The organism is Nicoliella sp. ESL1120, from assembly GCF_058508515.1.
Map to the genome: position 1 here is coordinate 1,441,784 of NZ_CP196383.1, position 57,671 is coordinate 1,499,454.

The 57,671-nt window shown below is 38.8% G+C and carries 50 protein-coding genes and 1 tRNA gene (2 of these 51 running past the window's edge); 7 read left to right on the forward strand and 44 right to left on the reverse strand.

What is annotated here, in order from left to right; all coding sequences use genetic code 11:
- From ACSYTE_RS06250 to ACSYTE_RS06265, 4 genes are all read right to left on the reverse strand, one after another.
- A protein-coding gene (locus ACSYTE_RS06250) for a beta strand repeat-containing protein (protein ID WP_491716584.1) crosses the window boundary here: on the reverse strand, positions 1-4,833 show its start. 11,250 nt of this gene lie to the left of the window's left edge; only the first 4,833 of its 16,083 coding nucleotides appear in the window; the start codon lies at positions 4,831-4,833; its stop codon lies beyond the left edge, outside the window.
- Between the two features lie 319 nt (positions 4,834-5,152).
- A complete protein-coding gene (locus ACSYTE_RS06255; RefSeq protein WP_491716585.1) occupies positions 5,153-5,665 on the reverse strand; it encodes an HdeD family acid-resistance protein in 513 nt (170 codons plus the stop codon).
- A 113-nt stretch (positions 5,666-5,778) separates the two neighbouring features.
- Positions 5,779-6,012: a hypothetical protein gene (locus ACSYTE_RS06260; protein WP_491716586.1), complete on the reverse strand. Its 234-nt coding sequence runs from the start codon at positions 6,010-6,012 to the stop codon at positions 5,779-5,781.
- Positions 6,013-6,056: 44 nt separating this feature from the next.
- Positions 6,057-6,773 (reverse strand): DUF1328 domain-containing protein, encoded by a 717-nt coding sequence (locus ACSYTE_RS06265; protein ID WP_491716587.1) that lies wholly within the window; start codon positions 6,771-6,773, stop codon positions 6,057-6,059.
- 164 nt (positions 6,774-6,937) lie between these two features.
- Between ACSYTE_RS06265 and ACSYTE_RS06270 the strand changes: the two genes are divergently transcribed.
- Positions 6,938-8,269, forward strand: a complete 1,332-nt coding sequence (locus ACSYTE_RS06270; RefSeq protein ID WP_491716588.1) for an MFS transporter — start codon at positions 6,938-6,940, stop codon at positions 8,267-8,269.
- Between the two features lie 35 nt (positions 8,270-8,304).
- On the opposite strand, the gene ACSYTE_RS06275 is transcribed toward ACSYTE_RS06270, so the two are convergent.
- The 3 genes from ACSYTE_RS06275 to ACSYTE_RS06285 form a co-directional block, all read right to left on the reverse strand.
- Positions 8,305-8,946 carry an HAD family hydrolase gene (locus tag ACSYTE_RS06275; RefSeq protein WP_491716589.1) on the reverse strand — a complete coding sequence of 214 codons (642 nt, stop codon included), beginning with the start codon at positions 8,944-8,946 and terminating at the stop codon, positions 8,305-8,307.
- A gap of 133 nt (positions 8,947-9,079) precedes the next feature.
- On the reverse strand, positions 9,080-9,865 hold the full coding sequence (locus ACSYTE_RS06280) for a glucose-1-dehydrogenase (protein ID WP_491717308.1): 786 nt from the start codon (positions 9,863-9,865) through the stop codon (positions 9,080-9,082).
- 66 nt (positions 9,866-9,931) lie between these two features.
- Positions 9,932-11,035 (reverse strand): SLC13 family permease, encoded by a 1,104-nt coding sequence (locus ACSYTE_RS06285; protein WP_491716590.1) that lies wholly within the window; start codon positions 11,033-11,035, stop codon positions 9,932-9,934.
- Between the two features lie 134 nt (positions 11,036-11,169).
- On the opposite strand from ACSYTE_RS06285, the gene ACSYTE_RS06290 reads away from it, so the two are divergent.
- Positions 11,170-13,215 carry a KUP/HAK/KT family potassium transporter gene (locus ACSYTE_RS06290; protein WP_491716591.1) on the forward strand — a complete coding sequence of 682 codons (2,046 nt, stop codon included), beginning with the start codon at positions 11,170-11,172 and terminating at the stop codon, positions 13,213-13,215.
- 33 nt (positions 13,216-13,248) lie between these two features.
- On the opposite strand, the gene ACSYTE_RS06295 is transcribed toward ACSYTE_RS06290, so the two are convergent.
- The 9 genes from ACSYTE_RS06295 to cdaA form a co-directional block, all read right to left on the reverse strand.
- Complete coding sequence (locus tag ACSYTE_RS06295) at positions 13,249-14,406, reverse strand: cation:proton antiporter (protein WP_491716592.1); 1,158 nt, start codon at positions 14,404-14,406, stop codon at positions 13,249-13,251.
- A gap of 428 nt (positions 14,407-14,834) precedes the next feature.
- Positions 14,835-15,155 (reverse strand): hypothetical protein, encoded by a 321-nt coding sequence (locus tag ACSYTE_RS06300; protein WP_491716593.1) that lies wholly within the window; start codon positions 15,153-15,155, stop codon positions 14,835-14,837.
- A gap of 19 nt (positions 15,156-15,174) precedes the next feature.
- Entirely contained in the window at positions 15,175-16,296 is a 1,122-nt protein-coding gene (locus tag ACSYTE_RS06305) for an ABC transporter ATP-binding protein (RefSeq protein WP_491716594.1), read from the reverse strand.
- An 87-nt stretch (positions 16,297-16,383) separates the two neighbouring features.
- A complete protein-coding gene (locus ACSYTE_RS06310) occupies positions 16,384-17,817 on the reverse strand; it encodes a glucosaminidase domain-containing protein (protein WP_491716595.1) in 1,434 nt (477 codons plus the stop codon).
- Between the two features lie 114 nt (positions 17,818-17,931).
- Positions 17,932-18,054 carry a hypothetical protein gene (locus tag ACSYTE_RS06315; RefSeq protein WP_491716596.1) on the reverse strand — a complete coding sequence of 41 codons (123 nt, stop codon included), beginning with the start codon at positions 18,052-18,054 and terminating at the stop codon, positions 17,932-17,934.
- A gap of 76 nt (positions 18,055-18,130) precedes the next feature.
- The gene (glmS, locus tag ACSYTE_RS06320) at positions 18,131-19,951 is read right to left on the reverse strand and encodes a glutamine--fructose-6-phosphate transaminase (isomerizing) (protein ID WP_491716597.1); all 1,821 of its coding nucleotides are present in this window, start codon (positions 19,949-19,951) and stop codon (positions 18,131-18,133) included.
- Positions 19,952-20,154: 203 nt separating this feature from the next.
- Positions 20,155-21,504, reverse strand: a complete 1,350-nt coding sequence (gene glmM, locus ACSYTE_RS06325; RefSeq protein WP_491716598.1) for a phosphoglucosamine mutase — start codon at positions 21,502-21,504, stop codon at positions 20,155-20,157.
- A 17-nt stretch (positions 21,505-21,521) separates the two neighbouring features.
- Complete coding sequence (locus tag ACSYTE_RS06330; RefSeq protein ID WP_491716599.1) at positions 21,522-22,481, reverse strand: CdaR family protein; 960 nt, start codon at positions 22,479-22,481, stop codon at positions 21,522-21,524.
- 2 nt (positions 22,482-22,483) lie between these two features.
- Positions 22,484-23,332, reverse strand: coding sequence for a diadenylate cyclase CdaA (gene cdaA, locus ACSYTE_RS06335; RefSeq protein WP_491716600.1), 849 nt, complete (start codon positions 23,330-23,332; stop codon positions 22,484-22,486).
- A gap of 140 nt (positions 23,333-23,472) precedes the next feature.
- On the opposite strand from cdaA, the gene ACSYTE_RS06340 reads away from it, so the two are divergent.
- Complete coding sequence (locus ACSYTE_RS06340) at positions 23,473-24,123, forward strand: DUF1361 domain-containing protein (protein ID WP_491716601.1); 651 nt, start codon at positions 23,473-23,475, stop codon at positions 24,121-24,123.
- Between the two features lie 40 nt (positions 24,124-24,163).
- Here ACSYTE_RS06340 and ACSYTE_RS06345 read toward each other — a convergent pair whose 3' ends face one another.
- On the reverse strand, positions 24,164-26,209 hold the full coding sequence (locus ACSYTE_RS06345; protein WP_491716602.1) for a cation:proton antiporter: 2,046 nt from the start codon (positions 26,207-26,209) through the stop codon (positions 24,164-24,166).
- A gap of 35 nt (positions 26,210-26,244) precedes the next feature.
- A complete protein-coding gene (gene murB, locus ACSYTE_RS06350) occupies positions 26,245-27,138 on the reverse strand; it encodes a UDP-N-acetylmuramate dehydrogenase (RefSeq protein WP_491716603.1) in 894 nt (297 codons plus the stop codon).
- A gap of 104 nt (positions 27,139-27,242) precedes the next feature.
- On the opposite strand from murB, the gene ACSYTE_RS06355 reads away from it, so the two are divergent.
- Positions 27,243-27,779, forward strand: a complete 537-nt coding sequence (locus tag ACSYTE_RS06355) for a 3'-5' exonuclease (RefSeq protein WP_491716604.1) — start codon at positions 27,243-27,245, stop codon at positions 27,777-27,779.
- A 33-nt stretch (positions 27,780-27,812) separates the two neighbouring features.
- Here ACSYTE_RS06355 and ACSYTE_RS06360 read toward each other — a convergent pair whose 3' ends face one another.
- From ACSYTE_RS06360 to gap, 12 genes are all read right to left on the reverse strand, one after another.
- A complete protein-coding gene (locus tag ACSYTE_RS06360; protein ID WP_491716605.1) occupies positions 27,813-28,325 on the reverse strand; it encodes a GNAT family N-acetyltransferase in 513 nt (170 codons plus the stop codon).
- Entirely contained in the window at positions 28,312-28,791 is a 480-nt protein-coding gene (gene tsaE / locus ACSYTE_RS06365) for a tRNA (adenosine(37)-N6)-threonylcarbamoyltransferase complex ATPase subunit type 1 TsaE (protein ID WP_491716606.1), read from the reverse strand. The genes ACSYTE_RS06360 and tsaE overlap by 14 nt, the downstream gene beginning before the upstream one ends.
- Positions 28,792-28,809: 18 nt before the next feature.
- Positions 28,810-29,787, reverse strand: coding sequence for a phosphate acetyltransferase (gene pta, locus ACSYTE_RS06370; RefSeq protein WP_491716607.1), 978 nt, complete (start codon positions 29,785-29,787; stop codon positions 28,810-28,812).
- A gap of 14 nt (positions 29,788-29,801) precedes the next feature.
- Positions 29,802-30,518: a uracil-DNA glycosylase gene (locus ACSYTE_RS06375; protein ID WP_491716608.1), complete on the reverse strand. Its 717-nt coding sequence runs from the start codon at positions 30,516-30,518 to the stop codon at positions 29,802-29,804.
- Between the two features lie 85 nt (positions 30,519-30,603).
- Complete coding sequence (gene smpB, locus ACSYTE_RS06380) at positions 30,604-31,077, reverse strand: SsrA-binding protein SmpB (RefSeq protein WP_491716609.1); 474 nt, start codon at positions 31,075-31,077, stop codon at positions 30,604-30,606.
- Between the two features lie 29 nt (positions 31,078-31,106).
- Positions 31,107-33,473 carry a ribonuclease R gene (rnr, locus tag ACSYTE_RS06385; RefSeq protein WP_491716610.1) on the reverse strand — a complete coding sequence of 789 codons (2,367 nt, stop codon included), beginning with the start codon at positions 33,471-33,473 and terminating at the stop codon, positions 31,107-31,109.
- 156 nt (positions 33,474-33,629) lie between these two features.
- On the reverse strand, positions 33,630-33,866 hold the full coding sequence (gene secG, locus ACSYTE_RS06390) for a preprotein translocase subunit SecG (protein WP_491716611.1): 237 nt from the start codon (positions 33,864-33,866) through the stop codon (positions 33,630-33,632).
- Between the two features lie 85 nt (positions 33,867-33,951).
- Positions 33,952-35,229, reverse strand: coding sequence for a ClC family H(+)/Cl(-) exchange transporter (locus tag ACSYTE_RS06395; protein ID WP_491716612.1), 1,278 nt, complete (start codon positions 35,227-35,229; stop codon positions 33,952-33,954).
- A 99-nt stretch (positions 35,230-35,328) separates the two neighbouring features.
- A complete protein-coding gene (gene eno / locus ACSYTE_RS06400) occupies positions 35,329-36,648 on the reverse strand; it encodes a phosphopyruvate hydratase (RefSeq protein WP_491716613.1) in 1,320 nt (439 codons plus the stop codon).
- Between the two features lie 232 nt (positions 36,649-36,880).
- Positions 36,881-37,642, reverse strand: a complete 762-nt coding sequence (gene tpiA / locus ACSYTE_RS06405) for a triose-phosphate isomerase (RefSeq protein ID WP_491716614.1) — start codon at positions 37,640-37,642, stop codon at positions 36,881-36,883.
- Positions 37,643-37,807: 165 nt separating this feature from the next.
- Complete coding sequence (locus ACSYTE_RS06410) at positions 37,808-39,022, reverse strand: phosphoglycerate kinase (protein WP_491716615.1); 1,215 nt, start codon at positions 39,020-39,022, stop codon at positions 37,808-37,810.
- A 176-nt stretch (positions 39,023-39,198) separates the two neighbouring features.
- Positions 39,199-40,209 (reverse strand): type I glyceraldehyde-3-phosphate dehydrogenase, encoded by a 1,011-nt coding sequence (gap, locus tag ACSYTE_RS06415; RefSeq protein ID WP_491716616.1) that lies wholly within the window; start codon positions 40,207-40,209, stop codon positions 39,199-39,201.
- Positions 40,210-40,504: 295 nt separating this feature from the next.
- On the opposite strand from gap, the gene ACSYTE_RS06420 reads away from it, so the two are divergent.
- Positions 40,505-40,576, forward strand: a tRNA-Arg gene (locus ACSYTE_RS06420).
- A gap of 41 nt (positions 40,577-40,617) precedes the next feature.
- On the opposite strand, the gene ACSYTE_RS06425 is transcribed toward ACSYTE_RS06420, so the two are convergent.
- Complete coding sequence (locus ACSYTE_RS06425) at positions 40,618-41,463, reverse strand: SDR family NAD(P)-dependent oxidoreductase (protein WP_491716617.1); 846 nt, start codon at positions 41,461-41,463, stop codon at positions 40,618-40,620.
- 139 nt (positions 41,464-41,602) lie between these two features.
- Between ACSYTE_RS06425 and ACSYTE_RS06430 the strand changes: the two genes are divergently transcribed.
- A complete protein-coding gene (locus tag ACSYTE_RS06430; RefSeq protein WP_491716618.1) occupies positions 41,603-42,211 on the forward strand; it encodes an ATP-dependent Clp protease proteolytic subunit in 609 nt (202 codons plus the stop codon).
- 265 nt (positions 42,212-42,476) lie between these two features.
- Positions 42,477-43,043 carry a hypothetical protein gene (locus tag ACSYTE_RS06435; protein WP_491716619.1) on the forward strand — a complete coding sequence of 189 codons (567 nt, stop codon included), beginning with the start codon at positions 42,477-42,479 and terminating at the stop codon, positions 43,041-43,043.
- 77 nt (positions 43,044-43,120) lie between these two features.
- Here the strand turns inward: ACSYTE_RS06435 and ACSYTE_RS06440 are convergent, their stop codons facing one another.
- The 13 genes from ACSYTE_RS06440 to ACSYTE_RS06500 all read right to left on the reverse strand — a co-directional run.
- Positions 43,121-43,714: a helix-turn-helix transcriptional regulator gene (locus ACSYTE_RS06440; protein WP_491716620.1), complete on the reverse strand. Its 594-nt coding sequence runs from the start codon at positions 43,712-43,714 to the stop codon at positions 43,121-43,123.
- Between the two features lie 19 nt (positions 43,715-43,733).
- Complete coding sequence (gene whiA, locus ACSYTE_RS06445) at positions 43,734-44,696, reverse strand: DNA-binding protein WhiA (protein WP_491716621.1); 963 nt, start codon at positions 44,694-44,696, stop codon at positions 43,734-43,736.
- A gap of 26 nt (positions 44,697-44,722) precedes the next feature.
- A complete protein-coding gene (locus ACSYTE_RS06450; protein WP_491716622.1) occupies positions 44,723-45,706 on the reverse strand; it encodes a gluconeogenesis factor YvcK family protein in 984 nt (327 codons plus the stop codon).
- 148 nt (positions 45,707-45,854) lie between these two features.
- Positions 45,855-48,710 (reverse strand): excinuclease ABC subunit UvrA, encoded by a 2,856-nt coding sequence (uvrA, locus tag ACSYTE_RS06455; protein ID WP_491716623.1) that lies wholly within the window; start codon positions 48,708-48,710, stop codon positions 45,855-45,857.
- A 12-nt stretch (positions 48,711-48,722) separates the two neighbouring features.
- Positions 48,723-50,738: an excinuclease ABC subunit UvrB gene (gene uvrB, locus ACSYTE_RS06460; RefSeq protein WP_491716624.1), complete on the reverse strand. Its 2,016-nt coding sequence runs from the start codon at positions 50,736-50,738 to the stop codon at positions 48,723-48,725.
- A 133-nt stretch (positions 50,739-50,871) separates the two neighbouring features.
- Entirely contained in the window at positions 50,872-51,789 is a 918-nt protein-coding gene (gene trxB, locus ACSYTE_RS06465; RefSeq protein WP_491716625.1) for a thioredoxin-disulfide reductase, read from the reverse strand.
- Positions 51,790-51,873: 84 nt separating this feature from the next.
- Positions 51,874-52,764, reverse strand: a complete 891-nt coding sequence (galU, locus tag ACSYTE_RS06470; protein WP_491716626.1) for a UTP--glucose-1-phosphate uridylyltransferase GalU — start codon at positions 52,762-52,764, stop codon at positions 51,874-51,876.
- Positions 52,765-52,798: 34 nt separating this feature from the next.
- Positions 52,799-53,815: an NAD(P)H-dependent glycerol-3-phosphate dehydrogenase gene (locus tag ACSYTE_RS06475; protein ID WP_491716627.1), complete on the reverse strand. Its 1,017-nt coding sequence runs from the start codon at positions 53,813-53,815 to the stop codon at positions 52,799-52,801.
- 15 nt (positions 53,816-53,830) lie between these two features.
- Positions 53,831-54,661, reverse strand: coding sequence for a prolipoprotein diacylglyceryl transferase (gene lgt, locus ACSYTE_RS06480; protein ID WP_491717309.1), 831 nt, complete (start codon positions 54,659-54,661; stop codon positions 53,831-53,833).
- 13 nt (positions 54,662-54,674) lie between these two features.
- The gene (gene hprK / locus ACSYTE_RS06485) at positions 54,675-55,691 is read right to left on the reverse strand and encodes an HPr(Ser) kinase/phosphatase (protein WP_491716628.1); all 1,017 of its coding nucleotides are present in this window, start codon (positions 55,689-55,691) and stop codon (positions 54,675-54,677) included.
- A 67-nt stretch (positions 55,692-55,758) separates the two neighbouring features.
- Complete coding sequence (locus ACSYTE_RS06490; RefSeq protein ID WP_491716629.1) at positions 55,759-56,124, reverse strand: phage holin family protein; 366 nt, start codon at positions 56,122-56,124, stop codon at positions 55,759-55,761.
- 13 nt (positions 56,125-56,137) lie between these two features.
- On the reverse strand, positions 56,138-56,443 hold the full coding sequence (locus ACSYTE_RS06495) for a PspC domain-containing protein (protein WP_491716630.1): 306 nt from the start codon (positions 56,441-56,443) through the stop codon (positions 56,138-56,140).
- 92 nt (positions 56,444-56,535) lie between these two features.
- Positions 56,536-57,671 carry the 3' portion of a PDZ domain-containing protein gene (locus ACSYTE_RS06500; RefSeq protein ID WP_491716631.1) on the reverse strand. 43 nt of this gene lie beyond the right edge of the window, so 1,136 of the gene's 1,179 nt are visible here — the last part of the coding sequence; its start codon lies off the right edge, out of view; the stop codon is at positions 56,536-56,538.

The window sequence follows — 57,671 nt, forward strand, 5'->3', positions numbered from 1 at the left end:
AGCTTCGGCATTCTTAGCAGCAACGGCAGCAGAACTAGCTAACAGGTTGTAGCTATTTGCATCGCTAGCCGCTGACATGGCAGCCGATGCGTTCGATGAAGCTACAGTGGAGTAACTAGTTGCGGCAGAGGCTTCACTGCTGACTTGATTACCCCAGACCCCACTTTCAGAATTAGCGGCACTGTTGATATCAGCAATTGCAGAATCAACCGAATATTTAGTATTGGAAGCAACGATCGCATTTGAATTGGCAGAACTTAGTGCGTTTTGAGCAGCACTTGAGGCATCGGTGGCACTGGAAGCAGAAATCGTCCCCGTATTGGCCGTGCTAGCATTAGCAGAAGCCACGCGGTAAGCGGATTCGGCAACTCCAGCATCCACTGCAACACTGGCATTGTAGGTAATCCCATTTTTCAGCGAACCCATCGCATCAGCATAACTTTGGACCGCATTGCTGGCACTATCAGCAATACTTTGCTGAGTAAGTGCACTATCAGTCGCCAGACTGGTTAGTGATTGATAACTATCGGCTGTATGGGTATCATCCCAGGTACTATTGATCCACTTTTGCACTCCTTCACTGTCATTAGCTTTAGAGGCTTGTTCAAACATTGAAATATCCCTAGCAACGTTTGCATTAGCCGAACTAGTCAGGGCCGCATAACTAACTGCACTATCTCTGTAGTACTCAGCTTGAGACTTAGCACTGACGGCATCGCTACTGGCTTGGTTTGCAGCAGTAGCATACGACTGGGCACTAGAGAGGATGACGCTATTCGCAGACACTTCTGCCGCAATTTTACTATTATCTGGATATAACGATGACTGAGCAATCGCCACGGAATTAGCACTATTAATTAAGACCGCATTACTGCTCATATTAATATTAATGTTATCCCCAATGGTGCTACTGTCCCAACCGGTCTTGTTGGCAGCCGAGATGGCAACGGCACTATTGGCAATGGCTTGACTGGCAGCATTGGAAGCAACGATACTCCCCCGATCACCAAAACCACCGGAAGAACCAGCTAGTGATGCCACCCGACTTAGTGCATCACTGGCGGCGGAACTGGAAAGATTCCGAGAATCATTAGCAACTGCAGAGTAACTACTGATGGTTGCATTCAAGCTCTCAAGTGCTGAACTAGCAGATGAAACCGCAGAATTAGCACTGCTAAGAATTGCTGCATAAGAGCTTACCGAAGAAAGAGCTGCACTAGCAGATGCAATGTATTGGTTAGCACTGCTATTTTCACCCATGCTTGCGAGACTCATTGCAGTGGCTGACGCTGAATAGGCAATCGCATTGTAACTATTAATGTCACTAAATAAAGTCGTTGCTTGGTTTGAGTATGAAGTAGCATCGGCACTGGCCTGATTGGCATAGTTATGAACACTTCCGATGATGCTGTTAGCCTCTGAAGCCTTTTGGTTAGCACTGGAGGCAACGCTCACATCACTTCTAATGTCAGCATTATCAGGATTAATGCTACTAGCCCAAGTTGCCTTATCAACCCCACTGGAAGCAACAACGGCATTTGAAGAAGCGATATCAGAAGCAATGGCATCATTTGATGAGTTGGAATTAGTCCCACTGGAGTTCTTACCGATCCAGTAATTATTATTCCCCGCATTGGCAGCTAGACTACCTGAGCTCCCAGTAATCGCATTGGCCGTGGATTGTGCAGCAGCAACTGAACTAATTTCACTGGTAATGTTAGCACTGGCAGTATTAATGGTGGATAATGCAGAACTAGCAACTGAATTAGCACTATTTGCAATTGATAGGTAGTTGCTGATTTTGCTAGCCGCTTGGTTAGCCGCATTGGAGAAACTTTGCGCACTAACGGTTGCAGAACTAGCTAAAATGGCCATTTGTGATGCACTAGCGGCATAAGAAGATGCCAGAGCACTGTTTTGGGCGACCGACTCAGTTTCAGTTTGGCTTTGGTAACTATTGACCATTGCTGTATATGAATTCGCAAGGGAGGCTGCAGAAGAGGCAGCCGAGATGTTGATCGTAACTTGGCTACTTTGGAACTGGGCATTGCTACTAGCACTAAGTCCAGCAACATTGGCAGCACTCGCAGCTGAATTTGCAGAATTTGCAACGGAAGCATTACTATTAATGACCTTGTTGGCTGAATTATTAAAGCTGTTTAGGGTAACCGTGTTATTAATCGAATTGACGGTACTAGCAAGCGAACCAGTACTTTGCGTCACTGAAGAAACCGCACTAATTCCATTATTAGCGGAACTTTGGGCGGATTGAGCGCCACTGAGGGCACTATTAGCGACTGAATTAGCACTTGATGCACTATTGCTGGCGTTAGCAGCCACGCTACTAGCACTATCGGTATCAGATCTGATCACGCTACTTGCTAGTGAAGCTGCCACACTAGCTGACTGTGCCAAACTGGCAATGTTAGACTGATCAGCACTCGCAGTCGAATTAGCACCACTAGCAACCGATTCAGCGGAACTGACGATTGCAGCAAACGAATTCGCAACGGACGCAGCAGAACTTGCACTGGCGGCATAGGAGGCAGCAGCTGAAACGGCAGAAGCCGTTTGTGAAGCTGGACCATGGTTAGCCGTGACCGAGTTAATGAACGCACTCAAACTAGCTACATTGGCAGAATATGATTGAGCTAGGCTCGCAGCTGAATTAGCAGAAGCCGCATTGCTAGCAACCACTGTATTGGCACTATTAGCAGTACTTTGGTTTTGATTTAAGTCAAAATCAGCATTGGAAACCTGGGTTGCCATTGAAAAAATGGCTGATGAGGCACTCGAAACTGCTGAATTTTGAAAGTTGTAAAAATTCAAGCTATTAACAAGGCTACCTGCATTTGATAGATCAGTGCCGTTAACGATGGCAGCTGATGAATAAGAACCGATGTTGCTGACAAAACTACCAGTGGCAACACTATTACTATTGGCGGCACTATTTGATGCACTCATACTATCAATTGAACTATTGTTACTACTTGTGACTGAGTCCATTGCTGCAGAATTGCTTTGGTTGACATTGTCATTAGCACTCATTAAATCAGCACTGACGGTACTAGATTGGGAGCCAATGTAAGCCGTACTTGATTGAACGGCGTTATCATAAGTTGCATATGATTGGGTCGCATCACTTACCAATGAATCATAATTATTTGCATTACTAGCAGCGGTATTTGCTGACGAAGCTGCACTAACTGCACTACTGGCATTACTAAAGGCGGTCTTAAAGTCGTTCGCATTAGCTGCACTAGCAACGGCGACGCTGGCAGCACTGGCAGAAGCTGCATTGGAAGTTGCTTGTGATAAAAATTGGTCAATGAAGTTTTTAATCTTTACAATTCCATTTGCTAAATCGGTCGAAGAAATGGAGTTAGTAATAGCATCCCCCAACGCACTACTAGCCGCTTGGTATGCACTATTAGCAGCCGCAAGCGAACTAGCAACATCGCTATTATTAGGATTGCTACTTGCTAGTGAACTTAATGAAGCTAAGGCGCTACTCGTGCTGGATAACGAGTTAGTGGCTGCACTTACTAATGCAGCAGTTGCAGTGCTACTAGCAATGATAGATTGATTAGCGGCACTTGCTAACTGAGCGTAACTAGCAATTGATGAAACCGCAGCATTAGCAGAACTCACAGCATTTGAAGCGATACTATTAACAATTGATGATTCATTGACAATCGCAGTACTAGCCAGACTATTAGAAACGCTTACGTTGGTTTCTAATTGGCTTTGGTTACTAGATAATACTGATAAAGAGGCATTAAAACTATCGTTAATCACAGATAACTGAGTATTAAGCGAGTTAAACGAGCCCTCAGCAACGCTAGCCTGGCTACTTGCCGTTTGTACCACTGAACTGGCACTTTGGGCCGAGCTGACCTGGGTCGCAGAAATCGAACCAGAAGCAATACTACTTACTACTGATGATTGTTGACTAGCCACTGAAGAAGCGCTCCCAATGGCTGTTGAATTAGGCCCCATTGCGGTTTGAATAGAACTAGCAGAATCAGCAGAGCTGGATAACTGCGTAACAATTGCATTAATATTTTGCATTTCAGTTTGCGCAGCAGAAGAAGCCGCATTTAACGAACTAAATGCACTCGTTAAACTAGCATTGTTAGAGTCTAAAGCAGCTAAACTACTCAAGACCTGTTGATCACTAGTAATTGAACTTAATTTCTTACTGAGGCTATCAGCAGTTTGACTATTAGTTGTATTTTGGGTGGCAAAGCTACTGTTCATACTTTGAGCACTACTCATTGCTACCGTAGCTGAAGAACTAGCTGTGGAGATTGCTTCAGAAACTTTACTAATGTTATCAGAAATTGATTGCACTGCTGATTTTTGTGAAGCTGCAACGGAAGCGCTTGCAGATGCAATGGCACTAGATGTGGTACTGTCGTTGCCTCCTGATCCATTATCGTCACCAGACTTGTAATCTAAGTCCGATTGGTCAAGCGTATCACTAACGTTCGTTGATAAATTAACACTATTGCTATTGACATCGGAAGCGTTATTACTACTACCAGCTGAAGAAGCAGAATTAGCACTACTGCTATTGGCAGCGGAAGCATTATTACTGCTCCCAGCTGAAGAAGCAGTATTAGCACTACCACTACTATTGGTATTCGCACTGGATGTAAGCGCTTGACTGCTAACATTAGAATCGGCCTTAACTTCGATTTGCTTAGAACTAACAGCGTTAGCTCCTACCATTCCAAAGAATGCAATCGAAACCACTACCCATTGTTTTTTTACTTTTCTAAGTAATTTTTTCTCTTTTAATTTTTTAAATTTATTTGTTTTCCCAAACATAATAAGGACACCCCAATCATGATCATATTTTTCACTAAATATGTAACTTTTTTAATTTAAGTATTCCGTAATTTTGCTTTTTCCCCGAGACTATATCCACTATCAATACTATATTTTACTAAGTATAAAATCAATTATTTTAGCGAAAATTTATAATATTAGTTTAAAAAATAGGCAGCAGCTTGGCTATCCATTTCCAAGCTACTGTCTATTGATAAACATGATCATGATTATCTGTAATATCACTCATTATTTTCCATTAGTCAGAAATACCAGACCAGCCTTAAAAGGCCCTAATACAGGTTTCAAATTGATCTAACTAGACAGAACGAATGATTTTGATCACTCCGTAAAACATCAAGAAAAATGAAATCGTAAATAAAAGTACAGATATTGCTAAATAAGGATTGAAAAGAATAATAACTCCTGCAATGACACCTAATCCACCTAAAATGACGTTAAACCAATAACCACCGTCGCGGCTCTCAAACGCATTTTGATTGAGCCAAAGCTCCAATCCAGAATTAAAAATAACCGATACGGCAAATAAGAACCAAATCAAAACCACTCCTACCCAAGGAGCGAAGAACATTACGATTCCTAAAAAGATATCATAACCAGCTCCAACATATAACCATGTTTTATTATAAGTGCGAATTGATTTAATATCACTCCAGCGGGAAAAGCCATCTATGATTAATAAAATCGCAATCATATAAATCAATGAAAAGGTTGAACTAAGGGGATTCTTAATAACAATCAATGCTAAAACAATCGATAAAATCCCAACCAACAATGAGAATGGATTGAATCGTCTTCTTTCTCCAAACATTAAAGTCACTTCTTTCAATTAAAATTATTATCATCTAATAGTCTATCATTTTAAGTAACAATTAGCATTTAAAAACAAAAAGCACCGCTAAATTAGCCATGCTTATTCTAATCCTATTTAGCTGAATCGTCATCATCTTTAGCAATTGTATTTGCGATTAAATCAGCAATCTTATCTGGTTCAACACGGTCACCAGTCTTAACAAAGTATTCGTCAACAAATTTTTGATTCAATTCATTCATTGCCTTATTTAAATCGGCAACATCTCCGTGATCTTCAAAGTTATTCATCAATTCTTCATTCTTTACATAGTAGTCCTTAAATAATTCAATTACTTCTCGACTCATTTATAACACCTCTCAATAGTAATTATGAACTGATTATATCATTATTATTCTAAATAATTAAACCGATTATTACTAGTATTTGCAATCTCTTTACCCTTATGGTCTTTAATAATAACATTAGTTTTCACATGATGTAAGTATGCAATCCGTTTTATCCCACTCCAAACGGTAAAGGCATTGTGTTGGTTTTCACGTCGATTCCCCATGGTTAGGTCACTAGAAATCGTAACCACCGTTTTATCATTACCATCGTAAGTCACTTTTTCAACTACGTGTGATGATTGGTCTGGAACCCCGCTAATCTGTTTTTCATAACCTTTTTTATCAGTACCACGTTTAGCAAGCATCTGTTCTTGCCGACGGTTTGCCATATCACGATTACGTCTGTCACGTGATTCAAAATTTTTCTCGCTTTGATTCTGCTTCATTTGGCTTACGCTCGAAGATTCAGATGCCTTTTTTTGAGAATCGCTTTTACTTGAATCATTCGCTGAACTACTAGTCGATCCTGACGAGTTGGAACTATCATTCTTTGCACTAGAACTATTATTAATAGCCTGTGATTCATTTGAATTAGAGTGGTTAGAGGCGCTAACCCCCCAAAAACTCCCCACTGAAAAAATTGCCATTACCAATGCGAATAGTCCCCAGGTTTTACTAGACTTATTCTTAATTCTAATTCCCTGAATTAAAGCGATTAATAGTGTAATTACAAATAACACTAAAAATATAATCAATAAAATTTTAAAAACAGCGTTCATTTTTAAATTCTCCTTTTGTTAATTAACTATAGTAATTTTAACACACTATCAAATAATAATATTACCATTGTTTCCTACCCTTATAATATTCTTAGTGTTATCATGAATAAGTTATAAATATAGGAAAGAAGGCTTTCATCATTAATCGAAAATTAGCATTATTAATGGCCTCTAGCTTATTCATGCAAATTATGGATTCGACAATCGTTACAACTGCCCTTCCTAAAATGAGTAAGAATCTAGCAGTTAGTTCAGCTACGATTTCACTAGTGGTTAGTGTATATCTAATTACAATGGCAATTTTTATCCCGTTAAGTGGTTGGATTGCAAATCGCTACGGTCAAAAAACCGCTTGGCTAGTTGCGGTACTATTATTCACCGTTAGTTCATTTACAAATGCAATTGCTCCTGGATTTACATTTGTTTTAATCAGTCGTTTTTGCCAGGGAGTAGCAGCATCGCTAATGGTTCCAACTTCCCGATTGATCGTTCTTCAAAAAGCCCCTGCTGATAAACTACTAGAAATCACTACCTACTTAGTCTGGCCAGCATTGATCGCACCATCAATCGCACCAGTAATTGGTGGATTGATCGTTAATTATTTATCGTGGCGATGGATCTTTTTGATCAACATTCCAATTGGCTTAATTAGCATTTTATTTGGAATCAAATTAATTCCCCACAATGAAACCCATCCAGAAGCGCAATTCGATTTATTAGGATTTATTGAAATTGCAATTGCCTCAGGATTAATTTTAATTGGAGCTGAAATTGCTACCCACGGGCAAAGTGAATGGGGATTCGCTGGCATTCTGGTTTTAATTGGAATTGTAATTACCGTTATTGCAGGTTTGCACCTAGTTCATTCTAACCATCCACTATTCTCAATCAAGTCATTACGAGTAACGTCGTTTCGTATCTTTCAAACTGGTGGATCATTTCTGTGGGTCTCGATAGGATCAATGCCATATCTATTAACGATTTACCTACAGACAATTCTTCATTACTCACCAATCAAGGCATCATTTTACGTGATTTTTATCTTTTTAGGCAACATTGTTGCTAAAACGTTTGCTAATCAGTTCGTTAAAACAATTCACTTTCGCCCTGCGATTTTAACGGCCGTAATGATCATCTTAATTTCATCATTTGGATTTGCATTCGTACAAGTCAACTCACCCGCCGGATTAGTAATGATTTTAGGATTTATCAACGGGGTGGGACGCTCACTGGCCTTGACTGCATATAACGCCCTGTCGTTTGCTGATATCAGTTTTAAGGATCGCACCAGTGCAAATACTTTGAATGCGGTAACCCAAACATTATCACAAGGGCTCGGGGTCTCATTGATAACGGTGGTCGTCAGCATGGTTGCAACTATCACTAGTAGTAGTAATGCTTATCACTTCGGATTTATATTCCTCGCTGCATTAATGATTTATCCATTCATCGAAACACTACTCATTCCAAAGAACATCGGTAATAACGCAATCTAATAAAAAGCTTGGCCACGGAAAATCCGTTGCCAAGCTTATTTAATATCCAATAGTTCTGGAACCCGTTCTAATAAGTAATCTGGGTGTACCATCTCAAGTGCTTTAACATCATGCGCACCCCAGACGACCCCAGCAGTATGGACACCAGCGTTTTTACCCATTTCAAGATCAAAAGTTGCATCACCGATCATTATCGTTTCATTCTTATCTAGATTATGATCAGCAACGATTTTAAGCACAGTATCAGGCGCTGGCTTGGCATGTTCGACCATATCGAATCCGACAATCTCGGTGAAATAATCATAAATACCAAGCGCCTTTGTGTTTCTAATAACGACTTCGCTGCGGTTACTAGTGGCAACGAATAGTTGTTTTCCTTCTGAACTTAACTTCGCGAGCGTTTCTTTAATTCCTGGGAATAATTTTAAATTTCCAGGCTCTAGTTTTTCATACTCTTTTACAAATACATTCATTAATTTTTGTAATTCAGGACGACTAATGTTTTCTGGTGCCATCTTGGGAAATGATTTTTCAATCGGAATTCCCGTATAGTAACTAACTTCCTCAGCAGTCGGTTTTGGAAATCCCATTTTATCAAAAGCAGATTGAGTGGAGAGAACGTTCACCCGCCCAGAATCAATTAATGTTAAATCAAAGTCAAAAATATAGTTCTGCATTTTTTTCACTACTTTCCTTCAGCGATTAGTAAAGCTCAAACGCAATCATATTATAGCAATATCAATCACCAAAAACAAAGGAGCCGCAACCACGTGCGACTCCCTTAATATCATTTCGGGTAATTAAATTATTTTAACCCTTGCCACTTTCAAAATCAGGGTATAGTGTCATCCCACCATCAACGTAGATGGTATCACCAGTAACATAACCGGATTCTGTAGATGCTAACCAAGCAGCGGTAGCAGAAACTTCTTCTGGCTTTCCGATTCGATCCATTGGCACTAATTGCTTAGTGGCATCCAATTGTTCAGGATCAGCAAACTTTTCAGCATTGATTGGTGTATTAATCGCTCCAGGAGCAATTGCATTTACCCGAATGCCACTTTTTGCGTATTCCAAAGCAATCGTTTCAGTGAACATCTTCACCCCACCCTTAGAGGCAGCATAGTGTGAAAATGTAGGCCAAGGAATTTGATCATGAACTGATGACATGTTAATGATGTTGCCAGGTTTATTGTTTTCAACCCAGTATCTAAGTGCTGCACGAGCCCCTAAGAATGTCCCAGTCAAGTTAACACCAATGACCTTGTTCCAGTCCTTAAGTGACATTTCATGCGTATGGGCTTTGTTTTCAAGTCCAGCATTATTGATCCATAAGTCTAATCCACCAAAATTATCAATGGCGGCATCTAACATTTTTTGCACATCTTCTTCAGTAGCAACGTTAGCTTGAACCGCAACTGCATCCCCACCGTTTTTCTTGATCAGTTCAACAGTGTCTTCAGCACCCTTAGCATCGGAATTGTAGTTCACAACTAACTTCATGTGTTCCTTAGCAAGTCTCTTTGCAATTGCCTTACCGATTCCTTTAGAACCACCAGTAATTACAGCAACTTTTCCTTTTAAATCATCGTACATTTTGTTCACGACCCCTTCGATTAAGGATATTATTTTATTCATTATCTCACATCAAAAATAACAATATCAAATTATAAGCATTGTCCAACCGATAATTACGATAATAATCAACAAAATGACGTTAATAATCGTAAATACCTTAATAAAGCGCAATGCAATCGTTTTATCGAATGCGACCACTTGTTTCAATGCTAATAGGTTAGCCAATGAAGCTACTAACGTTCCTAATCCACCAACATTGGTCCCTAATAGCAAGGCTTGTCCATTATGTGTAAAGTGGGCTAATAGTACAGCTGCGGGAACATTACTAATGAATTGACTAGCACCAATTGCGGTCAGATAAGTGCTTGTGGTGCTGTGCATCAGCCAATCCAAACTCGTGTTAATAAATTGATTGCGACTTAAAATTCCAGAAATTAAAAAGAAGCATGCAAAGGTCAGTAATAGGGAATAATCGACCTGCCAAAGTTCCCGTTTATCAATTAACAACGTTACTAAAATTGATAATCCCACGGCTAACGGGATTGGCACCAAATTAAAAACTGCTGCTAACACGACGATTGCTAAGCCCAAAGTAGACAATAAAGCCCTCCGATTCCCGATTTTAGAAACAGCCACTTGATTTTGAAACGGTGCTTTTTTTATCAAAAGGGTCCCTAACATCAAAACAACCAGACTCATCAACACGATTGGAACTGTAATTGCAAAAAAAATACTGGCATGTAGCTGATAGTAATTAAATAAAAATAAATTTTGGGGATTCCCGAACGGTGTTAAAACGCTGCCTAAATTTGCGGCCACGGTAATCAATACCGCCGGAACAATAATTGGCAGATCGTATTTTTGAGCGGTAAATAAATATAGTGGTAAAATCGAGATGATTGCTACGTCATTTGTCATTATCATGGCACCACAAAATGCAATCAAAATCATTAATTGGGCAAATTGACGACTATTTTTAACAATTTTAATTAACCGATCGCTAACGTTAATTAAAATATTTAATTCGTTTAGTAACTGAATCACTAACATTAATGAAAATAGCGTCCCAATTGTACCCCAATCAATATCAGCAAACCTAATCCTACCAAGGATGTTAACAACTAATAAGACTCCAAAAGAAATAATTAAGAGCTTATCAGTAAAAATTTTCTTTAATTGAATAAACAAAAGTATAAATTTTCCTTTCAAAAATCATCGATTAGTGATAATCTTTTCATATTCTTTAAAAAAGCTTGTTCATAATCAGTTAATTATTTTAACTGATTTAGAGCTAAATAACCAAATTTTATGGAGGCTTAGTCATGAAGGCTAACTTAAATAAACTGACGTTGGCGGGAACTTTAATCGCCATCGGAATTGTTTATGGTGATATAGGTACATCGCCACTTTATGTAATGAATGCGATTATTGGTGACCAGGGAAAGATGGCTGATGCCACACCTGATTATATCATTGGAGCCATTTCATTGATATTCTGGACTTTAATGATTATCACCACCGTTAAATACGTAATTATTACGATGCGCGCCGATAATAACCACGAAGGTGGAATATTTGCGTTATATGCATTAGTTAGAAAAAGAGCGAAATGGTTAGTTTGGCCCGCTTTAATCGGTGGGGCTGCCCTGCTAGCAGATGGGACGTTGACCCCTGCAGTGACCGTTACCTCTTCGATCGAAGGATTGAAAAACCAAACGATCGCTGGGCTACATTTTAGCAATTCTCAATCAGACGTGTTGGTAATTACCACCTGTGTCCTATTGGGGCTGTTCTTGATTCAGCGGTTCGGGACCGGGACGATCGGTAAATCATTTGGTCCCATCATGATTGTGTGGTTTGGGTTCCTAGCAGTCGCTGGATTAGTCAACATGGCTCAATACCCAGCAATTATTAAGGCCATAAATCCATACTATGCTTTCGAAGTCCTTTTCAGTCCTGGTAATAAGGCTGGAATCTTTATTTTAGGAAGTATCTTCTTGGCTACGACCGGGGCTGAAGCACTTTATTCAGACATGGGTCACGTTGGGAAGAAGAACATCTACTTTACTTGGCCATTAGTTTATTTATCATTGATTTTGAACTACTTTGGTCAAGGAGCGTGGGTCATTACCCATGCTAAGGATCCCGTATTCAGTGCCATGGGCAGTATCAACCCATTTTATTCAATGTTATCTAGCGAAGTGCGTCCATTTGCGATCATCATCGCTACGTTAGCTGCGATCATTGCTTCACAAGCGTTGATCACTGGATCATACACGTTAGTCGATGAAGCCATTGGGTTGCGTTTCCTCCCTCGTTTCATCATCAAACACCCTAGTAATGTGAGAAGTCAGATCTACATTTCCACTATTAACTGGATCTTATGTGGAATCACGCTCTTTGTCGTTTGGTTCTTCGGTAGTTCTGAAAAAATGGAAGCTGCCTATGGTCTAGCAATTACGATCACGATGCTTTCGACGACCATCTTGTTGTTCGAGTTCTTGTCTAGTCACATGAATCGGGTCCTCGCATATAGCATTGCATCGTTCTTTGCAATCATCGAATCGATCTTCTTCCTAGCAAGTCTAGTTAAGTTCGTTAAGGGTGGTTACGTTACCTTCTTCATCATGATGGGAATCCTATATGTAATGATCATCTGGTTCTTTGGTAACAAGCGGCGTGACCACTATGAAAGAGAAAGTGAATACGTTTCACTTGAAGACTATAAGCATCAGTTAAGCGCCCTCAGTAAGGATAGCTCAATTCCTTACTTCACCTCTAATTTAGTTTACATGACTAAAATTAAAAAAGATTATCAAATCAAACGAAACACCATGTACTCGATCTTGGATAAGGAACCCAAGCGGGCTAAAGTGTACTGGTTCGTGACCGTGAACGAAACTAGTTCGCCATACGAAAGTAACTACACTGTTGACCTATTAGACACTGATAACGTGGTTGACGTGCAGCTCTATCTAGGGTTCAGAAAACCACAAACGGTTAGTGTCTACTTGCACCAAATCGTTAATAACTTGATCGAACAAGGGGTTATCGAAAAGCAAGTCCAACACTACTCAACGATTAAAAATCGGACCGTCGGGGACTTCAAATTCATTTTGATCAACGAACGGCCATCCGATTTAGCCTTAAATACAGAGGTTAGTCAATTGGACAAACAATTGATTTCAGGACGAATTTTTCTACAAAATATCACTGCTTCTCCAGTTAGTTGGTATGGATTGGAATTTAGCAATACCGTTCAAGAAATTTCACCACTATTCTTTAATATGCAACATGATCAATACCTAGTTCAAAAACGGATTCTCCACCCAATCCACTCCAGGGAAACAAGAAATCCTAAAAACTAATAAAAAGCCCTCGCTGAGGGCTTTTTTATTTGGCTATTTTATTAATTTAAAGCTCAGTTTTAAAATAAATGGAGAAATAATGGTCGAAGCAATTATCGCTCCAATAATCGTAGAATACTGATCAACTGATAGTAAATGATTTACATATACAATCTGCGCAATGATCAACGCGACCTCACCACGTGAAACCATCCCCGCACCAACCACGAAACTACTCGACCACTTAAATCCCATTAAATGACTCCCGAGCCCAGCTCCGATTAACTTCGTGATGACTGCTAGAAAAGTAAGGGCAATAAATAAGGCCCATTGATCAATAATTCCAGACCACTTCATTTCCAATCCAATGCTAACAAAAAACGTCGGTATCAACAGTAAATACCCCAATGAACTAATTTGATTATCAACTAATCTTTTAACGGGGTGTTGTCCAATTATCAAACCAGCAAAAAATGAGCCAGTAATTGCGCTTAAACCAATCAATTCCGCCCCTTCGGCGAATAATAAACCAATTATTAAAGCCATGATTGAAACAGCATATGGAAATGATATCCGTTGAAAGATTTTTAAAAGCGGCTTAATGCAATACTTTGCAATTATAAAAATCACAACAAAAAACAGGATTTGAAGACCAATTATTAACCCACTGTTCATCCCAGCCGTAATTTGCCCTCTTAACTGCTCTCCAGTGAACGCTACTGTGATTCCGAGTAGAACCACCGTTAATACATCATCTGCCACAGCAGCCCCTAAAATCGTGATTCCTTCACGACTATTCAGCTTACGCATTTCGCGAAGCACCTCAACAGTAATTGAGACAGATGTCGCACTAAAAATAACCCCTAAGAACAAAGCATCCTTAGTTGGCCAACTAATTAAAATCCCAAAAATGCTTGTAATGATCATTGGAAATAAAATACCCACCAATGCCACAATTAAGCTAGGCTTAAGATACTTTTTCAATAATTGAACGTCACTATTTAAGCCTGCTAAAAACATTAATATAATTACTCCTAAATCGGCTAAATTTTTTAACGATCCGTTTAGGTGAATCAAATTCAATAATCCAGGGCCGATAATTAAGCCTGCCAGCAATTGTCCTACTACAATCGGGATTTTAAGCCATTCGGCAATTTTCCCCATTACAAAAGCACTAACTAATATCAAAATTATATTGAATAAAAACGCCATTAAGAAACCTCCTAAAAACAAAAAACGCCCGCTTTAAAGAATTCTGCCAACCCAAAACAGAAGAATTCTTGAAAGCGTGCGCTCCAACCAATTAATATTTATTTATATTAATTATATCTTGATAATTTTATGAAAGTCAAATTAACTTTTTTTATTATCAAAAAAATATTAGCCATTTTTACATTATTATCATTGCTATTTATGGGACAATTTGTTAATATATATTTTGTAAAGAATAAGTTTATGTTAAGAACTTTAATTTTATTAAATAATACATAATTCCGATTCCCTGATGATTGGTATATCTATTTCTCTTTCGCACCTACTAATTTATCAGACACATATCCAAAAAACAGTCTACTTAAATGGCTGTTTTTTTTTGACTAAAAAATCAGGCCCTCTTAAGCAAGAAGAGCCTGATTTTTATTTTAACCAACATGATTTTCTTTTAAGATGGCTTCAATTTCTGATTGCATCGCAGGGGTCTTCTTCCACTCATCAAAGTGGTCAAACTGTTCCCCTGGCATCGTGTAATTCTGATTAATATATTTTTCATAATTAATAACGTGAATTGAATGGGGAATGTTTAATTGAATAATTCTTACTTCCTTAATCAAACCACGCTCAGCTGCCAATTCAGCACGGCCATTTTGGACCATATCGCTAATTTCAATATACTTAGAACCATCTAAACGGGTAATTTCCTCGATTAAAGTCAGTGTTTCGTGACTTTTATATTCATCAGCCATATGCTCGCTCCCCTATTAATTATTTTTTGTGATGCGTCTTTTTATAAACAATTTTAGTGGTATGTGTCCGATTATTAGGGACCTCTAAGACCTTAGTAGGCTTTAATAGGCTAGCTGGCTTAGCCATCACATGACTAATCCGATGACCAGAAACATTAACTAAACAAAAGAAGATAACACCCACTGCAACCAAAAACGTAGCCAATTTAGATGTAAATGACATCTTTTCACTAATTACTGACCCGTAAAAGCGGTGATTAATTTCGCTTGAAACGTTTTTAGCGCTAGGATCTGCGGCCTCTGTTTCATTAATAACTTCTTTTTCGTAGGCATTGATATCGAAGTTCTTTTGTATGTCCTTTTGTTGCTTTTCAAATTGTTTCTTTTCTTTTTTAGAAAGCTTTTTAAACCAAGCGGTGAATTTACGATATTCAGCAATTACTTCAGCAGTTGGTCCAATTTGTTTTAACTTTCCATAATTAATCCAAGCAACCCGATCACAAAGTAATTCAACCTGCTTCAAAGCATGACTAACGAAAACGATCGTCTTACCCTCTTTACGAAAATCAGAAATCTTATCCACACACTTTTGATAGAAGGTATCATCCCCCACTGATAGGGCTTCATCAATGATCAAAATATCGGGCTTAATATGAACAGCGATTGCAAATCCAAGACGCGATTTCATCCCACTTGAATAACTTTTAACTGGTTGATCAACAAAATCACCAATATCTGCAAATGAAATAATATCATCCATCATTTCATCGATTTCTTGATTGGTTAATCCCTGCATCAATGACTTTAACCGAATATTTTCTCGACCGGTCAAATTCTTTTTCAGTCCTGAGTTAATTGCAACGATTGAAGTATCACCCTTAACATCGACTTGGCCAGTTGTTTGTGGAATAATTCCAGAAATAATGTTAGAAATTGTAGATTTTCCTGACCCATTTACCCCAATGATTCCAAGTGCTTCCCCTGGCTTAACGGTAAATGAAACCCCCATTAGTGACCAGAAATGCGGAATATTTTTATTATTAATTGAGAAGAATGATTTTAACTTATCAGTTTGGGTCTTAAATAAGTCATACTCCTTAGTTACATTTTGTACTTTAATTTTGTATTGTTCTTCTGCCATTTTTAATACTTCCTAAATTTGATTTCGTTAACTAGATATACAACAAAATAACATTATAACAAACATAATAATAATCCGAAAGGAAAATTAGTACAAAGCTGAATTGTCGATCCAATACTTTTGGTTACCAATTTTAATTTGAGCCCAAATTAATTTAGAATTAGTATCGACTGATAGTGAATCGACCTTAACGTTTGAGATTGATGATTCTGAAACGGTATTCCAGCTCTGCTCTTGGGCCTTTCCAGTCCCTGGAACAATGTTATAAAGGGCATACTTACCATATTGAGAACTCAGCCGCTTAGTAAGGCTGACTGGTAAGTATTGAATTCCATTCACATGTTTAATTTGAATCCAGGCGTTATTGCCGTTGCTCATCTTATAACGAATCCAAATCTGCGCATTCCCCTTACTACCTGAAATTCCAATCATATTCGCATTATACTTAACCCGATTAGCGATTTCTGAATCTGTAATTTTGCTGGCGAGCGTATCAGAACCATAAATATGACTATAAGCAATTTTACTAGTAATTAAATTCGAGCTAACGCTGGTTGATAACTTAAAATACTTAACCGATGGAAAGTTTAAAGCTTGGGCCTTTACCCAGTACTTCTTAGAATTAGTATTCTTTGTAAGCCGAATTCGATACCAAGTTTGATTCCCAGAAGTTCCCGTAGCATAGCCAACGTTGTCAGCATAAACTAGCGATCCTGACTTTAGACTCGCCTTCCACTTATAACTCTTAACATTACTGCTAGTCCCCTCGATTTTATTATAAAGCGCTTGTTTTTTAAATTGACTAGATAGTGGAACCGATTCATTAGAATCACCAAGTGAATAACTAACCTTTACATCACTAGTATTCGTTGAATTATTAGTATTGCTGGTTGATATAGTAGTATTGGCTGATGCAGTAGTCGAGCTACTGTTGTCAGCAACCGAATTACTTTGTTCAGTAATTCCGCCATCTAACGTAGTTAAATTATATTGATTAATAATACTAATTAACTTATTAGCATAGTTTGGATCGGTAGCGTACTTACCAACCAAAGCGGTCGCAGCATCATTAACAGACTTGGCGTTTTCCTTCCAGGTGCCAGAATAAAAGCTAGAAGCCCCCACTAAACCATTTCGAATCATTTGAGCGTAATCTTCTAATGAACTTTGCGCATTGGGGTACTTTCTAAAACTAGAATTAACGTAGTAAATAGCACCACTACTATTATATTCAGCGGTCTTTAAAGTATCGGATTGTCCATTATAAGAACCCTTAATCCCAAAGTAATTATAATCTTTGGTAGCAAGCGTACTTTGTCCATAGCTACTTTCCAACGCAGCTTGAGCTAACATCAACGATGGATAAAGATTATATTTTGCGGCAACCGTTTTTACAACTGGTGACAACTTACTAATAAAATCAGAAGCTGTGTCAGCTTTAGCACTATGTACTCCAAGTAAACTAATACTAAGCATCATGGTCATTAGACCAATAAATGCAGTTCTGAACTTCCTATTCATTTTTAAATTCCCCTCTTTATTTTTATTATTGTTAGAATAACATAATCTTTTTAAGAAAATGTAAAAAAAATCCTTAAAATTAAGATTAATTTTAAGGATTTTAAATCTATTGATTTATTTTTGTTTAACGCCCCGACGATCGGCATTTAATTTATTTTGTTGATTTTTAAACTTTTCCCATGTCGCCTGTTTGCGCTGATCATTTTTACTAGCTTTTCGTTTTTTAGTAAATTTCATTATGCCACCACCTCTTTAATTGATGAATAATTAAGTCCAGTTTAGCACAAATCAAATCAAAAAACGCTAACTTTAATTATTCCACAGTAACACTCTTTGCTAAATTCCGTGGCCGATCAACATTCAAGCCCTTGTTCAAACTAGTGTAATAAGCAAGTAATTGGGCTGGAACAACGCTTAATAATGGAGTGAGCATTTCGTCAACATCTTGTAAAACAAGATCATCATCATCCTCAGCTAATGCTTCGGTTGAAATCGTAAAGGTCTTAGCACCCCGTGACTTAGTCTCTTCGAGGTTATTTCTAGTTAACCCAGCAGTCTTTGCTTGCGTAACGATTGCAATTACCGGAGTTCCCTCCTCAATCAAAGCGATGGTTCCATGCTTCAATTCACCAGAAGCAAACCCTTCAGCAATAATATAGGAAATTTCCTTTAACTTCAACGCTGCTTCCAATGAAACATAGTAATCAATTCCCCGTCCAATGTAGAACGCCTTGGTAGCTTCAACAAAGTAGTTCTTAGAAATGGAATCGATTTGTTCCTTTTCGTCGATTACCGCCTGCATCCCAGTAGCTACGACACCAAGTTGTTGTCTAAGGTTAAAGTCAATCGCCCGCTTTAAGCCGAGTGATTCGCCCAATGACTTCGCTAAAATGGCTTCTAGCGTAATTTGAGCTGTATAGGCCTTCGTAGAAGCAACTGAAATTTCTGGACCAGCATCAAGCAACAATGTAAAGTCTGCTTCACGTGAAAGGGTGGAATTTTCAACGTTAGTAATTGTTAAAGTTGGGAAGTTTTTCTTCGTAACGTTTTGTAATACGACCCGACTATCAGCAGTTTCACCACTTTGACTCAAGAAAATAAAGAATGGTTTTTCAGAATACAATGGATCATCATAGGCAAATTCTGAAGCAACTTCCACTTGGGTTGGAATCCCCACTAATTTTTCAAACAGATTTTTCCCAACTAACCCAGCGTGATAACTAGTCCCTGCTCCCACGATATAGAGCCGATCGGCCGTTTTCATTGCATCTAAAATTTTAGGATCAATCTTAGAAGCGCCATCTTCTGAAAGATACTTTTGGGATAATTTTCTTAATACATTTGGTTGTTCGTTGATTTCCTTAAGCATGTAATAAGGGTAAATGCCCTTGTCTGCTTCTGAAGCATCAGTATCAACATGGAATGGTTCTCTTTCGATGTGATTACCTTGCCGATCTTGAATATCAACTGAATTTGGCTTAACAGTTACCACTTCACCATCTTTAAGTTCCAAGAATTCATGGGTAACATTTAACATTGCAACTGAATCAGAACAAACAACGTTAAAACCATCAGCAAGTCCAATTAATAATGGGCTCTTGTTCTTAGCAACATACAAAGTATCTGGTTGTTCACGATCCATTAATAAGAATGCGTATGAAGCTCCATCCTTAAGTAATGAGATTGTCTTTAAGAATGCCTCTTTCGTAGTCATTCCTTCCTTAACTGCAAAATGATCAACTAATTGAACGACCACTTCAGTATCGGTTTGACTAGTGAAATCAACATCTGAAAGGTATTGCTTCTTTAATTCCTTGTAATTTTCGATCACACCGTTGTGAACAAGATAAAAACGGTCATCTTGCGAAAATTGTGGATGTGCATTTTCAACCGTTACTCCACCATGAGTGGCCCAACGAGTATGCCCAATTCCAGTACTACCATGTACTTCGGGTGTAATCGCCGCCTTTAATTCGGCAATTGCTCCCTTCCGCTTTACAAGATAGTCCTTTCCATCTTGATCATTAACATAAATTCCGGCAGAATCATAACCCCGATATTCTAGTTTTTCAAGTCCATGAATTAGAAGCTTTACGGCATTATCATTACCGGTTACTCCAACAATTCCACACATATTTTTAATCCCCTTTTGTTTTTAATCATATTATTTTTAAATTGGTATAGACAATAATTAAGCTCATATTTAATCGTTCAAGTAGATACTTTACAACGGTCTGTGCAATATGTCAACTATTAAAATATTAAATTGGTATATCTAAATTAGAGAAAAATGGCAAAATAAAAAGGCCTAACTAACCGACCTCTTAATTTATATTTTTATTCAATTCCACATTCTTTTTCAACCACTTTGGCAATTTTTTCAGCATTTTCTTGACACGTATCTTGATCTGGGGCTTCAACCATTACTCTTAATAATGGTTCAGTTCCACTTGGTCTTACCAATACCCGACCATCACCATTCATTTCGTGTTCAACATTTTCAATTACATTCTTAACAGAAGGGTTATCTAATGCTGAATTTTTGTCAGCTACCTTAACGTTGATCAAGCTCTGTGGGTACGTCTTCATTTCAGCCGCTAATTCTGATAGTTTCTTACCAGTATCCTTCATTACGTGGAGAAGCTGAAGACTAGTTAACATTCCATCACCAGTCGTATTGAAATCTAAAAATACGATATGGCCAGATTGTTCACCACCAAGGTTATAACCACCAGCGTTCATTTCTTCAACGACATACCGATCGCCAACCTTAGTCTGCTTACTATTCATCCCATTTGCTTCCATGGCCTTATACATCCCTAAATTACTCATAACCGTGGTAACAATGGTATCTTGTTTCAAGCGACCATGCTCTGCCATGTATTTTCCGCAGATAAACATAATCTTATCACCATTGACTAAGTTTCCTTCTTCATCAACGGCCAAGCAACGATCTCCGTCACCATCGAACGCAAATCCGACCTCTGCCCCCTTTTCAACGACCATTTTTTGAAGTTGTTCTGGATGGGTCGAACCAACGTTATCATTAATATTAAGCCCGTTTGGTTGGGTAGCCATCGTGTCAAATTCCACTCCAGCATCAGCATAAAGACGCGAAACCAAGTTACTAGTGGCACCATTAGCAGCATCGACACAAATATGCATTCCAGCAATATCATCAGAAACGGTCTGATTCAAGAATCGAATGTATTTTTGAGCACCTTCAGAAAAATCATCTTCAGTTCCCAATCCTTCTGCTGATGGACGTGGTAATTCATCCTTATCAGCTTCTAGAATTGCTTCGATTTCTTCTTCCATTTCATCAGAAAGTTTGTAACCATCTGAACCAAAAAACTTAATTCCATTATATTCTGCTGGATTATGAGAAGCGGTAATCATTACCCCAGCAGCTGCATCCTGAGTTCGGACTAAATATGCCACACCAGGAGTCGTAATGACTCCCAATCTTAAAACCTCAATTCCAGTTGATAACAATCCAGCGATCAGTGCTTCTTCAAGCATTTGACCAGAAATTCGGGTATCACGAGCAACTAGTACTTGGGGGATTTTACTATCAGAGTGCTTGGTCAGAATATAACCACCAGCACGACCACATTTAAAAGCCAGCTCTGGGCTTAAATCACGATTTGCAACTCCTCTAACTCCATCGGTTCCGAAATATTTCATTATTAACTCCTCATTTCTTACTTATCTTTAACTTTTATATTCACTTTAATTTTTTCTGGATCAAAGCCACTAACCTTGTTGAGTGACTTATCAAGCTGAATCGTTTTGGTTTCATTAGCAGTAATTCGACTAACATCAATATTAACAGTAACGTTTTTCAAATTGTCCAACTCACTAGAAGTACCAAATGCCTTAACCTTTTCAGTGTTAGAAGTCACTGAATAGGTCTTATTAGATGCCTTATTATCAATCTGATATTTAATTGGTAACTCCTTGAAATTACCACTGCTAATTGGCAAGTAAACATTCGTTGTTGAAGGGGTTAAAATTACGTTCACGGTGTTGCCCTTCCGATCAACAGCTTCTAATATCGCCTGTGAATTAACGGTCTTATTAGTATTTTGAGATAGGTTCAACTTGGCAATCACCCGCACAGCCTTACTAATTTCACTAGAAGCCCCAGTGGCCTTAACTTTAGCATCAGACACAACCGCACTTCCAACATGGTAACCAGATGAAATCATGCTCTTATCATAGCTTGCGGTTACTGGAAGCGTTACCGTCTGACGAGGCTGAATATTAACGGTGATATAAGATGGATTAATTTTATATTTTAACTCTGAATTTAAACCATCCTGAGATAATCTAACCCGATGCTTTCCAACCCCTAATTTACTTAAATCAGCATAGATATGGAAATTTTGGGTATTAGTCGTTGTGGTAACCAATGCTGTCGGCCCACTTAGCGATACGCTAACTTTATCAGGATATCCAGTAACAAAATACTTACTACTATTAACGTTCAACTGTAAATTAGCGGAAACGCTAGCATTTTTAGTAGATGCTAATTGCGTGATATTGCTATTCTTATTACTAGTAAAGTTAAGTTTATCCTGATTAGCGTATGCATATAGTAATATCGAAAATATTAAAGATAGAATTAGGTAGAAAAAAGTGCTGTTGAAGAATTTACGCATGTCTAATTCCCCTTTCCACTTTTGCTAAGATTACTGATCCAACTCCCAATCATCGTAAAGATATTATGGCTAATTTGTTGTTTTTTGATCAGTTGATCCCGTAAAAATTTAAGGTAATCTTGTTGGGTCATCCCGCGCAGCAATTCATTATCCTTTGTAATTGAAACTTCACCAGTTTCTTCTGAAATCACGATCGTAAGGGCATCGGTAACTTCAGAAATCCCAACCGCAGCACGATGCCTAGTCCCTAACTCTTTTGGAATCATCGTGCTTTGTGAAAGGGGCAGATATGCTGCCGCAACAGCAATTCGATGGTTTCTAATAATTACTGCTCCATCATGAAGTGGGGTATTCGGAATGAACGTATTAATTAACAATGCCCCTGTGATATGAGCATCTAATTCAATTCCTGTTTCAATATAATCCTCAAGGCCTGTTTCCATTTGAATCGTGATCAAGGCCCCAATTCTTCGTTTGGACATGTACTGAATTGCGCTATCAAGTCCCTCAATCATCTGTTCAGTTTCTTCATTCTGATTTTTAGTATGCCACAACAAAGAACCGCGTCCTAAATGTTCAAGGCCCCGTCTAATTTCTGGTTGAAAAATAACGATAATTGCAATAAATCCCCAGTTAATGACCTGATCAACCATCCAAGAAACAGTTCCCAGCCCGAACAAAACACTAAGGATTTTAATTATCGCAATTACGATAATTCCTCTAAACAATTGAACTGCTTTAGTTCCACGTAGCAAAATAATCAATTCGTATGTAATGAACCAAACCACTAGAATATCAATTAAGCTACTAAAATGGCTAAGAGTAAACAGATTACTCCAAAAGTTACTCATCATATAACCTCCAAATATTAACGCTAGCTTTATTATATCACGATATTAAGAACTTATTTTTAAACAGCGTTCTAAAATTAACACATTTTTGTTAGAATTAATTAAAATAGACTTTAATTAAAATAAGGGGAGGTTTTCTAGTGCATCTTTCAAAAAGTTGGCAGGTTCGCATTTTTTTTGCGATTTGGTTTATAATTACCGGTTTTTTTGTCAAACAACCCTTCAATTTCTTATTACTAAATACGTTTTTAGCCTATATTCCAATTGAAATTAGTTTCCACTTGAACCATGAAATAATTAATGCAAGTATCCTTTACTGGCCGCTACTAATCATCTGGATACTATTTTATCCAAATGCACCCTACATTCTTACGGATTTATTTCATTTATCGCTATTAAACCCTTATGATAATTTAACCGGCCTTTTGAAACTATCTGATCAAATTTGGATTAATTTTATGATGCTAGTCATCAGTGCCATTGTTTGTGCGTTTGTTGGCACTTGGTCATTATCACTTACAGTTAAATCACTGATGAATAAATTCAGATTAAAATCACAAGTCATTTACTGGATAATCGTTCTTATTTTTACATTTACCTCTTCAGTGGGGGTTTTTATCGGACGGTTTTTAAGGTTGCATACGCTTTACTTATTTTTAAGCCCCAGGTTATTTATTATGCCACTGATTAAAATGTGGACACCAGATATGATGATATTCACAGCCACCATGATGGCAATCCAAATTACGATTTATTGGGTCATTTCAATTAATCAAAACCAGCATAAATAAAAATGTGTCCATAATTAAAAATTACGGACACATTTTTTAGTTATTCACTTTCGTTTAATGGACTCATCATCACATTTTCCAAATAATTGATGTGTTGTCTAAGCTCATTGGAAGTTTCCCAGTCAATTTGATTAGTATCTAATAAACGTTGAATTTCGAGGCGTTGGGCTCCAAAACCACGAACCTGCAAATTATTTAATTGTTGTTGATAATCATCTTGATGGACTGAATTAATGCGGTTGATTCGATTTCGATAAAAAACAATGATATGATCAACCATTTGATTTTCAAAGGAACTAGAATCAATATCCGGCCTGTTAAGGTAGTTTTTAACCTCTTGAATGGCAGCCTGACTTAATGTTTCAATTATCAAGCCCCAATGTTTTCTCAACATTTCGTCACGGTGATTAAAACGACGTCCCGCGATGAAAAAACTACGAATTCCAGACAGGAAAGTGGAAATATCACTTATAAAACTAGAACGAGAGGTATTCATTCCGACTGAATCTAACATTGCCGTTTCGCGTCGATTAATCATTTTAACCGTTGCAAAATACTCATCCCGTTTAATCACACCATCATCGTATAACTCTTGGGCGGCTTTCCGCTCACCACTAAACGCGATCCTACGCAGTGCTAATTCATTATTGAAACTAAAATCATTAAATTGATTAGATCTTAAATCATGTTTTAACTTTCTAAGCATTAATTGATATTGAAATATTAAATCGAACGCTGCTTGTTGATTGTATTCATTTTGGCTTTTTTGGACCTTATTAATTGCAGATTGCACTAATTTAATCTGTGCCTTATCGTTAGAAATATAATTATTGTCATCAATCTGTTCTTGTTGATTTTCAGTCAATAATGGAATGAAGATAATGGCACTAAGTAAGCTTAAAATAATTACACTAGCAGATATAAACAACACCATGGGCCGTTCTGGGAAATTTCTCCCCGTAGCGGTGAGCACTGGAATCGATAGGACTCCTACCATCGTAACTGCTCCCCGCACTCCGGATAGCCCAGATAGCAATGCCACCCTTAAATTGACCTTTTTATAATTCCAACGATTAGCCACGAATTGATATCCTACGATCCAGACGAATCGAATCGCAAGTAGTAATAGCCACGTAACAACAGCATAAATGATCGGATCAATCGTTCCCAACTGAATCGTTTGAATGCTCTTGCCCATTGCTTGCGGTAATGAAAAACCAAGCAGTAAGAAAATAATTCCGTTTAAAATATAGATGACCACGTTCCAGGTCTTCTCAGTAACTAACGTTAATTCAGGATTAACATTTGCAATCTTACGATCCTTAACATGCATGGTGATTCCAGCACTAACTACCGCAATCACGCCAGAAGCATGAAACCATTCTTCACTGATAAAGTAAATCACAAATGGCGTAACTAAGTAAGCGACCGTATAAAAAATAATGTTGTTAATCCCACTATCATATAAATAATCACGTGCCTTTAACAGCAAATACATAATTACGATTCCAATAATTAATCCCACGATACTGATGTAGAAAAAATCACCAACTGCACTGGTTAACAAAAATTTTCCAGTCATTGCAGCTGCTAGCGCATACTTAAAGCAAATTAGCCCGCTAGCGTCATTGATCAAGCTTTCACCACTAACCAAGTGTAAAATGCCACTCGGTAAATTAGAACGTTTCGCAATTGATTGAACAGCAACTGGATCCGTAGGAGAAAGAATTGCTGCTAACGCAAAACAAACTGCAAACGGCATCTCTGGAATCATCCAATTGATTATTACGCCCCCAACTAACATTGTAATCACAACTAAAGCGATGGCATTAATAAAAATTGGTAATTTTAACTGCCAAAGCTCTCGTTTGGGAAACCGTTTCCCGTCATTAAAAAGCAAGGGGGCAATAAATAGTAATAAAAACCATTCAGTTTCAAAATTAATTTGAAATTTTGTAAAAACAGATAACAACAGCCCTAGTCCAATCTGAATCAAGCTACCTGGAATCATGGGTAGGTAGTGACTAATGACTGTCGAGATTAATAGTAATACAACTAGTAAAATAATTAACTCAATAATCACCATTTATATCATCTCAACTCCAATTCCATTTTTTATAATTACCGATCACCAATAATTCTAACCTCAGTTTCTAAGTGAATCCCACTATTTTGATAAACCGCATCTTGGACGTGGTGGATCACCGTGATGTAATCAGTTGCAGTGGCTCCGCCAACGTTAACGATAAATCCGGCGTGCTTAGTAGATACTTGCGCTCCGCCGAATCGGTAGCCCTGCAATCCAGAATCATGAATTAGCTTACCAGCAAAATGATTCTTAGGCCTTTTAAAGACGCTCCCACATGATGGCAGGTCAAGTGGCTGCTTCGATGCCCGTAAAGCATTAAAATGGTCCATTTTAGCTAAAATTTGACTTTGATTACCAGGTTGCAACTCAAATTCAGCAGCTATAATTGCATTATGACCATTTTGAATAATACTATGGCGATAATCAAACTCTAATTCGGCATTATTTAATTTACGCACACTACCATCAAATCCAACGATTGTTGCGTAATTAACTACATCAGCGGTTTGACCACCATACGCTCCAGCATTCATATAAACAGCACCACCAACGCTACCAGGAATCCCAGCAGCAAATTCCATTCCTGATAATCCATGCTTTTGCGCAGTAATTGCGACATCGATTAGTGCAGCACCAGCTTCAGCAACGATTTTATTTCCATTGACGCTAATCTTGGTCAAATGAGTTAAAATGATTGTAATCCCACGAATTCCATTATCGCTTACAATTAAGTTACTAGAATTACCCAATACTGTAATTGGTAGGCCAAATTCATTCGCACTCTTTAATAGTTGACTTAACTGCTCTTCATTATCTGGTAACGCCAAATAATCTGCATTCCCACCAGTTTTAGTAAAAGTATATTTTGATAGCGGTTCATTAGTTTTAATTTTTAAATTTTTTATTTTTGGATTAAAATTATGCATACAAATCGTCCCTCTTAAATCGATATACTATAATTTTACCATGAATTAACGCCCCAATTATGAATAAACTAATTATTAAAAAGGATAGAAAGGAAAATAATTCCATGAATTTTATTGCAATTGATTTTGAAACGGCAGCTCTTAAACGTGCTAGCGCTTGTTCACTAGCATTAACGGTGGTTAGAAATAACGAGATTGCAAGTGAATTTTACACGTTAATTAACCCAGAGATGCCATTCTTTTGGCGAAACATTGAAGTGCACGGTATCCATGAATCGGACGTAATTAATGCGCCAACATTTCCTGAGGTATGGGAAAAAATTAAAATGTTTTTTAGCCCTAATCATCTGGTCATTGCTCATAACGCTAACTTTGATAATAGCGTTTTAAAAAAGAGTTTAGAACGCTATCAATTGGTTCAACCACAATACTTAACCTTAGATACAGTGACTGTCACCCGAAAGCTATTCCCTAATTTCACGAACTTCAAACTAAACACCGTTTGTGAAAATTTGAACATCGAGTTAAATCATCATCACAATGCCTTAGATGACAGTCTTGCATGTGCCAACATCTTAAGGTATGAACAACAACAATTTGGCGATGAAGCAATCAAACAATTTGTAAAAATCATCAAATAAAAAGATGTTAATGGTCTATCCATTAACATCTTTTTATTTTAAATGACAAATCATTTCAGTAGTCGATTTTTCATTGCCAGGCACATTAATCACTCGTGAGCCAAAATTATCGATGAAACCTAGTTTATGGTAAACATGAATTGCAGCTTGATTTTGATTTTCAACCGTCAAGACAAACCGCTGTAAATTACTAAACGAACTGCCCCAATTCAAGGCTTCATCCACCAGCGCACTGCCAATCCCATTATTCCAAAATCGCTTCAACACGGCCACGCCTAGTTCACCATCTTTTGAATCAAGCAGTTGTTGCACTGTAACGATTCCAATAATCAAGTCGCCAAAATGAGCCACTAAAATAACGTTACTCCTGGTCTGATTAATTAGCATGATTTGACGTTGCTCTTGCTCAATTGATAAATCAGCTAGTCCTGGATCAACTGTGAAAGTATCAGATTCAGTGACTAATTGTTTCATTAATTTTAAAATTGCGTTAGCATCATTCCAATCTGCTAATTCAATTGAAATCTGATTATCATTGCTTACCATCTTTATCCAAGCTTTCTTTTAAAATGGTTTGAAAATGACTTCCGTGGGGATCAAAAGAAAGGGTCCTAGATTCAGGGCCTAATTCATCATTACGTCTGAAAATAATTTTTAAATAATTATCAGGTAGCTCATCAGCAACGAAATTAGCCCACTCCACAACGTTTATTCCATCACCATTAAAATATTCTTCTAATCCTAATTCATCCCCACTACCATCATCCAAACGATAGGCATCCATATGATAAAGTGGTAAGCGACCATCTTGATACTCACGAATGATGGTAAAAGTCGGGCTTTTAACATTTCTTTTAATTCCTAATCCTGCAGCAAGCCCCTTGGTAAAAGTTGTTTTCCCTGCACCGAGATCGCCATCTAATAGCAGTAAATCCTCTGCTTGCAAGAAAGGAGCAATTTTTTTACCGATTTGCATGGTTGCTTCAGGGGTATTAACGGTTATTTTTTTCAAGCTATTAACCCCTTATAATTAATCGATTGATTGAAGTGCATTAATGATGGCAACCTTGTAAACATCCTCAGCATTACAGCCCCTAGATAAATCAGAGACCGGCTTGTTGAGTCCTTGTAAGATTGGTCCGAGGGCCTCAAAGCCACCCAAACGTTGTGCAATCTTATATCCAATGTTCCCAGATTGTAATTCAGGAAATACAAAGACGTTTGCGCGACCCGCTACTTTAGATCCTGGAGCCTTCTTAGCACCGACTTCAGGAACAAACGCAGCATCAAATTGTAATTCACCATCAACTGCTAAATCAGGTTGCTTTTCATGAACTAATTCAGTCGCTTCTTGGACCTTCTTAACCATTGGACCACGTGCGGACCCCTTAGTTGAAAAGCTCAACATCGCAACAGCAGGATCAATTCCAAATTGTTTTGCAGTCGCAGCACTAGCAATCGCTACGTCAGCCATTCCATTCGCATCTAACTCTAAGTTGATCGCACAATCAGCAAATACATAACGTTGATCACCCTTGAGCATGATAAAACTACCACTTACCAACTTAATTCCTGGCTTGGTCTTAATAATTTGTAAGGCGGGACGAACGGTATCACCAGTTGGATGTGCAGCTCCAGAAACCATTCCATCGGCTTTATCTAAATAAACCATCATGGTCCCAAAGTAGTTGGGATCAGTTAGCCATTGCTTAGCAGTTGCTTCATCGGTCTTCCCATTACGACGTTCAACCAGTGCAGTCACGTATTCCGCTAATTCATCTTCTGGTAAATTTAAATAATCAAAAATCGTCAATTGACTTAAATCAACTTCGTATTCATCAGCAACCCGCTTAATCGTTGCTGGTTTCCCCAGTAGAATTGGCTTAACAACCCCATCTGTGGCTAATCGACTAGTCGCCTCAATAATTCGAATATCTTCACCTTCAGGGAAAACAATCGTTTTTTGAGCTTGGCTTACCTTGTTCTTTAAACTTTCAAATAGATCCATCTTGTAATCCTCCATTACTGTGCATTTAAATCCGCTAGTGCTTGTTGAAAATCAACATGTTCAGGAAGTTGCCAATCAATCGGCCGTTCACCCATTGCCACTAAGGCCTCATTGGTCTTAGAAAATGGACGCGAGCCAAAGAACCCCCGATTAGCAGAGAGCGGACTAGGGTGGGCAGACTCCAAAACAATATTACTTTGTGTATTGATAAATTTAACCTTATCGCGCGCTGCTCGACCCCATAGTATAAAAATAACTGGTTGCGGCCGTTCAGACAGTTTCTGAATCGCAGCATCCGTGAGTTCTTCCCAGCCCTTCCCCTTGTGGGAAAAGGCAACCCCATTTCTGACGGTTAGAACCGAGTTCAAAAGTAAAACCCCTTGTTTGGCCCACTTTTCAAGAAAACCGTGGTTAACAGGTTTAATGCCCAAATCGCTATATAGTTCCTTATAAATGTTTCTAAGCGATGGTGGCACAGGTACCCCAGGCATTACAGAAAAACTCAACCCGACTGCTTGATTTGGTTCATGGTATGGGTCTTGGCCTAAGATGACGACTTTAACCTTACTAAAGGGGGTCCACTGAAACGCTTCAAAAATTTGGTTCATCGCTGGATGAATCTGATAGTGACTATATTCATCCACTAAAAAATGTCTTAAATTTTGATAATAGGTTTTTTCAAACTCTGGTTTTAAAACATCCCACCAATCATTATGAATAAACTGCTTCATTTACAAACACCCCTAATTAATTTTATCATCATTAAACATTCCAGTAACCACAAAAAGCGGTTCTCAAACAAATTAAGAATCGCTTTTAATAATGCTTCAAGACGCGATCAATTTGACGGTTTTGATCCCGTTTCTTTAATGTTTCACGCTTATCATATTCATGTTTCCCCTTAGCAACACCAATTAAAACCTTAGCAAAACCATTTTTAATATAAATTTTAAGTGGAACGATTGTAATTCCCTTTGCTTTAGTGTCATTTAATAAGCGGGTAATTTCTTTTTTATGGAGCAATAATTTCCGATTGCGCAACGGGTCATGATTAAATTGATTCCCCTCAGCGTACTCACTAATGTGTACGTTTTCCAAGTAGGCTTCATGATTCCTAATTCTTACGAAACCGTCCTTTAGATTCACCCGCCGATCGCGAATTGATTTAATCTCGGTTCCTCTTAAGACCATGCCTGCTTCCATCGTACTTTCAATCGTATAGTCATGACGCGCCTTTCGGTTTTGCGCCATCAAATTATCATCATTTGGTTGTCGCTTTTTTTTAGCCATAGAATTTCACCTCACCTTAAGTTAATTGATTAATGGGAGCGGTGATTATTATTGTTGTGACCATTACCATGATGGTTATTATTAGAGTGACTCCGTTTTTGACCGCCGCCATGATTACTATTACGATTGCCACCACCGTTGCGATGATTGCGATTACCGTTCCGATTGTTGTTAGAACGACGATTGCCGCCACCGTGACCGTGACTTTGTTTTGGCAACAAATCGCTAGTTGGCGTTTTTTCTGGATTAACAATGTCAAAATCAACCGTACTTTGTGCAGGATCTGCACCTACTACCTTGACGCGTACGGTTTGGCCAATCTTATAGGTCCGCTTCGTCCGCCGTCCCACTAACGCTAGGAACTTTTCAACGTATTCGTAATAATCATCCTTCATCCGACTAATGTGAACAAGCCCTTCAACGGTGTTAGGTAGTTCAATGAACATCCCAAATTTAAGCACGGAACTAACCGTAGCATCAAATTCTTCGCCGATGTGATCAGCCATGTATTCAGCCTTCTTCATCGAATCGGTATCACGTTCAGCATCAACCGAACGCCGTTCACACTTAGATGAATGATCAGCAACTTCTTCTAATAAGCCGCCACCAAACTTGGCCTTACTTTCCTTATTAATTCCGTTATCTTCATAGTAATGAATCAAACGGTGAACAGTAGTATCAGGGTAACGCCGAATTGGCGAAGTAAAGTGGGTGTAGAATTCAGCCCCTAACCCAAAGTGACCAAGTGATTGATCAGCATAACGAGCTTGTTTTAAACTTCTTAACATCATTACTGAAACAACGGCTTCTTCAGGCTTACCAGCAACCTTTTTGAGCACGTTTTGTAACATCTTTGGCTTTAATTTAGCGGGATCACCCTTCACATCGATTCCAAACGCAGTTAAAAATTCAAAGAACTTTTTAACCCGTTCTGCATCAGGCGTTTCATGGACCCGATAAATAAATGGCGCATGCTTTTCACTGTAGTGTTGGGCAACGGTTTCATTAGCTGCTAACATGAATGATTCAATCATCTTTTCAGCAGTGCCCCGCACCCGTAACTTAATGTCGATGGGGTGCCCTTTTTCATCCACGATGATTTCAGCTTCGCGATCATCAAAGTCAATTGCACCACGTTGTTTCCGATGCTTGTATAGGATTTTGTGTAATTTACCCATTGTTTCAAACATTGGCACTAGTTCAGAATACTCTTCCATCGTTTGGGGATCTTTAGATTCTAAGATCTTATTAACGGCAGTATACGTCATCCGTGCCTTAGAACGCATAAAACTAGGGTGGATTCGATGCTTAACAACGTTTCCAGCTGGGGTGATTTCCATCTCACAACTCATACATAACCGAATTACCCCTTCGTTCAATGAACAAATTCCATTGGATAATCGTCGTGGCAACATTGGAATTACCCGATCGGTCAAATAAACAGAAGTCCCCCGCTTATAGGCTTCTTCATCCAATAAACTTCCTGGCTTAACGTAGTGACTAACGTCGGCAATATGAACTCCAAGGTGATAATTACCATTTGGTAGTTTCCAAGCGGTAACGGCATCATCTAAATCCTTTGAAGCTTCCCCATCGATCGTCACCAAGTTTTGGTCAGTAATGTCTTCACGACCAGCTAACTCAGAATCTAATACGTGATCTGGGATTGCGTCAGCTTCTTGTAAAACATCTTCAGGAAATTGAGATGGGATATCATGAGCGTAAACAATTTGAAGAATATCGATTCCTGGATCGTCAACACTCCCAATTACTTGCTTGGCAATTCCCACCATCGCTTCTGGATGTTCATCATTTGGGTATTCAGTGATTTCAGCAGTCACCACTTCCCCTGCTGTTGGTTTCAAGCCCACTTCTGTAACAAAGAACTTAAATTTAAGTAGCTTCTTATCTTTTAATTCAATTTGGCCGTAATAACCATCATCATCACCAGTTTGAACAAAATTACCCACTACCTGGGTATAATTATGTTCTAAAATCTTAGTAACCTTAGCCTTTGGACCCCTGTCTGAGTCTGGTTCACCAGGTGCTACGATTTCAATTTCAACAGTATCACCATTCATTGCATGCATCGTAAATTCAGGAGCGATAAATGCATCGGATTCATTTTCATCAAAGTCCACAAACCCAAATCCCTTTTGATTTGAATGGAAAATCCCCTGTGGCTTCATTGCTTTAGGGTTTACTGTAAACTTGCCATCTTGGGTAACTAGGGCTTTTTCTTCGCGCTCTAAGCGTGCTAATTCTTGAACAATTAACTTAAAGGCTTCTGAACCATGGTAACCTAATTCATCAGATAGCTCGCTTACTTCAAAGCTAGTCTTTGCATTTTGCTTAAGAACAGCCTCAATTTCGTCTTTTAATTTATTATCTTCCAAAATAGTTTCCTCATTATTTCTAGATTTCGATTTTAATCGATTTTATTTTCGTAATTTAACTACTTATATTTTAACATTATTTAATTTTAAAGTAATTCAATAGCGCCAATAATATATAATAAAAAACCTTCCGCCGTAAAACAGAAGGTTTCTTAATTAATGTGATGAGATCCAAACTAGCGCAAGTGCATCCACAAAGAATAAAATCCCAAGAACCGTTGTTACTCTTTGCATAAATGCTTCAAATCCCCGTGGCTTAGACTTAGAGAATAAGTCGTCAGCACCACCGGTCAAAGATGACATTGCATCGTTAGTTTTAGCTGGTTGCATTAGTACTGCAATAATAATTAAAATACTAATGATCCAAAATATCGTCATTAAAAAGTTATACAAAATAATGCCTCCTATTTTCTTCAAGGCTCAATCTACTATTCAACATTTTACCATATCTAACTGGTGGTTTCCAATGTAGTAAAAATCAATCACGGCGCTTCAATAAATTGGTCAACATTTGGCTGTAAATCGGTTGCCCATGCAATAAGTCTACTACGGCGTATGCAATCAACGAAACGACCGCAAGCGACATCAAATGGGTCACGGTCCCGACCATTTCTGTAATCAACAGGACTGCCGTAAATGGAGATTTAGTAATGCAGGCAAAATACGCTGCCATCGAAATTATGATTAAGTTAATTACTAATCCAGCAGCAATCACGTGCCAACTAACTAGTACCTGGCCATATAGTGCGCCTAAAATTGCCCCTAGCGTCAAGATCGGTAGAAAAATCCCCCCAGGAACCCCCGATCCATAGGAAAGGGTTGCAAAAACAAAACGAACTACTAAGTACACTAATAGCATTAAAATTCCGGGCACCGCATTCGCAATTGCTAAAATCAGTCCATTCCCGCCCCCAAGCGTAATCGGGAGGAAGTAACCAATCGGAATCACCAGCACTAACGGAATCATTACGAAGTAGTTACTAGCCATAAATTGAAACGGACGGTAGAACCACTGGGCATTTAAAGTTACCTGTTGGTAAACAATGCCGCCCAGCCCCAATAAGATTCCTAAAATAATTAGCAACCAGTATTGATCAAGCGGGAATGAATGTGCATATTCAATATGAAGCACCGGCGTTTGGCCAAATACCTCCGTTGAAACAAAGTTGGCGGCAATGGAGGCACAAATGGTAGTAGGCCAGACCCTCATTGGAAATTCATGGTAAATCTCTTCCAGGACAAATAGCGCACTGGCAATTGGGGCGTTAAAAGCGGCTGATAACCCCGCTGCCGCCCCAGCGGCAATTGCCACCCGTCGGGCACTGCCGGTTAACCCTTGCCACTTAGCAATGCCCTGGGCAGTCGTCGAACCCAGCTGAATCGATGGTCCCTCGCGACCTAAGAACAATCCACTCCCGATCGCAAGCACCCCGCCAACGAATTTTTTCCATAGGATCGGCCAAAAGGGATAATCAAGACGGTTGGCAAGCTGGCCCTCGACCTGTGGGATTCCAGAACCCTTGATGTCTGGCGATTTTTTAATGCACCACCCCACGAACAAACAGATTAAAATGTTGATCAACAGCATTAAAAGCAACCAGAGATGATTCAAATGGGCCGCTTGATAAAGCTGCTTGACCCAGTCTAAGTCCATTTCAATCAACCACCGAAAGAGGCTCACCACCGCACCAACGGCAAGACCAACTAACGCTCCATCCCATAAATACGCAATTTGTTTCCAATTTAACTTCTGCATCCCTTAATTCAGCTCCCGAATCATATTAATTATTATCATAACACAACAAAAAAGCTTTGGAACCAAGTTCCAAAGCTTTTGAGCAGCAAATAAATTTAATTACTTGTTGATAATGTTTTCACGAGCTTGTTCACTCAAGTTGTAGAATGAGTGAATTCCCTTGTATTGAGAAACCTTGCCTAATTGGTCTTCGATTCTCATTAATTGGTTGTACTTAGCGATCCGTTCGCCACGACTCATTGAACCAGTCTTGATTTGACCAGCGTTAAGAGCAACAACTAAGTCTGAGATAGTAGTATCTTCAGTTTCACCAGAACGGTGTGAGATGATAGCAGTGTATCCAGCTTCCTTAGCCATTTCAACGGCACGAACAGTTTCAGTTAAGGTACCGATTTGGTTAAGCTTGATTAAGATTGAGTTAGCAACACCCATCTTAATTCCCTTAGCTAGGTAATCAGTGTTAGTAACGAATAAATCATCACCAACGATTTGAACCTTCTTACCTAAGCGACGGGTAGCCATTTGCCAGTCTTCCCATTCGTTTTCATCCAAAGGATCTTCGATTGAAACGATTGGGTACTTGTCTACTAAGCTTTCAAGTAAAGTAACGAATTCATCAGCTGAGTATGACTTACCATCACCAACTAAGTTGTACTTCTTAGTCTTTGGATCGTAGAATTCTGATGAAGCACAGTCAAAGGCAATTGAAATGTCCTTACCTGGCTTGTAACCAGCCTTAGTAATTGCTTCTACTAAGATTTCGAATGGTTCTTCGTTGTTTTGTAAGTCAGGAGCAAATCCACCTTCATCACCAACGGCAGTGGAGTAACCACGGTCGTTTAAGATGCTCTTTAAGTTATGGAAGGTTTCTGAACCCATCCGAATAGCTTCCTTAACACTCTTAGCACCAACGGGCATAATCATGAATTCTTGGAAGTCAACCTTGTTGTTAGCATGCTTACCACCATTGATAACGTTCATCATAGGTGTTGGAAGTAAGTGTGCATTGAAACCACCAAAGTAGTTGTATAATGGAACACCTAATTCGTCAGCAGCAGCACGAGCAGCAGCTAGAGAAACACCTAAAATAGCGTTAGCACCTAACTTACCCTTATTAGGAGTACCGTCAAGCTTGATCATAGCTTCGTCAATAGCTAATTGGTCAGTTACATCGTAACCAACGATTTCCTTTGCAATGATGTTGTTAACATTGTCAACGGCTTTAAGAACACCCTTACCCATGTAACGGTTCTTGTCGCCATCACGTAATTCAACAGCTTCATGTTCACCAGTTGAGGCACCAGATGGAACGATTCCACGGCCAAAAGCACCGGCTTCAGTATATAATTCTACTTCAACAGTAGGGTTACCACGTGAGTCTAGGACTTCGCGAGCAAAAATATCGGAAATAATTGACATTGTATTCTCTCCTTAAGTGAAAGTTAATTACCCATTGGGTACAAAACCAATGAGCCGTAGTATGAACAACCTTGCAAAACAAAGTTTACGACAAAATATGAAACATTTTATCAGGGACTGTCCAACACCCCTTTAAAACTGAATAAATATATCATTTATTCATCATCTACATTGTTATGATACCATTTTTTGATTTTTAAAACCAATAAATCAACTATAATTATCGGAAAAATTAATAATGAATTAAATTTAGGAATTCTTTGGGATCAAGACTTGCACTTCCGACTAAAACACCATCAATGTCAGGTTGTGCCATTAGTGCCTTTACATTTTTGGGATTAACACTTCCACCGTATAAAACTCGAATGGAATCGGCAATTTCTGATGAATAAAGCCGACTGATCGTTTGCCTGATCAATGCACACCCCTCTTCAGCTTCAGCTGAACTAGCGGTAATTCCAGTTCCAATTGCCCACCGCGGTTCATAGGCAATCATCATATGCAACGCATCTGATTCTGAAACGTTTTTAAATGCTGCGATCACCTGGCTAACCACCCAATGCACTCCGTCTGAAGTCTCGGTCCTAACTAACGTCTCATCACAACAAACAATCGGATTGATATGATTCCGCAGCAATGCATGAACCTTTTTATTAACGACTTCATCATCTTCATCAAAATAATGGCGGCGTTCAGAATGACCAGCAATCGAATAGGTAACACCAGCCTCAGCCAACGCCTTCGGGCTAACCTCACCAGTGTAAGCCCCGGTATCATGATAATCACAATTTTCAGCACCAATAATGACATCGGTCCCACTAGCATGTTCTAGTAGCGGCCATAGGTATAGTGGTGAAGCCGCAATCATCACCTGGACTTCAGCTGGCCGCGGAATTTGATTTTTAATCGTTTCGATGTATGGAATCACTTGATCTGGCATCAAGTACATCTTCCAGTTAGCTCCAATAAATGGAACCCGTTTTTGGGCACTCATTAATAAGCTCCCCCTTATCAGGATATTAGCACGATTGAGTGTCTTCGTACCCAATCATTTTACTATAAATATTTTTACTTAAGCAATTCGGATTGGAAACTTAAGGAAAATATATGTAAACAAAAAAGCCGTGCAATCAGCACGACTTTTAATAAATAATCAAAATTATTTATCGGAAATTGCAGCAATTCCTGGAAGGGTCTTACCTTCAAGGTAAGTAAGTGAAGCTCCACCACCAGTAGAAACGTGAGTTAACTTGTCAGCGATTCCTAATTGCTTAACAGCAGCAGTAGAGTCACCACCACCAACGATTGTAGTAGCATCTTGTAAGTTAGCTAAGAAATCACCAACTGCTAAGGTTCCCTTAGCGAAGTTGCTCATTTCGAACACACCCATAGGTCCGTTCCAAACAACAGTCTTAGCATCTCTTAAGACGTTTTCAAATTCTTGAATTGACTTAGGACCGATATCTAAAGCCATCATTCCATCAGGAATGTCACCTTCAACGATTTCAGTCTTAGCATCGTTAGCAAATTTATCAGCAACAACGTTGTCAACAGGTAATACTAACTTGTCGCCAGCCTTGTCTAAAATTTGCTTAGCTAAATCGATTTTGTCTTGTTCAACTAATGAATTACCAATCTTGATTCCCTTGGCAGCGTAGAAAGTATAAGTCATTCCACCACCAATGATAACCTTATCAGCTTTATCTAATAAGTTATCGATAACGGTAATCTTATCAGAAACCTTAGCACCACCTAAAATGGCAACAAATGGACGCTTAGGATCATTAACGGCATTGCCAAGATACTTGATTTCCTTTTCCATTAAGAAACCAACCGCAGCTGGCTTACCAGCAGCTTCCATTGCCTTAGCAATTCCAACGTTTGAGGCATGAGAACGGTGAGCAGTACCAAATGCATCGTTTACGAATACATCACCAAGTGAAGCCCAGTATTCACCAAGTTTTGGATCATTACCAGATTCGCGCTTTACATATTCACCGTTAACAACATCTTCGTAACGAGTGTTTTCAACTAATAAAACATCACCGTCGTTCATCTTATTGATAGCATCTTCTAATTGAGGACCTTCAGTAGTAGGAACGAAAGTTACTGGCTTATTTAATAAGTTTGAAAGCCGTTCAGCAACTGGGCGTAGTGATAATTCTTTTTTATCGTCTTCACTCTTGATTCTGCCAAGGTGAGAGAAGATAATTGCTTTACCACCATGATCAACAACATAGTTGATCGTAGGAAGTGCTGCTACGATACGGTTATCATCACCGATTACACCATTCTTAATTGGAACGTTGAAATCAAGACGCATTAATACTTTTTTATCTTTTAAATCTAAATCAGAAACAGTTAATTTAGCCAATTTAGATACCTCCTAAATAAATATTAACTTAACACTTTTAATAATACAGCATTTAGAACCTAATCTCAAAGCAAAAGGTCAGCCATATTAAAATGTTAAATATAATAAAAAGGTGGAAGAGTAACCTCCCCCACCTTTTTTAGATTTTAATTATTTAATTTAATTAAAACTGCTTTTTATAGTTGAGCAAACTTCAATAAAGTACGAACCATGTTACAAGTGAAGCCCCATTCGTTATCGTACCAAGTCCAAACCTTAACTAATTGGTCATCACCAACAGTAGTTACGTCAGTTTGGGTAGGATCAAATACTGATCCGTGGGTATCACCAATGATATCACTTGATACAATTGGATCTTCAGCGTAACCGAAAGCATCGTTACCTTCAGTATGCTTCTTGATTGCTGCATTAACTTCGTCAGCAGTAACCTTCTTGTCCAAAATAGCAGTTAATTCAGTTAATGAACCGTCAACTAATGGAACACGTTGAGCAACACCGTTTAACTTACCTTGTAATTCTGGAACAACTAAACCAAGCGCCTTAGCAGCACCAGTTGAATGAGGAATCGTATTTGCGCTAGCAGTACGGTTATTTCTCATCTTCTTACCTCTAGGACCATCCAAGATAGCTTGAGTGGAAGTGAAGGCATGGATAGTAGTCATAGTACCAACCTTGATACCGAATTCCTTGTTCAAGAAGTAAGCTGATGGTGCAATACTACTAGTAGTACATGAACCAGCAGAAACGATCTTGTCGTCAGCGTTAAGAGTGTCCAAGTTAACACCAGGAACAACAGTCTTGATTTGACCAGCAGGTGCTGAGATCAAGACACGCTTTGCGCCAGCGTCCAAGTGAGCTTGTGACTTTTCAGCTGAAGTGTAGAAACCTGTACATTCAAGAACATAGTCAACACCATTGTTCTTTACCCAAGGAATTTGTGAAGCATCCTTTTCTGCGTATACAGGGTATTCCTTACCGTCAACCACGATACCAGTGTCAGTTGAAGAAACCTTACCTGGGAACTTACCGTGAGTTGAGTCATACTTCAATAAGTAAGCTAACATTGATGGAGTAGTTAAATCGTTGATAGCTACCACTTCGATGTCGCTTGAGTTAAGTTCGTGGATCCGCTTGAAAGCTAAACGTCCAATGCGTCCAAAACCATTAATACCAATTTTTACAGTCATACTGAATTTTCCTCCTTTAGGAAATAATAAGATAAATATTATTTTAAAGCAGTACAACAGTATACTACCACTTTTTACTGCTAGTGTCAGCCCCATTGCTCAATAAAATTTTTGAACAAAAACAACTGTCAAAGCAACTTACTAGGTAATAATTATCTTTATATTGCAGTATATCAACCGCTTTCATAATTTGCAAAACATAGGCCTTACTGTTTAAATTTCTAATAACGCCCCTTGCAATTTCATCATTTTTACGATATAGTTTTATATTGTTCGATTGAAAATATAATCATATGCGCCTGTAGTGTAATGGATAGCACGTAAGATTCCGGTTCTTGAGATGAGGGTTCGATTCCCCCCAGGCGCACTCAGATAAAAAACGTTAGCAGCTTTACTGCTAACGTTTTTTTATTGATTCGTTTGTTGGCGCTTGATAACTGCCATTACTAAATTCTTGGGCAAAATCGGGAGAAATCGCACTAATGGTCGTTGCCACCATTGCAATCCAGCAAAAACATTTAGCTTCCCCTTCATCATTCCACGATAGCCCCGTTTAGCAACCTTACTAGCATTGGCACCGTGGGCAAATAGCTTGGTGCTAGTTAAGTTTCCAGCCGTAGCAAATCCTGTTTCAGTTACGCTAGGCAACAGGGTGGTCACGGTTACTTGTGTATCTGATAATTCAGAGCTGATGGCGTTGCCAAGCGAAGCCAAGTATGCCTTAGTGGCAAAATATTCGGCCTGCATCGGACCAGGCACCAACGCTGCCACCGAAGCGACGTTCAACACCCGTCCAGCGTTGCGCTTAACAAACTGGGGGAGAAATAATTTTAATAACCGCGTGGGGGCTTCAGCATTAACATGTAGCATGTTAATATCTTGTGAACCCGTACGATCCATGAATGTCCCCTGGCCACCAAATCCCGCATTGTTGATCAAATAATCAACAGTCAGGCCAGCTGATTGAACCTGGTCAAAGATGGTTTGGGCAGCTGATAGATCTTTAAAATCAACGGTAATCGTGTTAATCGGCACGTTAAATCGTTGCGCTAATTTACTTTGCAGGTGGGTTAACTTATCAGCGTTACGGCCCACTAAAATCAGTTGATGGCCATCATTAGCAGCCAATTGAGCAAATTCAATTCCAAGTCCTCCAGTTGCTCCAGTAATCAATACGGTTCCCATGTTGTTTCCCCCACCAATCGTGATATCATTATTTAAAATAATAACATAGCCGATGTATAATGGTGTCAATCGAAGCAGATAATTCAATTATTTGCAGTGATTTTATACGTCGCTTTGTGGGCAAATGTTTTGACCTTCATTGACTATTAAGATAGAATTTAAATAGTCTAATTTTCAAATTAAATCAAAATTTAGGGGGACATTTAAAATGAACTTAATCCCAACTGTAATCGAGCAATCCGCTAACGGCGAAAGAGCTTATGACATTTACTCTCGGTTATTAAAGGATCGGATTATCATGTTATCCGGCCCAATCGAAGACGATATGGCAAACTCAATTATTGCTCAATTATTATTCTTGGATGCACAAGATTCTGATAAGGATATTTACCTATACATTAACTCACCAGGTGGGGTCATCACTTCTGGAATGGCGATTTACGATACAATGAACTTCGTTAAGTCAGATATCCAAGTGATCGTAATGGGGATGGCTGCTTCAATGGCCAGTGTACTTGCTTCATCAGGTACTAAGGGCAAACGTTTCGCATTACCACACGCCCAAGTTATGATTCACCAACCATCTGGTGGTGCTCAAGGGAAGCAAAGCGATATTGAAATCGCAGCAGAATCCATCTTGAGCGCTAGAAAGATGTTAAACAAGATCTTATCCGAAAACTCTGGCCAAACGGTTGCTAAGGTTAACCGTGATACCGATCGTGATAACTACTTAACTGCTGAAGAAGCCGTTAAGTATGGATTACTCGATGGAATTATGACCAGCAAGAATGAACAAGATAAAGATACTAAAAAATAATTAATCCCTTATAATTGGGATAATTAATTTAAAAGCAGTAGTCAATTAGTTGGCTACTGCTTTTTTTGGCTATAAAATGGGGGCTTAGAACATAAGACACGTTAAAACATTGATTTAGCAAGCTTTTAATCGACTTTGTAACCATAAATCCACCCATCAATTCACCCTTAAAAATAAGGATAAGCTACCATTTTTCTCAATGCTTTGATACTATACTCATAATAAATTGTACAATAACTAATTCAATATTTAACAAGGAGGAACAATGGAAACCATAATCAATAAAATCACCCTAAATCTAAGGGTGGCTCGTTCTACAATTAAATGGTGGTCAATTGTAGCGGTTCTACTATTTATAGCTAACCTAACCACCAGCGCTTTAAGTGATAATGATTTAAGCACCCTAATAGCAGTGCCAACCGTTTATACTTTAATAGCGGCTTTAACATATTTAATCAGGATTCTGATTATTTACGTAGTCCTTTCATTAATCCCAATTGCTTGGATAACTAAAGCACTATGCTTCATTAGTACGGCGGTAGTTTTTAGTGGGATTGGTTCGATTATTATCAACTTTTCATTAAACAATATTGGTGGATCATTAATCAAAATCATTTTCAACCTCAGCTATATTGTTTTAATCTATATGGTTGCTACCGTTTCAATTCAAACCATTCATGGCATTAAATTCCAATCCGATCGTAGTTACCTTGCAAAGTGGTCCAATGCTTTTAAAATTACGTTGCACTCCCATTGGCATCAATTAATAATTGCAATGATCATTTATTTTGTATTGCTGACTATCATCCAAGTTCCATTAACTAATTTTTAAATTAACATCTGATAAAAACACACCTTAAAACCGTCAATAAGACCGTTCTAAGGTGTGTTTTAAATTAATATTAAAAATTAATTTTTTCCCCTGACTTCCTTAAACGTAAATATAATTAAAACACCATAGTCAAGGACGATCGCCCTAAAAAGAGCACCGACATACGTAAAAGTAGCAATTTCAAATCCTAATCGAGCAAGCTTTTCGATTTGTAAGGTAAAAAATAGCGCTGTCATCACTAGTAAGAATAACCATGAAAATGGCATTTTATTTCTAATTGTAACTTTATTATTAAAATAATAAACGTGGATTGAAAAGAATAAAATTATAGCAATTATTTCAACGAAAAAAGAAAAATCTATAAATCCAGTAAATAAATTAAATAAATTCAGCCCCATTGCTACCAAATTAAAATACCAAGCTATTAAGGCGTAATTAATTTGACGGCCCTTGTTATTACTGCGTTCCTTAGCTTTTGGATGATCTAAAACCGCAATCAAATCCGTATTATATAATTCCGAAAGCTGTTTAATCGTGTAAATATCAGGAACGCTCCTATCATTTTCCCATCCAGACACCGTTTTTCTAGAAACGTGCAGATGATCAGCAACGTCATTTTGGGTTAAATTAACTTTATTCCTTGATTTTTTTAATTTTTGACCTAATTTCATTTCAATCCCTTTTTACTAATTATTCATTTTCCATCGCCGTAATTCGTTCCTCAGTTTGCATGCGCAGATTTTCAGCAAAATCATTAATCTTTTTCAAGCGGTGGTTAATGCCTGACTTAGAAATTACCCCACTGGGCACCAATTCGCCAAGTTCCTTTAGGGTCACTTCTTTATTCTCTAAGCGAATTTCGGCTACTTCGCGTAACTTATCTGGGAGCTGGTCTAAGCCAACCGTTTCGGCAATAAAGTTAATGCTTGCGATCTGCTTCGTTGCAGCATTGGCCACCTTATTCATGTTAGCGTTCTCACAATTGACCAAGCGATTGACGGAGTTGCGCATATCACGGACAATTCGAATATCTTCAAAGTGTAACATCGAGTTGGTGGCGCCAATCAACTGCAAAAAATCAGCAATTTTTTCAGCACCCTTTAAATAGGTAATAAACCCACTGCGTCGACTAGTAGTCTTGGCTTCTAGGTGATAACGATTCATCATCTCAGTAATCATTTCGTTGTGGGTTTCGTATAACGAGTAAATTTCCAAGTGATATCGCGATGTTTCTGGATTATTAACTGAGCCACCAGCTAAAAAGGCTCCCCGCAAATAAGAACGAACTTGGGAATCACTTTCCAGTAGTGCGAGCGGCACAGTTTCAACTAATTCATACCCCTTTAAAATCCCCAAATCATCTAAAATCTTTTTGGTATTGGTAGTAATTCGCACTACATATACATTATTTTTCTTTAACTTCATTCGTTTACGAACGATTAAATTACTCTCAACATCATAAAATTCTAATAATAAACGATAGATTCGCCTAGCAATCGCAGGGTTTTCGGTTTGAACATTTAAAATTAATTCATGGTTAACGATCGTTAAAGAACCATTCATTCTAATCAATGCCATTAACTCTGGCTTAGCGTTTTCTCTATGAACCTTAAGCGTCGTTAGCTCCTTTTTGACTTGACTAGCATACGACATTTATCTCACTCCATTCCGTTACCCATTTATTTATTATCAATCAGCTTCAAAAGCTCATTTGATACCGCTTCACCGTTATGGTAAGCACCATGGTCATGAAGTTTTAAGAAATCAGAAGTAATTACCTTACAATTTTGATTTAAAAGCCCTGATTGATCATGGGTAACTTGAATTGAACTTTCATCTTCATTGCGGTGAATATAGTTTACTGGGACCTTTTTATTATTCACCATTACCGCATCAATAATATTATGGTTAAAATGACGATTCAAAACCGCAACGTGATCTGAATCAGTAAAGCCATTCGTTTCGCCACTTTGGGTCATAATATTACAGATATAAACAATTTCTGCACTTGTATGAAGGACCGCATCATGTACCTCTGGAATCATTAAATTCGGTAAAATACTAGTAAACAAACTACCTGGTCCTAAGACGATTTGATCAGCGTTTAAAATCGCATCAACTACCGGTTGAACAGCCTTAGGAGCCCCCATTTGATCATCACGATCGACCCAAACTCGTTCAATCATCTTATGGGCCTTAGTAATTTCGGATTCTCCAGCTAATTGCGTTCCATCAGTAAATTCAGCGTGCAAGGTAATTAGATCATCACTAGCTGGATAGATGTGTCCCTTAACCTGCATAATCCGAGTTAAATCTTGAACCCCTTGAAAAATATTACCCTTCATCTCAGATAAAGCGGTAATCAACAAATTACCAATTGCATGTCCAGCTAAAAATTTATCGCTTCCCTTGAAACGATATTGAAACAGCTTCAAAAATTCAGGATCAGCATCTGATAATGCCACGATTACGTTTCGAATATCACCAGGTGGCACCACGTTAATGTAGTTTCTAAGCACCCCGGATGATCCCCCATCATCAGCAACAGTAACAATTGCAGTGATGTCGACGTCTTTATCCTTAAGTGCCCGTAGAATCACTGGGACCCCGGTTCCACCGCCAATCACAACGATTCGAGGTTGATGTGATTTAATTTGTGGCATTCCGATTCCCCTCCTTATTATTGAAATGGTTTTAATGTAATTAATTTTATTTTTAGATGGCCTAAATCACCATAACTTTTAGTATAACATACCTGGTGTTTCTTTTTGATCATAAAACAAAAAAAGACGAACATTCGTCTTTTTCTTATCATTTATTTAATTTTTCAGTTCTTTCAGTATCAGTCTCCAAAACCGGTTTTAGATACTGGCCAGTATAACTAGCTTTAACCTGACAAACTTCTTCTGGGGTACCAGTCGCAACGATTTGGCCACCACCATCCCCACCTTCGGGACCTAAGTCAATCAAGTAATCAGCTGTTTTGATCACATCCAAGCTATGCTCAATGACCAATACCGTATTGCCCTTATCAACTAACTCGTGCAAAATTTTCAAGAGTCGTCCAATGTCATCGGTATGCAACCCAATCGTTGGTTCATCAAGGATGTATAAGTTCTTTCCGTTTGATTTTTTGTACAGTTCAGCTGACAGCTTCATCCGTTGGGCTTCCCCACCGGAAAGCGTGGTGGCGGATTGACCTAGTTTAACATAGCCAAGCCCGACTTCATCAATCGTCTTCAATTTCCGAGTGATTTTAGGAATTGCCTTAAAGAACTTCAGAGCTTCGCTAACCGTCATGTCTAAAACATCTGAAATATTCTTGCCCTTATATTCAACCTCCAAGGTTTCAGCGTTATAACGCTTTCCATGACAAACCTCACAGGGAACGTAGACATCGGGGAGGAAGTTCATTTCAATCTTTAAAATTCCATCCCCATGACAAGTCTCACATCGGCCACCCTTCACATTGAAACTGAAACGGCCCTTCTTATATCCGCGTAGCTTAGCCTCGTTGGTTTCCGCAAAGAGATCGCGAATATCATCAAAAACACCGGTATAAGTGGCTGGATTACTCCTTGGGGTCCTGCCGATTGGGCTTTGATCGATACTAACTAACTTTTCGATGTTCTTGTAGCCACGAATTGACTTGTATTTCCCGGGCCGTGCTGAATTATGATTCAGTTTCTGAGCGAGAGCCCGCTTTAAAATCGTGTTCACTAACGTTGATTTACCGGAACCAGATACGCCAGAAACAACTACAAATTCGCCAAGGGGGAAACTAACCGTTACATCCTTTAGGTTATTTTCCTGTGCTCCAGTAATTGTAATTTTTTTACCATTGCCATTTCGCCGTTTTAAAGGAACTGGAATAAACTTCTTACCAGAAAGATATTGACCCGTCAATGATTTAGGGTTCTTAGCGATCTGTGCTGGGGTCCCAGCAGCCATCACCTGCCCACCATTTTGCCCAGCTCCAGGGCCGATATCAACAATGTAATCCGCATCCTCCATGGTATCCTTATCGTGTTCAACCACGACCAACGTATTCCCCAAATCACGCATTGATTGCAGCGATTTGATCAAACGATTGTTGTCCCTTTGGTGCAACCCGATTGAAGGTTCATCTAGAACATAAAGCACTCCTGAAAGATTAGAACCGATTTGTGTTGCCAAGCGAATCCGTTGCGATTCGCCCCCAGAAAGGGTACCAGCAGTTCTGGCCAGGGTAAGATAATCCAACCCAACGTTTTTCAAAAAGGTTAAGCGGTCAATAATTTCTTTAATAATCGGTTTAGCGATCACGGAATCCTTTTCACCAAAATGAAGTTGGTGAAAGTAATTCAATTCTTTTTCAACATCAATTGCTGATACTTGACTAATGTTTTGATCGGCCACTTTCACACACAATGCCCGTTCGTTCAACCGATAGCCATGACAAGTCTGACAGGTCAATTCAGTCATGTATTCACGCATTGTTTTGCGCGTGAACTCACTATTGGTGCTATGGAACCTTCGATCGATATTATTCATGACCCCTTCAAATGGCATATCGAGATCACGCGTCCCACCAAAATTGCTTTCAAAATTAAAATGGAACTGCTTCTTTCCTGAACCATAAAGCACTAGATCACGTTGCTTTTTCGGCAATTTATTGAACGGAGTATTCATATCGATACCGAATTGCTCACACGCCTGTTTTAACATGTTCGGGTAGTATTCTGAACTAATTGGGTTCCAAGGTGCTAATGCCCCCTGTGCCAAGGTCTTAGTCCGATCAGGAATCACTAAATCCTGATCTACTTCAAGTTTGACCCCTAACCCATCACAGTCAGGACAAGCCCCTAATGGTGAGTTAAAAGAGAACAAGCGGGGTTCTAACTTACCAACCGTAAAACCGCAAAATGGACATGAGTAGTGTTCTGAAAAGACCATGTTATCACGTTTACCCATGAAATCGGCAATTGCATACCCATCACTTAACCGTAACGCCGCTTCCAATGAATCCGATAACCGCGATTTAATTCCATCTTTAATAATGATTCGATCGATCACGACATTGATGGTATGCCGTTTATTTTTATCTAATTCAATCGAATCATCCAAGTCCATTACTTCACCATCAACTTGAATGCGGACAAACCCTTCACGTTTAATTTTTTTGAGCAGTTCCTTATGTTGCCCCTTTTTATCACGAACAACGGGAGCTAAGATCTGGAGCCGTGTGCGTTCTGGCAAGTTGATTAACTCACCCATCATTTGATCGACCGATTGACTAGTAATCTTGGTTCCATCATTAGGGCAGATCGGCGTCCCGACCCGTGCCCATAACAATCTAAAGTAGTCATTAATTTCGGTAACGGTCCCCACTGTTGAACGGGGATTATGAGAGGTTGTTTTTTGATCGATCGAAATGGCTGGACTCAACCCTTCAATCGAATCAACATCGGGCTTATCCATCTGGCCTAAAAATTGCCGAGCGTAGGAAGACAGACTTTCTACGTAGCGACGTTGTCCCTCTGCATATAGCGTATCAAAGGCCAATGAACTTTTTCCAGAGCCCGATAAACCAGTCATCACCGTTAATTGATTCTTAGGAATTGTAACGTTAATGTCCTTGAGGTTATGTTCACGCGCCCCACGAATAATAATTTTATCGTTTAACACTTAGCACCATCCTTACATTTTTGCTTGTAGTTCAATAATCGTATCCCGAAGGTTCGCAGCATGTTCAAAATCAAGCCGCTTCGATGCATCTTGCATTTCATCTTCCAGCCGCCCAATCATTGCTTGTTTTTCTGGTTTCGTCATCTTCTTAAAATCAGTTTCAATAATTTCGTTATTCGACTCGGCATTTTCAGCCTCAATTTTATCCCCACTGACCGAGATAACTGGGGAGATCGCTTTTTTAATCGTGTGTGGCGTAATTCCATGTTCATGATTGTATTTTTCTTGAATTTCACGCCGCCGTTGCGTTTCATCAATTGCTTTTTTCATTGAATCGGTCATCGAATCAGCGTACATGATTACTTCACCGTTTTCATTTCTGGCTGCCCGTCCGATGGTTTGAATCAGTGAACGCTCATTTCTCAAGAAACCTTCCTTATCAGCATCTAGAATTGCTACTAATGAAACTTCAGGGACGTCAATTCCCTCCCGCAAGAGGTTAATGCCGACCAACACATCGAATTTACCAGCACGGAGGTCGTGGATGATTTTGGTCCGCTCTAAAGTCTTGATATCACTATGCAAGTAGCGTACCTTGATTCCTAGGTCCTTGAGGTAATCAGTCAAATCTTCGGACATCTTCTTGGTCAACGTTGTCACGAAAACCCGTTCGTTGCGTTCGATTCTTTGGTTGATTTCACCCACTAAATCATCCATCTGCCCCATAATTGGCCGCACCTTTACGATTGGATCCAATAATCCGGTTGGTCGAATAATTTGTTGAACCACCTGGTCAGCATGCTTTAATTCGTATGGTCCCGGAGTTGCAGACATGTAAATGACTTGGTTGATGTGATCCTCAAATTCAGGCATTTTTAATGGCCGATTGTCAAGGGCACTCGGCAACCTAAACCCATATTCGATCAAACGCTCTTTTCTGGCCTTATCACCATTATACATCCCACCAACCTGGGGAATCGTTTGGTGAGATTCATCAATGACCATTAAAAAGTCCTTCGGAAAGAAGTCCATCAACGTGTAAGGAGGTTCGCCTGGTTTACGGCCATCCATAAATCGAGAATAATTTTCAATCCCGTTGGTATAACCCATTTCACGCATCATTTCAATATCGTATGTGGTCCGCTGTTTCAGTCGTTGGGCCTCTAGTAGTTTACCCTCTGACTCTAACTTAGCGTGTTGCGTCTTTAATTCCTTTTGAATCCCGTCCAAAGCGTGATCCATAATCTGATCATCAGCTAAAAAGTGGGTTGCTGGGAAGATTACGATTTTATCTTTATCACTGATAATTTCGCCAGTTAAAGTATCAACTTCTCTGATTCGATCAATTTCATCGCCAAAGAATTCAATCCGATAGGCATACTTACTCCCAGAAGCGGGAAAGACTTCAACCACATCGCCACGGACTCTGAACCGGCCGCGTTGAAAATCAATGTCATTACGGTCAAATTGAATGTTGACCAACTCCCGTAGCAACGTATTTCGATCAATTTGTTGCCCGACTTTTAGCGGAATCGTGTGGTCAAAGTACTCCTTAGGACTCCCTAACCCGAAAATTGCAGAAACAGATGCCACGACAATTACATCGTTACGTTCTAGCAACGCACTGGTAGCCGCATGCCGCAATTGATCAATTTCATCATTGATCGAAGAATCCTTTTCAATATAGGTATCACTGGAAGGCACATATGCTTCTGGTTGATAGTAATCATAATAACTAACGAAATATTCAACCGCATTATGGGGAAAAAAGCGCTTCAGTTCACTGTAGAGCTGTCCTGCAAGCGTCTTATTATGGGACAGGACCAAAGTGGGTTTGTTCAAATTCTTAATCACATTAGAAATAGTAAACGTCTTCCCGGTTCCAGTTGCTCCCAATAGGATTTGTTCCCTATCACCCTTTTTTACTCCATCAGTCAACTCTTGAATGGCTTTAGGTTGGTCCCCCGTTGGCTGGTAATCTGAAACCAAGTCGAATTTATTATCCGTAATTCGATTAATCTCTGCCATCTAATTTATCCCCCTTCAATTCTTTCAATATTAATTAATTAATATTTTAGCGTAATAAAAAGTGGGGAAGATTCCTCCCCCACTCGTTTACTTTATTTTAACACTGTTGTCTATTTTTGAAAGAATAAGCACCTTACATATTTTGAATGTAATGGAAAGCATTCTGTCCCGCGATACCACCGTCACCTACGGCCGTCACTACTTGTCTTAATTCCTTTGCTCGAACATCACCAATTGCAAAGATACCAGGCTTAGCAGTTTCCATCCGATCATTAGTCTTGATCCAACCATTATCATCAGTAATGTTTAGATCTTTGAAAGCCCCCGTAATTGGGAGGTTTCCAACGTAGATGAACACTCCACTTGCGAGCACTTCACCGGTTTCTTGAGTTTCGTTATTAACGGTTTTCACACCAGTCACCTTAGCGTCGTCACCAACCACTTCAGTCACGTTAGTATTCCAAATGAAGTTGATTTTATCATTTGCGAACGCTTGGTCTTGGAGCACCTTTTGGGCTCTTAGTTCACCACGTCGATGAATGATGGTAATCTTAGAAACTAGTTGGGCTAGGTAGAGGGCTTCTTGAATGGCAGAATCACCACCACCAACAACTACGACTTCCTTGTTCTTAAAGAACGCCCCATCACATACCGCACAATAAGAAACTCCACGACCACCGTATTCATCTTCACCTGGCACCCCAAGCTTCCGATATTGTGACCCAGTTCCAATAATCACAGTCTTGGCTTCATAGTCACCATTATCGGTGTGAACGATTTTAGTCTTTCCCTGGTCTTCAATTGATTCTACCGTTCCATAACCATACTTAGCACCAAAGTTAATCGATCCCTCGTACATGTTCTTAGCCAAATCAGGTCCTAAGATTGATTTGAACCCAGGGTAATTTTCAATTTCAGCGGTATTATTCATTTGACCACCGTAAATTCCACGGTCAATCATTAACACTGATAAATTAGCTCTTGAAGCATATAGGGCACTTGTCATTCCACTAGGTCCTGCTCCAATCACAATTACATCATAACTTTCCATTGCACAACTCTCCTCACATAAATAATCAATGTACTCAGCTTACTATTAATAAGTATCTTTGTCTAATAGTTTGCACCCAACTGATTATTTTTGATCTTCTTCAGCTAATTGCTTGCCAAGATCTTTAATGTATTGACGAAGGTCATCCTTAACTTCTGGATGTTCCAAACCGTATTCGATATTGGTCTTTAACCATCCAAATTTATTTCCAGTATCATATCTGGAGCCAACTAGTTCATGAGCATAAACCTTATGGCTCTTATTCAAAGTATCAATCGCATCGGTCAATTGAATTTCGTTGCCCTTACCTGGTTTCGTCTTTTCCAAAATATCAAAAATATTTGGTGTTAATAAGTAACGACCAATGATTGCAAGATCACTAGGGGCATCATCTGGATCTGGCTTTTCAACAAAGCTGTCAACATCGTATAGACCAGGCATAATTTCCTTAGTCGGTGCAATTACTCCGTATTTAGCAGTATCTTCATGAGGGACACGCATTACAGCAAGAGTGGATTCACCAGTTTCTTCATAACAGTTGATCAACTGCTTTGTAAGTGGTTCTTCAGCCTTAGCAATGTCATCACCCAACATGATTACAAATGGTTCATCGCCAACAAAACTACGTGCAGTGGAAACAGCATCCCCTAAACCATCTGGATGGTTTTGACGAATGAAGTAGATATTCATCCCATTTGTTTCTTGAACTGCTTTCAACATCTTATCCTTGTGCTTGCGTGCTAAATTATCTTCTAATTCTGGATTAGAATCAAAATGATCTTCGATGTTACGCTTGTTACGCCCAATAATAATTAAAATATCAGTAATTCCAGAAGCCTTCGCTTCTTCAACGATTAATTGAATCGTAGGGGTATCAACAACTGGTAACATTTCCTTTGGCACTGCCTTTGTTTCTGGTAAAAATCTAGTCCCTAACCCTGCGGCGGGAATGATTGCTTTTCTAATTTTTTTCATTTTTATAACTCCTAATCGATGGATTTTTTAATTATTAAGCTAATTCAGAACGACCTTGGCGTTGCATTAACTTAGCGATAGATTCTTTAATGTCTGCATTATCATATAATACGTGATAAATTGCGGAAGTAATTGGCATTTCAACGCCTCTTTGCTTAGCTAATTCATAAGCAGCACGGGTGGTTGCAACCCCTTCAATTACCATTCCCATATTATCAATAACGTCTTTTAGGGTTTGGCCCTTTCCTAATTGATTTCCGGCCCGCCAGTTTCTGGAATCAGAACTAGTCGCAGTTACAATCAAGTCACCAACCCCGGATAATCCGATAAACGTCAATGGATTGGCACCAAATGAGGTCCCCAATCGAGAAATTTCAGCTAGGCCCCGAGTAATTAGTGATGCCTTGGCATTATCACCATAGCCAAGGCCAACTAGTGCCCCCGCTCCTAACGCAATAATGTTTTTAAGTGCAGCTCCAATTTCAACTCCGATGATATCATCATTTGTATAAACCCGAAAAGTATCATTCATGAACAATGATTGGATGTGTTCAGCATCTTGCATATTTTCGCTAGCAGTGGTTACCAACGTAATGTCACCACGAGCAACATCCTCAGCTTGACTCGGTCCTGAAATAACTGAAATTGAACGACGGTTATCTGGATCGATTTCATCAGCTAACACTTCTGACATTCGTTTATATGTTTTTTCTTCAATTCCCTTACTAGCATGAATTATGTTCGGTTGAATACCTAATTCAGTTAAAATTGGGTTCACCTGCTTAGCAACCGAACGAGTCACTTGAGCGGGAACAACGAATAAAACGTCATCAACCCCCTCTAAAGCAGCTTTCATATCTGAATAAGCTACTAAAGCATTTGAAAAGGTAAAATCTTTTAAATATTTAGAATTAGTATGCTGATTATTTAATTCATCAACTTGTGCAGGCTTGTAGGACCATAATCTTACATCATGCCCGTTTTGCGCTAAAATATTAGCCAACATACTACCCCATGAACCAGCACCTAATACTGCAATTTTTTCTGTCATTTTTAAATTCATCCTTTATCTTAATAGTTGTTTTGAGCCATCTAAGTACCAACTAGCATCTGGAATTTTACGTCTACGATAAACGATTAAACCAAGCGCAACTACGAATAAAACGATCGATAGATATTGTGAGACTCGAATACTACCAATCATTAAACTATCAGTGCGCATTCCTTCAATAAAAAAGCGTCCAAATGAGTACCAAAGGGCATAACTCAAAAACACCTCGCCACGCTTAAAGAAGTGCGGAACATGCCGTAGTGATAATAAGATCGCTACCCCCAAGAAGCTCCACAATGATTCATACAAAAACGTCGGTTGGCGATACATTCCACTAATGTACATCTGATTGATAATAAATGATGGTAGGTGAAGATGTTGAAGAAAAGAAAGGCTAGTAACTTGACCAAAGGCTTCTTGGTTCATAAAGTTACCCCAACGCCCAATTCCCTGGCTTAAAAGTACGGTTGGCGAAATAACATCCAACATTAACCAGACTGGAATCAACCGACTGCGACAGAAAATAATAATTACAATTGCAGCTCCAATCAAGGAACCATAAATTGCAATTCCACCATCCCAGATTCGAATGATCTCGTCAATATGATTCTGATAATAACCCCATTGAAAAACTACGTAGTACAAACGAGCACTGATAATTGAAAATGGCAATGCCCACAATAACATGTCATAGATGTTATCAGGCTTAATGCCCCGCTTTTTACCCTCACGCACTGATAGGTATACTGCTAATATAACGGCACTCGCGATAAAAATACCATACCAATGCACCTGAATTGGGCCCAATTTAAATGCAATTGGATTTAATGCTAATATGATTAGAATTCATTCCCTTCAACTATTTATGTTTCTCATCATCCGATTTATGAATGGCTGCTTCGTTTTCTAATTCGATGTTCTTCTCTTGTGCTCGTGCCTTTGAATCCCGAATTGAGTTTTCCTTGATCAAACTCTTAAGGTTATCATCAAAAACTTTCGTTGCATCATAACCCATCGAACGAGCTCTAAAGTTCATTGCGGCGGATTCAATTAGTACTGCTAGGTTCCGCCCAATTTTAACTGGAATATTGATTTTGGGAACGTCAACATCAAAAAAACGTTGTGATTCATTATTATTACCCAATCGATCAAAAGGCGTATCCTTGGACCAATTTGAAAGGTGAACGATCAAATCGACCCGAGTATCGCTTCTTACCGCTCCTGCTCCAAATAGATTCATTGCATCGATGATGCCGATTCCTCGGATTTCTAATAAATGCCGCAAGATGCGTGGTGCCTGTCCGATTAGAGTCTGCTCATCTTGTTGGTAGACTTCTACTCGATCATCTGCGATCAATCGATGGCCACGCTTAATCAGTTCCAAAGCCGTTTCGCTTTTTCCAACTCCAGAATCTCCGGTAATTAAAACCCCTAGCCCATAAATATCAACTAATTCTCCATGAATTGACATTCTTTCAGCTAGTTTAGCTTCTAAATAATTAGTCATATTACTAAGTACTCGTGAAGTCGTTAACTTAGAGCAAAGAACTGGAATATGCTTACTTTCAGCTGCTTCTAGTAGTTCTTCAGGTGGATCTAATTGGGTTGAAATTACAAAAGCAGGTGTTTCTGGCTGACACATCTTCACCATTACATCGTAAAGGTCAGAACTGGTCATTCCCTTTGCAAAGGATGTTTCTGTAATTCCCAAAAGTTGAATCCGTTTTGCAGGATAATAATTAAAATACCCCGTTAGTTCAAGCCCCGGACGCGATATATCACTAGTTGTAATTAATCGGTCCAAATACTCTGATCCATAAGCAACGCTTAACCGTGTATTATCAACAAGGTCTTTTACGGTTACTATTTCAGCCAATTAAATCCCTCCGATCGTTAAAAGAAACCTAAATTAATTTTATCATGATATGCACTTTCGATACACTTTATTTGCGAATTTGACGTGAATAATGGTCAGCAAAAATCGCGTTACAAATTGATAAAATAATTGCCACAATCATCGCACTGCCAAACGAAGAGAAGTAAAAACTATCCTTACCAACTAGTGCTGAGGTCATCTCTAACATTAATCCGTTAATAACAATGCTAAATAATCCTAACGTTAAAATATTGATCGGCAGTGATAAAACTGTAATGAATGGTCTTACTAACGCATTTAAAATCGATAGAACGAACGCTGCACCTAGTGCGGCCATCAGCCCAGAAACATAAAACATTCCTGATTGCTGTAAGAAACCAGCTAATGCAACGAAAACTAGCATGTTCAATAATACTTGTTTAAAAAAACTCATTTAATTAACTCCCTTATTTTAAATCGTCCTTTTCTTCAACATCATGAAGAATTTTGCGACCCCTTGAGGATGAATCAGATTGTCGATTACCAAATGAGTTATTAAATTGACGACTATCTTTGCCATAATCATTTGGCATTAAGACCATCATTAAAAGATATAAAAACACTGGAATTAATGTCTTGATAAATAAAACTGTCAAAATTAAATATGCAATCCTTAGATAACGTGCGTTAATGCCAAAGTATTCGGCTAAGCCACCCAATACGCCAGTTAGGATTCGATTATTACGAGATTTCATTAATTTTTTCGTTTTCATGATTGATTTCCTTTCGAATATTAAAGTTCAAAATTAATATTATCACATTCAAAAAAAGTGTCTACATGTAAGCATAGACACTAATAATATCTTTAACTTTCCTGTTTAAATAACACTACTCCGATCTCATGGGGAGCATTGCTAAAAATAGCGGTTTCAGTAATTGCTAATTGACCCTTCCGATTTTTAACTTTTAATCGACAATAAGTGGACTGTTTTAAAAGGGCCCGATAAAATTCATTTTCATTTGTAACCGATTGATTATTCACTTCTAAGATGACATCTCCAATTGACAAATTCATCTTAGCAGCGGGGGTTTGCGGTTCAATCCCGACGATTCGCACACCATTAATCACCTCAGAGTACCAATCTCCACTCCCCTTATCAACTGACTTAGCATGAATGTTAATCCACCAAAAGATAAGTAACAACCCAACCAATGCTGGGACGACGATAATTGGAAAGAAGTAACTAACGATTGTCAACAATAATCCTAAAATAGCTAGTTTAGCAAATTGTCCCCCCAGTTTCTTAAACACAGCTCGGGGGAACAGCTTAAAGACGGTCATTCTAAAGCCAAATAATATTGGTGCAAATAAAAATGCAAATGAATGCCCATTAAGCATAAAAACAGGCCAAAACGGAATTGTGCTGTGAATAAAATCACCCGGAATAAACAAAAACAGTGGGACCACGTTAATACTCCTGAACGGATAACCTGCAATCCTTGTTTTCCGTTCGTTGTGTTCAATAATCGGTACGTTATACTTCCCACCATCTTTGAAGACGATTATTGCTAATCCTAATAAAAACAGACTAGCTAAAAAAATATAATTAAAATCACCAGTGGCTGCTAAACTAATCCCGTATTTACGTAATGATTCAACATGAATAAATCGATTAATAACCCCACTCAAATTAATAACAATTGTAGTAATTAAAGCAATGGTTAAAATCTCGAACGAAAAAATCACCCTAGGGATCAGCAATAAATTAATGATCGATAGTACTTGATAAATCACTAGCCAAACCATCGTCATTACGGGACCGACCGTAACGGTGAAGGCCGCACCCAAAATTCCCAGTAAAAATAGGTTAATAAAAAACTGAACAATTTCAAAGTGCCGAGGATAAATCGCGTTATGAAAAGTATTTCGCGTGTTTTTAATGCGTTTCTTGGATAATAAATAAGTGCGAATTAATCCAACCCAAAAAACAGGCTGAATAA

What these genes read in the sequence shown, in the direction of transcription:
- eno (WP_491716613.1), bottom strand. Translation starts at nt 36,648, where the DNA reads ATGTCAATTATTTCCGATATTTTTGCTCGCGAAGTCCTAGACTCACGT.
- ACSYTE_RS06430 (WP_491716618.1), top strand. Translation starts at nt 41,603, where the DNA reads ATGAACTTAATCCCAACTGTAATCGAGCAATCCGCTAACGGCGAAAGA.
- galU (WP_491716626.1), bottom strand. Translation starts at nt 52,764, where the DNA reads ATGAAAAAAATTAGAAAAGCAATCATTCCCGCCGCAGGGTTAGGGACT.
- glmM (WP_491716598.1), bottom strand. Translation starts at nt 21,504, where the DNA reads ATGAAATATTTCGGAACCGATGGAGTTAGAGGAGTTGCAAATCGTGAT.
- ACSYTE_RS06270 (WP_491716588.1), top strand. Translation starts at nt 6,938, where the DNA reads ATGGCCTCTAGCTTATTCATGCAAATTATGGATTCGACAATCGTTACA.
- ACSYTE_RS06395 (WP_491716612.1), bottom strand. Translation starts at nt 35,229, where the DNA reads ATGCAGAAGTTAAATTGGAAACAAATTGCGTATTTATGGGATGGAGCG.
- ACSYTE_RS06490 (WP_491716629.1), bottom strand. Translation starts at nt 56,124, where the DNA reads ATGAGTTTTTTTAAACAAGTATTATTGAACATGCTAGTTTTCGTTGCA.
- ACSYTE_RS06360 (WP_491716605.1), bottom strand. Translation starts at nt 28,325, where the DNA reads ATGGTAAGCAATGATAATCAGATTTCAATTGAATTAGCAGATTGGAAT.
- ACSYTE_RS06440 (WP_491716620.1), bottom strand. Translation starts at nt 43,714, where the DNA reads ATGAAATTAGGTCAAAAATTAAAAAAATCAAGGAATAAAGTTAATTTA.
- ACSYTE_RS06355 (WP_491716604.1), top strand. Translation starts at nt 27,243, where the DNA reads ATGAATTTTATTGCAATTGATTTTGAAACGGCAGCTCTTAAACGTGCT.
- uvrB (WP_491716624.1), bottom strand. Translation starts at nt 50,738, where the DNA reads ATGGCAGAGATTAATCGAATTACGGATAATAAATTCGACTTGGTTTCA.
- ACSYTE_RS06330 (WP_491716599.1), bottom strand. Translation starts at nt 22,481, where the DNA reads ATGCGTAAATTCTTCAACAGCACTTTTTTCTACCTAATTCTATCTTTA.
- ACSYTE_RS06315 (WP_491716596.1), bottom strand. Translation starts at nt 18,054, where the DNA reads ATGAAATTTACTAAAAAACGAAAAGCTAGTAAAAATGATCAGCGCAAA.
- trxB (WP_491716625.1), bottom strand. Translation starts at nt 51,789, where the DNA reads ATGGAAAGTTATGATGTAATTGTGATTGGAGCAGGACCTAGTGGAATG.
- ACSYTE_RS06265 (WP_491716587.1), bottom strand. Translation starts at nt 6,773, where the DNA reads ATGAACGCTGTTTTTAAAATTTTATTGATTATATTTTTAGTGTTATTT.
- tpiA (WP_491716614.1), bottom strand. Translation starts at nt 37,642, where the DNA reads ATGAGTGCCCAAAAACGGGTTCCATTTATTGGAGCTAACTGGAAGATG.
- gap (WP_491716616.1), bottom strand. Translation starts at nt 40,209, where the DNA reads ATGACTGTAAAAATTGGTATTAATGGTTTTGGACGCATTGGACGTTTA.
- ACSYTE_RS06260 (WP_491716586.1), bottom strand. Translation starts at nt 6,012, where the DNA reads ATGAGTCGAGAAGTAATTGAATTATTTAAGGACTACTATGTAAAGAAT.
- ACSYTE_RS06255 (WP_491716585.1), bottom strand. Translation starts at nt 5,665, where the DNA reads ATGTTTGGAGAAAGAAGACGATTCAATCCATTCTCATTGTTGGTTGGG.
- ACSYTE_RS06450 (WP_491716622.1), bottom strand. Translation starts at nt 45,706, where the DNA reads ATGCCACAAATTAAATCACATCAACCTCGAATCGTTGTGATTGGCGGT.
- ACSYTE_RS06280 (WP_491717308.1), bottom strand. Translation starts at nt 9,865, where the DNA reads ATGTACGATGATTTAAAAGGAAAAGTTGCTGTAATTACTGGTGGTTCT.
- ACSYTE_RS06310 (WP_491716595.1), bottom strand. Translation starts at nt 17,817, where the DNA reads ATGAATAGGAAGTTCAGAACTGCATTTATTGGTCTAATGACCATGATG.
- ACSYTE_RS06305 (WP_491716594.1), bottom strand. Translation starts at nt 16,296, where the DNA reads ATGGCAGAAGAACAATACAAAATTAAAGTACAAAATGTAACTAAGGAG.
- ACSYTE_RS06300 (WP_491716593.1), bottom strand. Translation starts at nt 15,155, where the DNA reads ATGGCTGATGAATATAAAAGTCACGAAACACTGACTTTAATCGAGGAA.
- ACSYTE_RS06495 (WP_491716630.1), bottom strand. Translation starts at nt 56,443, where the DNA reads ATGAAAACGAAAAAATTAATGAAATCTCGTAATAATCGAATCCTAACT.
- ACSYTE_RS06290 (WP_491716591.1), top strand. Translation starts at nt 11,170, where the DNA reads ATGAAGGCTAACTTAAATAAACTGACGTTGGCGGGAACTTTAATCGCC.
- glmS (WP_491716597.1), bottom strand. Translation starts at nt 19,951, where the DNA reads ATGTGTGGAATTGTTGGAGTAACCGGTAATGATAATGCCGTAAAGCTT.
- ACSYTE_RS06345 (WP_491716602.1), bottom strand. Translation starts at nt 26,209, where the DNA reads ATGGTGATTATTGAGTTAATTATTTTACTAGTTGTATTACTATTAATC.
- ACSYTE_RS06275 (WP_491716589.1), bottom strand. Translation starts at nt 8,946, where the DNA reads ATGCAGAACTATATTTTTGACTTTGATTTAACATTAATTGATTCTGGG.
- cdaA (WP_491716600.1), bottom strand. Translation starts at nt 23,332, where the DNA reads ATGAGTAACTTTTGGAGTAATCTGTTTACTCTTAGCCATTTTAGTAGC.
- smpB (WP_491716609.1), bottom strand. Translation starts at nt 31,077, where the DNA reads ATGGCTAAAAAAAAGCGACAACCAAATGATGATAATTTGATGGCGCAA.
- whiA (WP_491716621.1), bottom strand. Translation starts at nt 44,696, where the DNA reads ATGTCGTATGCTAGTCAAGTCAAAAAGGAGCTAACGACGCTTAAGGTT.
- ACSYTE_RS06375 (WP_491716608.1), bottom strand. Translation starts at nt 30,518, where the DNA reads ATGAAGCAGTTTATTCATAATGATTGGTGGGATGTTTTAAAACCAGAG.
- pta (WP_491716607.1), bottom strand. Translation starts at nt 29,787, where the DNA reads ATGGATCTATTTGAAAGTTTAAAGAACAAGGTAAGCCAAGCTCAAAAA.
- ACSYTE_RS06435 (WP_491716619.1), top strand. Translation starts at nt 42,477, where the DNA reads ATGGAAACCATAATCAATAAAATCACCCTAAATCTAAGGGTGGCTCGT.
- murB (WP_491716603.1), bottom strand. Translation starts at nt 27,138, where the DNA reads ATGCATAATTTTAATCCAAAAATAAAAAATTTAAAAATTAAAACTAAT.
- ACSYTE_RS06295 (WP_491716592.1), bottom strand. Translation starts at nt 14,406, where the DNA reads ATGGCGTTTTTATTCAATATAATTTTGATATTAGTTAGTGCTTTTGTA.
- ACSYTE_RS06475 (WP_491716627.1), bottom strand. Translation starts at nt 53,815, where the DNA reads ATGACAGAAAAAATTGCAGTATTAGGTGCTGGTTCATGGGGTAGTATG.